Source organism: Gemmatimonadaceae bacterium, assembly GCA_036003045.1.
Lineage (GTDB): Bacteria > Gemmatimonadota > Gemmatimonadetes > Gemmatimonadales > Gemmatimonadaceae > JAQBQB01.
The window spans coordinates 229,680-285,846 of sequence record DASYSS010000017.1; the positions used below are offsets into that span (position 1 = coordinate 229,680).

Annotated in this window: 55 protein-coding genes (2 of these 55 only partly in view); 25 read left to right on the forward strand and 30 right to left on the reverse strand. The window is 65.2% G+C overall.

Annotation, left to right across the window (positions count from 1 at the left end; all coding sequences use genetic code 11):
- The 7 genes from VGQ44_03105 to mnmG form a co-directional block, all read right to left on the reverse strand.
- On the reverse strand, positions 1–641 hold the 5' portion of the coding sequence (locus VGQ44_03105) for an ATP-binding cassette domain-containing protein (GenBank protein HEV8445773.1). 838 nt of this gene lie to the left of the window's left edge; 641 of the gene's 1,479 nt are visible here — the first part of the coding sequence; the start codon lies at positions 639–641; the stop codon falls past the left edge of the window.
- A complete protein-coding gene (locus VGQ44_03110; GenBank protein HEV8445774.1) occupies positions 638–1,432 on the reverse strand; it encodes a Nif3-like dinuclear metal center hexameric protein in 795 nt (264 codons plus the stop codon). The genes VGQ44_03105 and VGQ44_03110 overlap by 4 nt, the downstream gene beginning before the upstream one ends.
- The gene (locus VGQ44_03115) at positions 1,429–2,424 is read right to left on the reverse strand and encodes a BMP family protein (protein HEV8445775.1); all 996 of its coding nucleotides are present in this window, start codon (positions 2,422–2,424) and stop codon (positions 1,429–1,431) included. The genes VGQ44_03110 and VGQ44_03115 overlap by 4 nt, the downstream gene beginning before the upstream one ends.
- Before the next feature lie 172 nt (positions 2,425–2,596).
- Entirely contained in the window at positions 2,597–3,490 is an 894-nt protein-coding gene (locus VGQ44_03120) for a ParB/RepB/Spo0J family partition protein (GenBank protein ID HEV8445776.1), read from the reverse strand.
- The gene (locus tag VGQ44_03125) at positions 3,487–4,254 is read right to left on the reverse strand and encodes an AAA family ATPase (protein HEV8445777.1); all 768 of its coding nucleotides are present in this window, start codon (positions 4,252–4,254) and stop codon (positions 3,487–3,489) included. The genes VGQ44_03120 and VGQ44_03125 overlap by 4 nt, the downstream gene beginning before the upstream one ends.
- Before the next feature lie 210 nt (positions 4,255–4,464).
- On the reverse strand, positions 4,465–5,175 hold the full coding sequence (locus tag VGQ44_03130) for an SIMPL domain-containing protein (protein ID HEV8445778.1): 711 nt from the start codon (positions 5,173–5,175) through the stop codon (positions 4,465–4,467).
- A gap of 110 nt (positions 5,176–5,285) precedes the next feature.
- Positions 5,286–7,235 carry a tRNA uridine-5-carboxymethylaminomethyl(34) synthesis enzyme MnmG gene (gene mnmG / locus VGQ44_03135; protein HEV8445779.1) on the reverse strand — a complete coding sequence of 650 codons (1,950 nt, stop codon included), beginning with the start codon at positions 7,233–7,235 and terminating at the stop codon, positions 5,286–5,288.
- 117 nt (positions 7,236–7,352) lie between these two features.
- Here mnmG and VGQ44_03140 point away from each other — a divergent pair, with 117 nt between their 5' ends.
- Positions 7,353–7,643, forward strand: coding sequence for a hypothetical protein (locus tag VGQ44_03140; GenBank protein ID HEV8445780.1), 291 nt, complete (start codon positions 7,353–7,355; stop codon positions 7,641–7,643).
- Between the two features lie 297 nt (positions 7,644–7,940).
- Here the strand turns inward: VGQ44_03140 and VGQ44_03145 are convergent, their stop codons facing one another.
- Positions 7,941–8,426 (reverse strand): hypothetical protein, encoded by a 486-nt coding sequence (locus VGQ44_03145; GenBank protein HEV8445781.1) that lies wholly within the window; start codon positions 8,424–8,426, stop codon positions 7,941–7,943.
- A gap of 121 nt (positions 8,427–8,547) precedes the next feature.
- Entirely contained in the window at positions 8,548–9,558 is a 1,011-nt protein-coding gene (locus tag VGQ44_03150) for a hydrolase (protein ID HEV8445782.1), read from the reverse strand.
- A 66-nt stretch (positions 9,559–9,624) separates the two neighbouring features.
- Here VGQ44_03150 and VGQ44_03155 point away from each other — a divergent pair, with 66 nt between their 5' ends.
- Genes VGQ44_03155 through VGQ44_03165 form a run of 3 tightly spaced genes read left to right on the forward strand, consistent with a single transcriptional unit; the run spans position 9,625 to position 14,062 of the window.
- Complete coding sequence (locus VGQ44_03155) at positions 9,625–9,972, forward strand: ArsC/Spx/MgsR family protein (protein ID HEV8445783.1); 348 nt, start codon at positions 9,625–9,627, stop codon at positions 9,970–9,972.
- Positions 9,969–11,912 (forward strand): ABC-F family ATP-binding cassette domain-containing protein, encoded by a 1,944-nt coding sequence (locus tag VGQ44_03160; GenBank protein HEV8445784.1) that lies wholly within the window; start codon positions 9,969–9,971, stop codon positions 11,910–11,912. The genes VGQ44_03155 and VGQ44_03160 overlap by 4 nt, the downstream gene beginning before the upstream one ends.
- Before the next feature lie 8 nt (positions 11,913–11,920).
- A complete protein-coding gene (locus VGQ44_03165; GenBank protein ID HEV8445785.1) occupies positions 11,921–14,062 on the forward strand; it encodes a hypothetical protein in 2,142 nt (713 codons plus the stop codon).
- Positions 14,063–14,064: 2 nt separating this feature from the next.
- Here VGQ44_03165 and murB read toward each other — a convergent pair whose 3' ends face one another.
- Positions 14,065–15,021, reverse strand: a complete 957-nt coding sequence (gene murB / locus VGQ44_03170) for a UDP-N-acetylmuramate dehydrogenase (protein ID HEV8445786.1) — start codon at positions 15,019–15,021, stop codon at positions 14,065–14,067.
- Between the two features lie 112 nt (positions 15,022–15,133).
- Between murB and VGQ44_03175 the strand changes: the two genes are divergently transcribed.
- Both VGQ44_03175 and VGQ44_03180 read left to right on the forward strand, forming a co-directional pair.
- On the forward strand, positions 15,134–16,459 hold the full coding sequence (locus VGQ44_03175; protein HEV8445787.1) for a pitrilysin family protein: 1,326 nt from the start codon (positions 15,134–15,136) through the stop codon (positions 16,457–16,459).
- Positions 16,459–17,772: a pitrilysin family protein gene (locus VGQ44_03180; protein ID HEV8445788.1), complete on the forward strand. Its 1,314-nt coding sequence runs from the start codon at positions 16,459–16,461 to the stop codon at positions 17,770–17,772. The genes VGQ44_03175 and VGQ44_03180 overlap by 1 nt, the downstream gene beginning before the upstream one ends.
- A gap of 1 nt (position 17,773) precedes the next feature.
- Here the strand turns inward: VGQ44_03180 and VGQ44_03185 are convergent, their stop codons facing one another.
- The gene (locus VGQ44_03185) at positions 17,774–18,466 is read right to left on the reverse strand and encodes a HisA/HisF-related TIM barrel protein (GenBank protein ID HEV8445789.1); all 693 of its coding nucleotides are present in this window, start codon (positions 18,464–18,466) and stop codon (positions 17,774–17,776) included.
- Between the two features lie 133 nt (positions 18,467–18,599).
- Between VGQ44_03185 and VGQ44_03190 the strand changes: the two genes are divergently transcribed.
- The 5 genes from VGQ44_03190 (at position 18,600) to VGQ44_03210 (ending at position 22,593) form a co-directional block, all read left to right on the forward strand.
- Positions 18,600–19,100 (forward strand): plastocyanin/azurin family copper-binding protein, encoded by a 501-nt coding sequence (locus VGQ44_03190; protein ID HEV8445790.1) that lies wholly within the window; start codon positions 18,600–18,602, stop codon positions 19,098–19,100.
- A 109-nt stretch (positions 19,101–19,209) separates the two neighbouring features.
- Positions 19,210–20,946, forward strand: coding sequence for a hypothetical protein (locus VGQ44_03195; GenBank protein ID HEV8445791.1), 1,737 nt, complete (start codon positions 19,210–19,212; stop codon positions 20,944–20,946).
- Between the two features lie 73 nt (positions 20,947–21,019).
- Positions 21,020–21,430: a hypothetical protein gene (locus VGQ44_03200; protein HEV8445792.1), complete on the forward strand. Its 411-nt coding sequence runs from the start codon at positions 21,020–21,022 to the stop codon at positions 21,428–21,430.
- Between the two features lie 6 nt (positions 21,431–21,436).
- Positions 21,437–21,931: a GAF domain-containing protein gene (locus tag VGQ44_03205; GenBank protein HEV8445793.1), complete on the forward strand. Its 495-nt coding sequence runs from the start codon at positions 21,437–21,439 to the stop codon at positions 21,929–21,931.
- Between the two features lie 35 nt (positions 21,932–21,966).
- Complete coding sequence (locus tag VGQ44_03210; GenBank protein ID HEV8445794.1) at positions 21,967–22,593, forward strand: HD domain-containing protein; 627 nt, start codon at positions 21,967–21,969, stop codon at positions 22,591–22,593.
- 4 nt (positions 22,594–22,597) lie between these two features.
- Here the strand turns inward: VGQ44_03210 and ispG are convergent, their stop codons facing one another.
- Positions 22,598–23,842 (reverse strand): flavodoxin-dependent (E)-4-hydroxy-3-methylbut-2-enyl-diphosphate synthase, encoded by a 1,245-nt coding sequence (gene ispG, locus VGQ44_03215; GenBank protein HEV8445795.1) that lies wholly within the window; start codon positions 23,840–23,842, stop codon positions 22,598–22,600.
- 210 nt (positions 23,843–24,052) lie between these two features.
- Here ispG and VGQ44_03220 point away from each other — a divergent pair, with 210 nt between their 5' ends.
- Positions 24,053–24,268, forward strand: a complete 216-nt coding sequence (locus VGQ44_03220) for a cold-shock protein (protein HEV8445796.1) — start codon at positions 24,053–24,055, stop codon at positions 24,266–24,268.
- Positions 24,269–24,364: 96 nt separating this feature from the next.
- Here VGQ44_03220 and VGQ44_03225 read toward each other — a convergent pair whose 3' ends face one another.
- The 4 genes from VGQ44_03225 to VGQ44_03240 form a co-directional block, all read right to left on the reverse strand.
- A complete protein-coding gene (locus VGQ44_03225) occupies positions 24,365–24,586 on the reverse strand; it encodes a hypothetical protein (protein ID HEV8445797.1) in 222 nt (73 codons plus the stop codon).
- 295 nt (positions 24,587–24,881) lie between these two features.
- Complete coding sequence (gene argH, locus VGQ44_03230; GenBank protein HEV8445798.1) at positions 24,882–26,279, reverse strand: argininosuccinate lyase; 1,398 nt, start codon at positions 26,277–26,279, stop codon at positions 24,882–24,884.
- On the reverse strand, positions 26,276–27,541 hold the full coding sequence (locus VGQ44_03235; GenBank protein HEV8445799.1) for an argininosuccinate synthase: 1,266 nt from the start codon (positions 27,539–27,541) through the stop codon (positions 26,276–26,278). Before VGQ44_03235 ends, argH begins: the two co-directional genes overlap by 4 nt.
- 95 nt (positions 27,542–27,636) lie before the next feature.
- Entirely contained in the window at positions 27,637–28,095 is a 459-nt protein-coding gene (locus tag VGQ44_03240) for a hypothetical protein (protein HEV8445800.1), read from the reverse strand.
- A gap of 97 nt (positions 28,096–28,192) precedes the next feature.
- Between VGQ44_03240 and argC the strand changes: the two genes are divergently transcribed.
- The 6 genes from argC to VGQ44_03270 all read left to right on the forward strand — a co-directional run bounded on the left by argC (position 28,193) and on the right by VGQ44_03270 (position 34,479).
- Complete coding sequence (gene argC / locus VGQ44_03245) at positions 28,193–29,152, forward strand: N-acetyl-gamma-glutamyl-phosphate reductase (protein HEV8445801.1); 960 nt, start codon at positions 28,193–28,195, stop codon at positions 29,150–29,152.
- Complete coding sequence (argB, locus tag VGQ44_03250) at positions 29,149–29,913, forward strand: acetylglutamate kinase (protein ID HEV8445802.1); 765 nt, start codon at positions 29,149–29,151, stop codon at positions 29,911–29,913. Before argC ends, argB begins: the two co-directional genes overlap by 4 nt.
- Entirely contained in the window at positions 29,910–31,082 is a 1,173-nt protein-coding gene (locus VGQ44_03255; protein ID HEV8445803.1) for an acetylornithine transaminase, read from the forward strand. The genes argB and VGQ44_03255 overlap by 4 nt, the downstream gene beginning before the upstream one ends.
- Positions 31,079–31,660 (forward strand): GNAT family N-acetyltransferase, encoded by a 582-nt coding sequence (locus VGQ44_03260; protein ID HEV8445804.1) that lies wholly within the window; start codon positions 31,079–31,081, stop codon positions 31,658–31,660. Before VGQ44_03255 ends, VGQ44_03260 begins: the two co-directional genes overlap by 4 nt.
- A 34-nt stretch (positions 31,661–31,694) precedes the next feature.
- Complete coding sequence (locus VGQ44_03265) at positions 31,695–32,318, forward strand: hypothetical protein (protein HEV8445805.1); 624 nt, start codon at positions 31,695–31,697, stop codon at positions 32,316–32,318.
- A 67-nt stretch (positions 32,319–32,385) separates the two neighbouring features.
- Positions 32,386–34,479: a M20/M25/M40 family metallo-hydrolase gene (locus tag VGQ44_03270; GenBank protein ID HEV8445806.1), complete on the forward strand. Its 2,094-nt coding sequence runs from the start codon at positions 32,386–32,388 to the stop codon at positions 34,477–34,479.
- Positions 34,480–34,492: 13 nt separating this feature from the next.
- Here the strand turns inward: VGQ44_03270 and VGQ44_03275 are convergent, their stop codons facing one another.
- A complete protein-coding gene (locus VGQ44_03275) occupies positions 34,493–36,160 on the reverse strand; it encodes a hypothetical protein (GenBank protein HEV8445807.1) in 1,668 nt (555 codons plus the stop codon).
- 170 nt (positions 36,161–36,330) lie between these two features.
- On the opposite strand from VGQ44_03275, the gene VGQ44_03280 reads away from it, so the two are divergent.
- From VGQ44_03280 to VGQ44_03290, 3 genes are all read left to right on the forward strand, one after another.
- Positions 36,331–37,050 carry a Crp/Fnr family transcriptional regulator gene (locus VGQ44_03280; GenBank protein ID HEV8445808.1) on the forward strand — a complete coding sequence of 240 codons (720 nt, stop codon included), beginning with the start codon at positions 36,331–36,333 and terminating at the stop codon, positions 37,048–37,050.
- Between the two features lie 102 nt (positions 37,051–37,152).
- Positions 37,153–38,049: an alpha/beta fold hydrolase gene (locus VGQ44_03285; GenBank protein ID HEV8445809.1), complete on the forward strand. Its 897-nt coding sequence runs from the start codon at positions 37,153–37,155 to the stop codon at positions 38,047–38,049.
- A 725-nt stretch (positions 38,050–38,774) separates the two neighbouring features.
- Positions 38,775–38,984, forward strand: coding sequence for a cold-shock protein (locus tag VGQ44_03290; GenBank protein ID HEV8445810.1), 210 nt, complete (start codon positions 38,775–38,777; stop codon positions 38,982–38,984).
- 90 nt (positions 38,985–39,074) lie between these two features.
- Here the strand turns inward: VGQ44_03290 and VGQ44_03295 are convergent, their stop codons facing one another.
- From VGQ44_03295 to VGQ44_03310, 4 genes are all read right to left on the reverse strand, one after another.
- Positions 39,075–40,955, reverse strand: coding sequence for a glycoside hydrolase family 3 protein (locus VGQ44_03295; GenBank protein ID HEV8445811.1), 1,881 nt, complete (start codon positions 40,953–40,955; stop codon positions 39,075–39,077).
- Positions 40,952–41,230, reverse strand: a complete 279-nt coding sequence (locus VGQ44_03300; GenBank protein ID HEV8445812.1) for an oxidative damage protection protein — start codon at positions 41,228–41,230, stop codon at positions 40,952–40,954. Before VGQ44_03300 ends, VGQ44_03295 begins: the two co-directional genes overlap by 4 nt.
- 153 nt (positions 41,231–41,383) lie before the next feature.
- Positions 41,384–42,133, reverse strand: coding sequence for a fatty acid desaturase (locus VGQ44_03305; protein HEV8445813.1), 750 nt, complete (start codon positions 42,131–42,133; stop codon positions 41,384–41,386).
- 99 nt (positions 42,134–42,232) lie between these two features.
- Positions 42,233–44,284 carry a M1 family metallopeptidase gene (locus tag VGQ44_03310; GenBank protein ID HEV8445814.1) on the reverse strand — a complete coding sequence of 684 codons (2,052 nt, stop codon included), beginning with the start codon at positions 44,282–44,284 and terminating at the stop codon, positions 42,233–42,235.
- Between the two features lie 107 nt (positions 44,285–44,391).
- Between VGQ44_03310 and VGQ44_03315 the strand changes: the two genes are divergently transcribed.
- Positions 44,392–45,534 carry an aldo/keto reductase gene (locus VGQ44_03315; GenBank protein ID HEV8445815.1) on the forward strand — a complete coding sequence of 381 codons (1,143 nt, stop codon included), beginning with the start codon at positions 44,392–44,394 and terminating at the stop codon, positions 45,532–45,534.
- On the opposite strand, the gene VGQ44_03320 is transcribed toward VGQ44_03315, so the two are convergent.
- The 9 genes from VGQ44_03320 to VGQ44_03360 form a co-directional block, all read right to left on the reverse strand.
- Positions 45,531–46,616 carry a hypothetical protein gene (locus VGQ44_03320; GenBank protein ID HEV8445816.1) on the reverse strand — a complete coding sequence of 362 codons (1,086 nt, stop codon included), beginning with the start codon at positions 46,614–46,616 and terminating at the stop codon, positions 45,531–45,533. The two genes, VGQ44_03315 and VGQ44_03320, sit on opposite strands and share 4 nt — an antisense overlap.
- Positions 46,617–46,625: 9 nt before the next feature.
- Positions 46,626–48,242 (reverse strand): S41 family peptidase, encoded by a 1,617-nt coding sequence (locus VGQ44_03325; protein ID HEV8445817.1) that lies wholly within the window; start codon positions 48,240–48,242, stop codon positions 46,626–46,628.
- Between the two features lie 69 nt (positions 48,243–48,311).
- The gene (locus tag VGQ44_03330; GenBank protein ID HEV8445818.1) at positions 48,312–48,512 is read right to left on the reverse strand and encodes a hypothetical protein; all 201 of its coding nucleotides are present in this window, start codon (positions 48,510–48,512) and stop codon (positions 48,312–48,314) included.
- A 76-nt stretch (positions 48,513–48,588) separates the two neighbouring features.
- On the reverse strand, positions 48,589–49,449 hold the full coding sequence (locus VGQ44_03335) for a replication initiator protein A (protein ID HEV8445819.1): 861 nt from the start codon (positions 49,447–49,449) through the stop codon (positions 48,589–48,591).
- Between the two features lie 25 nt (positions 49,450–49,474).
- Positions 49,475–50,200 carry an SDR family oxidoreductase gene (locus tag VGQ44_03340; protein ID HEV8445820.1) on the reverse strand — a complete coding sequence of 242 codons (726 nt, stop codon included), beginning with the start codon at positions 50,198–50,200 and terminating at the stop codon, positions 49,475–49,477.
- Positions 50,201–50,238: 38 nt separating this feature from the next.
- Entirely contained in the window at positions 50,239–50,793 is a 555-nt protein-coding gene (locus VGQ44_03345) for a MerR family transcriptional regulator (protein ID HEV8445821.1), read from the reverse strand.
- A 183-nt stretch (positions 50,794–50,976) separates the two neighbouring features.
- Positions 50,977–51,570: a hypothetical protein gene (locus VGQ44_03350; protein ID HEV8445822.1), complete on the reverse strand. Its 594-nt coding sequence runs from the start codon at positions 51,568–51,570 to the stop codon at positions 50,977–50,979.
- A 199-nt stretch (positions 51,571–51,769) separates the two neighbouring features.
- Positions 51,770–52,603: an MqnA/MqnD/SBP family protein gene (locus VGQ44_03355; protein HEV8445823.1), complete on the reverse strand. Its 834-nt coding sequence runs from the start codon at positions 52,601–52,603 to the stop codon at positions 51,770–51,772.
- Entirely contained in the window at positions 52,600–53,385 is a 786-nt protein-coding gene (locus tag VGQ44_03360) for a zinc ribbon domain-containing protein (GenBank protein HEV8445824.1), read from the reverse strand. Before VGQ44_03360 ends, VGQ44_03355 begins: the two co-directional genes overlap by 4 nt.
- A 192-nt stretch (positions 53,386–53,577) precedes the next feature.
- Between VGQ44_03360 and glnA the strand changes: the two genes are divergently transcribed.
- The 3 genes from glnA to VGQ44_03375 form a co-directional block, all read left to right on the forward strand.
- Positions 53,578–54,885, forward strand: a complete 1,308-nt coding sequence (gene glnA / locus VGQ44_03365) for a type I glutamate--ammonia ligase (protein ID HEV8445825.1) — start codon at positions 53,578–53,580, stop codon at positions 54,883–54,885.
- Positions 54,886–54,912: 27 nt separating this feature from the next.
- Positions 54,913–55,755, forward strand: a complete 843-nt coding sequence (locus VGQ44_03370; GenBank protein ID HEV8445826.1) for a carboxypeptidase-like regulatory domain-containing protein — start codon at positions 54,913–54,915, stop codon at positions 55,753–55,755.
- 89 nt (positions 55,756–55,844) lie between these two features.
- Positions 55,845–56,167 carry the 5' portion of a GNAT family N-acetyltransferase gene (locus tag VGQ44_03375; GenBank protein ID HEV8445827.1) on the forward strand. Its footprint extends 16 nt past the window's final position, so only the first 323 of its 339 coding nucleotides appear in the window; its start codon is at positions 55,845–55,847; its stop codon lies beyond the right edge, outside the window.

Sequence of the window (56,167 nt, forward strand, 5' to 3'; positions counted from 1 at the left end):
TCATCGGCGATCGCGAGTGCCTCCCGAAGCCGATGCGTGATGAGGACGACGCTGCCGCCGCGGTCGGCGAACTGACGGAGCCACGCGAGCAGATCCGCCGCTTCCGCCGGAGCCAGAACTGCCGTCGGCTCGTCGAGCAAGAGCGTCGTCGCGTCTCGCGCCAGCGCCTTGACGATCTCGAGCCGCTGCTGCGCGCCAACCGGGAGCGATCCGGCGAGCGCGCCGGCGTCGAGCGCCAACCCGGTACGTTTGCCGATCGCGCTCACCACCTCCGCGGCGCGATCGGCTCGAAAGGCGCCGCGTCGTCCGAGCGCGACGTTCTCCGCGACCGTCATCGCGGGCACGTTGGTGAAATGCTGATGGACCATGCCGATGCCTGCGGCCATCGCCGCGGCAGGTGACGAAATCGCGCGCGGCGGATCCCCCGCAACCACGGTCCCGGAGTCCGCGCTGACGAGACCGAACGCCGTGCCGACGAGCGTTGATTTGCCCGCTCCGTTCTCCCCAAGCAGCGCGTGCACCGTTCCACGACGAACGCGAAACGACACGTCGCGCAGCGCCTGCGTGGTGCCGAATTGCTTCGATACGCTGGTGAGCGCCAGCGCGATGTTCTCCGATCGCGACTCGGCGTCGTTGGTCACAAGCCGCTGGGAACGTCGATGAACAGGGCCGACAGGTCGCCGCCGAAGTGCGAGACGACTTCGTCGGCGAGCGCGCGAACGCCGAGGGTCTCGGTTGCGTAGTGACCCGCATACATCACCACGATTCCCAACTCCGCTGCTTCAACGGCGGTGTGGTGCGGACCCTCGCCGACGATGAGTGTATCGAGACCGCGTCTGGCTGCCTCTCGCAAGCTCGCGGAGTCGGCTCCCGATCCGGTGCAGATTCCCCATCGGCGCGTGACTCTCGTCGCATCGAACGGTGTGACGACGAGCGTGCCGCGAAACTCGCGCGCCAGCTCACCAGCTTTCTCTGCCAACGTGCGTGTCGGGACCTCGTCCGACCCGCTGAGCCCGACGTCGATCGTTTGATATCGAACGAAGCCGCCGCTCGGAGTCAGCCCGAGCCGGTGGGCGAGCAACGCGTTGTTCCCCAGTCGCGGATGGACGTCGAGAGGAAGGTGCGCCGAGTAGACGGCGATGTCATTCTCCAGAAGCGCCCGCAGTCGTTCGTAGCGGTGACCCGTGACCGGCTGGGCGCCGCTCCAGAACATGCCATGGTGAATGATCAGGAGCTTCGCCCCGGCGGCGATCGTTTCGCGCACCGTCGCCGAGGAGAAGTCGACGGCCGCCGAAATTCGCGCGATTGGCCCGGTGTTGGCGACCTGCACGCCGTTTAGCGCGTTTGGGTAGTCGGGAATCGTCGCGAGATCGAGTGTCGTGTCGAGAAATTCCGCGATCGCCGCGAGCGGCACGCCGTGGCTAACGCTCATCGAGTCGGCGATTGATGCGTCGAGTCGCCGGACACGGTGAGCCTTCCCGCGAGCATCCGGTTCTGCAGCGAATCGATTCTCGCCAGAGTGGCCGCGGGAATGCGCGACCGCAGCGCCGGGTTGACCACGAGCGTCACGACATGGCTCGCCTCGCCCAACTCGACCACCCGCGGCTTGAAGGTGCCGGCCTTGACCTCCTTCGCGATGGTGAGAAAGGCCAGCGGCAGATCGATCACGACACTTCCGAGTGTGATCTCCGGTGCGACGCTGTTTTGGTCCGAATTCGATCCGATCACGAAGACCGATCGGCGCTCGCGGGCTGCCTGGAAAACGCCGAGCCCGGCCGCGTCGGCATTCTGGAAGATCACGTCGACGCCGCGCGAGTACTGCGCGATCGCCTGCTCCTTGCCGGCGCTTACGTCGTCCCAGTTGCCGATGTAGGACGAGATGACGCGAATCTTCGGATTGGCATCCTTCGCCCCGCGCTCGAACGCGCGAAAGCTCGTGACGACTGGGGGAAGCGCCGTCCCGCCGATCACCCCGACCGTGTTCGTGCGCGTCATCGTTCCGGCGAGCACGCCTGCCAGATACGAGGCGTCGTCGAAGCCGAAGGTCAGCCCGGCCAGATTTGGTCCGGCCGTGCTCCCAGACGTCGTTACAAAAATAGTATGAGGAAACTCTGGCGCGACGCGGCGGGCGGCGTCCTGAAACTCGAAGCCATGCCCGAACACGAGGTTGTATCCCTGGCTCCCGTACTGCCGGAAGTTTTCGTCGAACTCGGCCGGAGTCTTCGTCTCGATGTTGCTGATGCCGGCGCCCAGCGAGTCGCGGATCTCCAAGAGCCCGCGGTATGCGCCCGAATTCCATGATTGGTCAGAGACCGGCCCCGGCGTGAGCAGCGCAACCTTGAACGCTTGGCCGACGGTAGCGGCCCCCTGCTTTTCGCCCGCGCAGGCGGCGATCAAGATCGCAACGGCTAGCGTGGCGGCCACCGTGGACAACGAGGCTTTCCTGGAGCGCCAAGACAAGCCAATGCTTTTCATTTCAACGAGTTACTCGTCTGTGGACGACTGTGGATTGTTTAGAGAATGGCATATGCTGATCGATCGACGCTAATGGCGTTAACAAGCGCGATGATGCTCCTATGATGTCGCGATTTTCCTCTCACCAATGGTGCTCATCGCGCAAGATGAGACCAAGCAGACGATCTAGGTCGTCGTTCGAGTAAAACATCACTTCGATCGTGCCCTTGGCGGCGCCGGAAAGTTTGACTTTGACGTCCGTCTGGAGATATCGCCGCAAATCGTCTTCAATTCCCCGGGCGGCCGCGTGGACTGGCATGGACTCAGGAGCACTCTCGCGCTTCGACTTCGGCGCTGGCTTCTCGCCGGTAGCCGTGCGCTCGCGGACGAGCTGCTCGAGCTCTCGAACGCTCAGGCCCTTCTCGGCCGCGAACTCGCCGACCTCGCTCATGAGTGCCGAGTCGGCCAGGCCGAGCAGGGCGCGCGCGTGACCGGTGGATAGTCCACCGTCCTCAACCATTTTCTGGACGGCGTCTGGCAAGGCCAATATTCGCAACAGATTCGTAATCGTCGTTCGATCCTTTCCGACCGCCTCTGCCACCTGCTGGTGGGTTAGGTGAAACTCCTCGATCAGCCGCCGATAGCCGCGGGCTTCTTCGAGGGGATTCAGGTTGGCGCGCTGGAGATTTTCGACGAGCGCGAGCACGAGCATGGTCCGGTCGTCGAAGTCGCGGACCAAGGCTGAGATTTCGGTCCAACCGAGGTTGGACGCGGCCCTCACCCTTCGCTCTCCGGCGATCAACTCGAACGCATCGCCGAGTCGGCGAACGCTGATCGGTTGGAGCAGCCCGCTCGACTTGAGGGAGGCCTCCAACTCGCGCATCTCATCCGGATCAAAATCCCGTCTGGGCTGAAACGGATTTGGTCGAACGCGAGACAATGGGATGCGCTGCAACTCGCTCGCAGTCGCAGTCGTGGTGGCGCTGGCGGAAATCAGTGCTTCGAGTCCTCGGCCGAGCCGACGGTCTGAGCTCATCGTGTTCTCCGCATAAGTTCTTTGGCGACGGTCATGTACGCTTGTGCGCCGATCGAGGCGACATCATAGAGCATGATTGGCTTGCCGAAGCTGGGAGCCTCCGCGAGCCGGACATTCCGGGGAATAACCGTCTCGAACACCTCGGACCCGAAGTACTCCCGCGCATCCAGGGCAACCTGTCGAGAGAGGTTCAGGCGGGCGTCATACATTGTGAGGAGCACGCCGATTATAGCCAGGCTCGGGTTCACGCTGCGCTGCACGAGGTGGACTGTATTCAGCAGTTGAGAGAGACCCTCGAGGGCGTAGTACTCGCACTGGAGGGGGATGAGAAGGGAGTCGGCCGCTGCCAGCATGTTCAGCGTGATGAGTCCGAGCGACGGCGGACAATCGATCAGGATGTATTCGTATCGGTGACGAACACTGGCGACGGCGTCTCGCATCATGCGGTCGCGGTTCGGTCGATCGACCAGTTCGACCTCTGCCCCGGCGAGGTCTGGGGTCGCTGGCGCCACGTCGAGGTGTTCGAAATGGACGTGCTCGATGATCGCGTCATCGAGCGGGGTCGCGCCAATCACGACGTCGTAGACGGTGCTTCGCACCTGCGGCCGCTCGACGCCGGAGCCGCTTGTCGCGTTTCCCTGCGGATCGCCGTCGATAAGAAGCGTTTTGGCTTCTGCTGCTGCCAGGCTCGCGGCGAGGTTTACGGCAGTTGTCGTCTTACCAACGCCACCTTTCTGGTTGGCTATTGCGATAACACGCGCCACGTGAGTCCGGGATTGCGCGCCGCAGGCACGGGGAGTGGCCGGCAGACGACGAGGCCGAGTCGATGTTCCGCGGCCAATCTATTCGGGCCGGCCAAGAGGAACAATGTTCCACGTGAAACAAACTGATAGTCGCCAACCAGAGAACTGTTTCACGTGGCACTTAATGGTAGCGGGTCACGGACCAACTACCCCCTAACGGGACCGCCTTCTCTATTTTCCCGGAACGAAAGCCCACTTCGCGCTAACGGTCGCGCTGATCGCCTGCTCTCCCGGCGTGATCGGCGTCGCCGCGGCGCGAGCCATCATTGGCTGTATCATCGGCATCGGCCTGATCGGCATCGATGTGCTGAGCTCGAGGAGCTGGCCAATCGACCCGCCCGCTGCGCGAGCCATCGCCTCGGCCTGCGACTTCGCGTCGGCGACCGCTGACGCCAGCGCAACCGAGCGAACCGAATCGGACTTCGACGACAAGAACTGCAAGCTCGAGATCTCGTTCGCTCCCTTCGCCAGCGCAGCGTCAATCGCTCGGCCGACATCATCGATCCGACGCAGCTTCAGAAGCAGGGAGTTGGTGACGCTGTAGGCGACCGTCCGTGGTGCCTGAGACGGCGTGGTGGGATACGACATCTCCGGGCTGACGCCGTAGTTTGCTGTCTCCAGTTGGTCGCCGGCGATTCCGATCTGTCGAAGCGTGTCCATTACGGCCTTCACACGCCGGGCATTCTCGGTGGACGCGGCGCTCGCAGTCGCGCCTCGCGTCTGAACCGCGATGTAGATCGTCGCTCGGTCTGGAACCGCAGATGCCTCACCAACTCCCGTGGTGGCTATCATCGGCGGGCCTGAGAACCCTGGGGCCTGGGCGAGAAGAGCCGTACTGCCTATCGAGACCGCTCCGACGACGATCGCAAGACGAGCACGCATGGTCCGTCTCCGGTGAACGCCTGATCACTCACTCAGCCCTGCATCGGGCCCGTGTCATCGAATGTACGACGGCTGCGAGTGCGCAGCGCTCTTCGAATTGTCCACTCGGACTAGTTCGCGGTGGTCGAAGCTCTGCGGAGTTTTTCCATCTCGAGAACGAGATTCTGCAGGTCCGTCGGACTCACGCCGGGAATCCGAGACGCCTGAGCCAGCGTTGCCGGACGAATCGCCGCAAGCTTTTGTCGCGATTCGAGCGAGAGCGATCGCATGTCGTTGTACGGAGCGTCCGGCGCCAAGGCGAATTGCCCCATTCGCCGCAACTTCGCGGCCTGATCCCGCTCGCGCGCGAAATACCCGGCGTACTTGAGCTCAAGGTCCGCCGTGACGACCGCCTCCGGGAGTAGATCGTCACCCACCCCCGCGGCAACGAACAGATCGCCCAGCGCGACGGCCTGACGCTTCGCCAGCTCTGCGATCTTCACCGAGTGGGCGATCGGGGCGCTGTCGGCGCGAACCAGGACCGGCGCCGCCTCTGCCGCGCCGATGCTCGTCCGTTCCGCCAGCGCCGCGGCGGCGCTCTCGTCCGAGACTCGTCTCGAGACGACAGCGCGCTCATCCGGCGTGTACAAGGCGAGCTCGAGCCCGACCGGCGCGAGACGCCGCAGGGCGTTGTCCTGACGTACCGTCAGCCGGAACTCCGAACGCGACGTGAACAGCCGATAGGGCTCGTCCACTCCGCGCGTTATGAGATCGTCAATAAGAACTCCTATATAAGAACTCTCTCGACCGAGGACGACGCCGGCCAGCCCGCGCGTTGCCCGCGCGGCGTTGAGTCCGGCGATCGTGCCCTGGCCCGCCGCCTCCTCGTACCCGGTGGTGCCGTTGATCTGCCCGGCGAAGAACAACCCGCGGACCGCCTTCACCTGCAGCGTCGCGTCGAGCTGTGTCGGCGGGTAGTAATCGTATTCGATGGCGTACCCCGCTCGAGTCATGCGCACGCCCTCGAGACCGGGCACCGTGCGCAGGATCTCCACTTGCACCGGTGCTGGAAGCGACGTCGACAGACCGTTGACGTACAGTTCCGTCGTGTCGTGTCCCTCGGGTTCGAGGAACAGCTGGTGGCGCTCCGCTGCCGGGAATTTCACGATCTTGTCTTCGACCGACGGGCAATAGCGCGGACCGCGCGATCCGATGGCGCCGCCGTACATGGCCGAACGGCCGATGTTTTCTTGGACGATCCGCTTGCCGGGCTCCCCGAGGAACGTGATCCAGCAAGGGAGTTGCTCCGGATGGCGGGTCCCGCCGCTTCGCCGGCGCGGCTCTCCCCAGAAGTGAGACCAGGAATAGTCGAACTGCTCGATCTCGCTTTCCTGGCGTTCGAGGCGCGCGAAGTCCACCGACCGGCCGTCGATTCGCGGCGGCGTGCCCGTCTTGAAGCGCGCGACGGTGAGTCCCACCTCGTCCAACTGCTCCGCCAGATGGGTCGCCGCTGATTCGCCGGCGCGTCCACCGCCGATCTTCGTGGTTGTGCCGATGTGAATTCGACCGCGCAAGAACGTGCCGGTGGTAATGACGACCGCCCCCGCCCCGAAACGCCGCCCTTCGAGCGTCTCGACGCCGAGGACCGCGCGCTCGGAATCGTCCGAGTCGAAGATCAACCTGGCGACCGTGCCCTGGACGGTGTGGATCGCCGAGTGCTTCTCGAGGAGCGTTCGAACCGCCCGCCGATACAATCCGCGATCGCACTGGGCCCGCGGTGCCCAGACCGCGGGCCCTTTGCTGCGATTGAGCATGCGGAACTGCAAGGTGGCAAGATCGGTCGCGCGACCCATGATGCCGCCCAGTGCGTCGACTTCCCGCACGACGGTCCCCTTGGCGATTCCGCCGATGGCCGGATTGCAAGACATCTGGCCGATCGTCTCGAGCGCGCTCGTCACGATTGCGACGGTCGCGCCGGCTCGGGCCGCGGCGACCGCGGCCTCCGTCCCCGCATGCCCTGCGCCGACGACGATGACGTCGAACTCGGCCTCGAGATTCGAGGCCGCGCGATTCAGCTCCATCCAAAAAACTTACGGGCGACGCGGCGCCGCAGGGAGACACCGAAGACGGCAGGCGCTATTGGGCTACATCTATATTCTCGATTCTCGCATCCTCGCGCACTCGGCGGAGACCGACATATGCCACTTCCGATTCAACACGGCGCCCCCTCCATTCTCGTGCTGAAGCGCGCCTACGAGGAAAGCGGAATTGCGCGCGCGACGATCGATGAGCGGCTCGGTCTGACGCCAGAAGAGTTTCGCGTCGAAGGCGGTCTCGTCGTGATCGGCCCGATTTACGGCGGGGGCGGCGATGCGGTGGCAGACGTCATCGCCGCTCTGGAGCGAGCGGGGCTTCGCTATTTTGACGACTTCTTCGAGCTGAGCGGGAACTGGCCGGAGTGGCTTCGGGTGTTGGCCGCCGGCGCCTGATCGTCAGCGATGGTGTCGCGTCAGCTCGGCCGTGGCGGTTGGCGCGCTCAGCGGCCCTCGACGCAGGAGACCATGCCAGCCGCACTCGTAGCACCAACTTGTCCTGAACCGGGGAAACAAGAGGTTCCACCCGCGCGACTGAATCCGAAGGGTGACCGCATCGCAGTTCGGGCAGTGGTCACCTTGCGGAAGTAGATAGAAGAAAAAGACCGTAGCGAGGATCGCGCGCAGGATGAAGAATCCGCCGATGATGAGAATGCATAGCACCGCGTTCCACATCGTATCCTCCGCCGCAGCCTACAGGCGCTTCTCGACGTCCGCCCACGCTTCCACGTACGCGACGTCAGCCTCGACGCGCTCGATCACTACATCCGTGTCGGCGGCGATCGTCCCGCCGACCGAGCCTCGAGCCCGAAGCAACCTACGGTCGCCACCGAACTCGAACGCCACCTCTCCGTCAACATCCGGACCGATCGATTTCGTCACACGAGCCAGGTGACCCTGGAGTACATAGCGCTCGTCGTCGACATCGTGTTCCGGAACCACTTGCCACCAGCTCTTAACCAGTCGTGCAGCAATGATTGAACCCACGGCGCCGAGCAGGGCCGCAATCGGGGCAACAATCGATTGGGCGACGCCTCCGCGCGTCATGAGATACCCGCCCGCGCCGAAAAGCATGGCAAATACCACAATGACGGGCGGGGAAAGCCGGAACGAACGATCGCCGGTCGGATGTTCCTCGCGCGGCCGCTCCACGCCGTGGGTCATGATACGCACGGCCAATAGCAAGCCGACGATGAAGCTCGCGAGGTAGAGAACGGTCATGCGTCCGCGGTCCGATGGTCGGGCCGACGTGGGCCCATGTGCAGCTGATTCGCTGAATGTGAGGCAATGAACCCGCTTTTCAAGCGGCCTCCAGCAACGATTGAGCAAGAAACTCGCACGCGCGCCACTCGGCGTAATACGAGGCGGACCAGGGCCATCGGCCGCCGACGAACCCGACATGGCCCCCCTGATCCGTGAACTCGAGGCTGAGAGCCGGGTTCACGCGCGCCGCGGCGCGAACGTCGTCGAGCACGGCGGAAGGAAGAAACGGATCATCCATTGCGCTCAACAGGAAAGTCGGCCGCCGAATCTTTTCCAGCCACGGTAACGAGCTCGACCGCGCGTAGTAGTCATGCGCGTCGGCGAATCCGTGCACCGGCGCCGTGACGGCGTCGTCGAACTCGAAAATCGAACGAGCGCGCTCAAGGCGACCGGCGTCGAAGAGGCCGGGATAGACCGCGAGCTTCGTCCGCGCCTTTTCGCGAAGCGTCCGCAGAAAGTGCCGATCGTAGATTCGCGAAAAGCCCGTCGAGATCTTGCGCGCGCCCTTCTCCAAGTCGAACGGAACCGAGATCGCCGCCGCGGCGCGCACGCGCGGAGAGAGGCCGTCACCGCGTTCGCCAAGGAACTTGAGCAGCACGTTGCCCCCAAGTGAAACCCCGGCGAGGCCGACCGAAGAGCGCGGATACTCGTTGAGCACTCGATTGAGTGCGAACGCCAGGTCGCCGGTGTCGCCGGAGTGGTAAAACCGCGGCAGTCGGTTCGGCTCGTCGCCGCAACCCCGGAAAATCAGGAGATCGGCGCTCCAGCCACGACGCTTTGCTTCGGCGAAGAATCCTGTCACGTAATGCGACCGGATCGTCCCCTCGAGGCCGTGTAGGATGAAGAGGCGCGGCTCCGCCTCGTCCCCGTCGAGCCGGTGTACGTCGACGAAGTCGCCATCGGGCGTATCCCATCGTTCGACGCGCGCTCCGAAGAGATTTCTTTTGCGAAAGAACCTGCCCCACATCGTCTGTGCGTGCGCGCCGGGTACCCACCACGCCGGGCGGTAGGTATACTCGCTTCCACGGCGCCGCTCATGGGACGACACGAACGAAACTCCTTGCGGGAACGGGGGGAGAAGCGGATCGCGGTTAATAACAGCCGAGCCCGAGCGATGGAAGTTCAAATCTTCGGCGTGAAGAAAAGTGCAGACACGAGGAAAGCGTTGCGTTTTTTCGCCGAGCGGCGAATCAAGACCCATTTCGTGGACCTGAACGAGCGCGCCGCGTCGCCGGGCGAACTGCGGCGCTTCCTCGAACGCTTCGGAATCGAGAAGCTGCTCGACCGAGACTCTCGCCGGTTCGAAGAACTTGGTCTTCGATCCGCCCGTTTCTCGAACGAACGGTGGGCCGAACGCCTGGCGGACGAACCGCTCCTGCTCGTCATGCCGCTCGTTCGCAGCGGCAACCTGCTCACGGTTGGGCTGGCGGAGCAGGACTGGAAGGCCTGGACGGCGAAGTGACGCTATTCTCCGTCTCGCGCGTCGGCGTCGATTTTGGGGCCAGCACGATTTTCGACGGGGTGTCGTTCACGGTTGCCGCCGGCCATCGCTGGGGAATCATCGGTCGCAACGGCACGGGCAAGACGACTCTGTTTCGTCTGCTGACCGGTGAGCTCGACCCGAGCCGCGGAGAAATCGCGAAACAGCCTGGGTTGCGTGTTTCGCTCTTGGAGCAGCACCGAGAGTTCGGAGGCGCAACGACGATCTGGGAGGCGGCAGCGGGTCCGTTCGCCGATCTGCTGGCGCTCGAGCGCGACCTGATCGCGCAGGCGGACCGACTCGGCCAGGAAGATGAATCCGGTCTCGCGAGATACGGCGCAAATCTCGAACGATTCGAACGAGAGGGCGGTTACACAATCGCGCCGAGGGTCGACGCGGTGCTGCACGGCTTGGGTTTCGATCCCGCGTCCGCGCGCACGACGCCCGTGGCTCAGTTGAGCGGCGGGGAACGCGGTCGGCTTGGTCTCGTGCGACAGTTGGTCGCCCCGGCCGATGTGCTATTGCTCGACGAGCCGACGAACCACCTCGATCTCGAGACGACGTCCTGGCTCGAGTCGTACCTCGCGTCGGCGCCGATGACGGTGCTTCTGGTCAGCCATGATCGGGCGTTCCTCGCAGCGGTCGCCGATCACGTGCTGCATTTCGAGGGCGACAGCGCGACGGCTTACGAGGGGGGCTACGCGTCGTTCGTCGAGCAGCGAAACCTTCGACGTCTCACCGTCCAGCGCCAATTCGAGCAACAACAGCGCAAGATCGCCAGCGAAGCGGACTACATCGCTCGCAACATCGCCGGACAAAACAGCCGGCAAGCGAAGGGGCGACGCACACGCCTTGCGCGTATGGCTCGCCTCAGTCCGCCGCCGAGCGACGATGCGGCGATGGCGCTTCGCTTTGGCCCCGTCGCCCGCGGCGGCGACCGGGTCGCGATCGCAGATCGCGCCACCGTGAAGGTCGATGAGCGCACACTCGTTCACGGCGCGACGGGAACGCTGATGCGCGGCGACGTGCTCGGGCTCGTTGGGCCGAATGGTTCCGGGAAGACGACCTTCCTGCGCGCGTTGCTCGGGGACCACGACGTTTCGAGTGGTGAGCTGCGCATCGGCGCCGGCATCACGGTCGGCTACTACCGCCAGGATCTCGCACAGGTGCCGCTCGACAAGACGGTGTACGACGTCATCAACGACCTTCGTCCGACGTGGGACCGTCGTCTGGTACAAGGACATCTCGGGCGCTTCGGATTTTCCGGTGATGAAGTGGGGCGTCGTACTGAAACGTTGTCGGGCGGCGAGCAAGCTCGCGTCGCGTTGGCGATGCTGATGCTAAGCGAAGCGAATCTGCTCATCCTCGACGAGCCGACGAACCATCTCGACGTCGAGTCGATCGAAGCGCTCGAGGACGCGATCGGCGACTACGAAGGAAGCGTTCTTCTGGTGAGTCACGACCGCGAACTGCTCCGCGCGCTTACGACGAGGCTCTGGATTCTGCACGATCGTCGCTTCACGCCGTTCGACGGCGGGTTCGAGGAGTGGGAGGTGATCTCCGCGGAACGTTCTCGCGCAGCCGCGGTTGTGGCCGAAGAAGAGGAGCGTGTTCGCCGCGTCGCCGAACAAAAGAAGATCGGGCGCCGCGACGACGCCGCGCGACAAGCGCGAACGGTCGTGCGCACGGCTCAGCGCAGGGTGTCGGAATTGGAAGTAGAGATCCAAGACGTCGAGCGCCGCGTGGGGGAAATCATGGCGGAGCTCGAGGCCCCCGGTCTTTACGTGGCAGCGGACGGCGCGGTCCGTGCAGCCGGGCTCGGCCGTGAGCTCGAGGAGTTGAAACGCGCGCTTGACCGATTGCTCGACGAGTGGGCGAGCGCTACGGAGCTGGCTGACACCCTGGCGGCGCGCTCGCCGTAAGTCGACCCGTGCTGGCGACTGCATTCGTGATCGCGCTGCTCGCGCAGGCCGAAGGGCCCAGGGGAGATTCGACCTACGCGACTCCGGCGCTTCGCGCCATGGTCTCGGCCGCGGCGGAGTCCAACCGTCATCCGCCGCGCGAGCTCCGCGGATACACGAGCCGCGTCGAGACCGAAGTCGGATTGATCATTCGGGACTCTCTCGGCCGAGAAAACGCCGGCGAGATCGAGCAGATGACCTCGCGTGCGCGTTGGACCCGCGATGGGCCGTACGATTTGCACGTTGTCGGCTATCGCGCGCAAACCGTCGGGGTTCCGTATTCGAGCCTGACGATCGTTCGAGGCTGGACCGTTCCTTCGTTGTACGGAGAACGCCTTTCGCTCGGCGCGTACATGACGCGCGCGAACCGACGCGATACGCTCACCGTGGTTCATCCTTTCGCTGAGGACCGCGACCAGTACTATCGATTCACCGGCGGCGACACCGTCACGACTCTGCGGGTCGGAAACCGATCGGTGCCGATTGCGCGAATCCGCGTGCATCCGGATTTCCATCACGAAACGCGTTTCGGCGCATTCGACGGCGAGATCGATCTCGACGCGACTCGCTTCGAGATCGTGCGAATGCGCGGAAAGATGGTGGTCCTCGGCGGCCATGAAACGTTCGGTGCGCGTTTCGCGCGAGCCGCTGGCGTCGTCGCAGCGGCGTACGTGGAATTCGTCAACGCCGAGTACAATGGACGGTATTGGCTGCCGTCGTTTCAGCGCACCGAGTTTCAGGCGAGCTTTCCCGGACTGGGCCAATCGCGCCCCGTCTTCCGAATCGTCTCGACGATCGCCGATCTCGTGGCCGACACCGGCGCGACGGTGGCCGATACTTCGAAACACCCGCTGGTCGTGGTGACGTGGGCGCCGTCGGACAGCGTCGATTCGTTCAGCGACTGGCGGACGCCGATCGGTACGGAGACCAGTTCCGTGCGTGCCGACGATTTCGCCGATCTCGCGCCGACAGTTTGGCGAGCCGACGGCCCCCCGCAACTCTTGTTGTTTTCCGGTTCGCTGGGCCACGTATTTCGGTTCAACCGGGTCGAAGGCCTGTACGTGGGCATCGCACCCAACCTAGAGCTCCGCTCCGCGGCGCCGGGTCTTTCGGTCGGCGCGTACGGCGGATGGGCGTTTACCGAACAGACGGCGCGCGGCGGGGCGTTCGCATCGTGGAAGCATGGCGCGCAAACGTTCGGTGTTCGCGCCGAGCGCACGCTCGCATCGACGAACGATTTCGGAATTCCGCTGGGCGACGATCCCGGGTTCGGCGCCCTCCTCTCCTCGGTCGACGACGACGACTACCTGGACCGGCGGCGAGCCGCAGCGTCCGTGACGCGAATCATCGGCGCGATCGACGTCGCGCTCATCACGGCTCAGGCAGGGTTCGGTCAAGATCGTCCCGAACGCACGCGATTGTCGCAAGGCATCTTCTCGACCAACGGCGGCTTCCGACTCAACCGGGGCGCGACCGCGGGCGACTACGTATTCGGTTCCGTCGACGCTGAATTTCATCCGAGCGTTACCGGCGATTTCGCGCGCCCGGGGATCGGAGCGCGGGCTCACTACGAGTACGGCAGGGGCGATCTCGATTGGCAACGAGCCGAGCTCGGACTTTCCGCCCGCCAGTACGTCGGCCCACTGTCGCTCGGGGCGCACGCCGACTTCGGCGCGGTATTCGGCGCTGATCCGCCGCCACAACAGCTGTTCGAGCTGGGCGGCAACATGCTCTTGCCCGGGTACCGATACAAGCAATTCGCGGGCGACCGCGCGGCACTCTTCCGAACGTTTGTCGGCTATCGCTTCGGCGTTTTGCAGAGGCCGATCCTACTGGTCCGCCGCGTCTTCATCCCCGGTCTGAGTCCCGGCCTGGTCGCGAGCATTCAGGGAGGCTGGACGGAAATATCTTCGAGCACCGCGGCGAACTCCGTCCGCCAACTCGGCGTTGATGCGAACGGCGATCCGCTATCTGTGGCGACGAACGGCATCCGCGCCACGGCCGGCGCCGGCATCAGCTTCTTCTCGGACTTGCTGCACGTCGGCCTCGCGAGGCCCATCGACCACCCCGCGCACTGGCGACTCGTGGTCGGATTCGGGACGCTCTTCTAGCGTCAGAACTCGCCGATGAAACCGATCTCGGGCTCGAGATGCACGCCGCACTGTTCTTCGACCGTGCGCTGTGCGAAGGCGATCAACTCGCGAACGTCTTTGGCCGTCGCGTCGCCGAGATTCACCATGATGTTGGCGTGGATGTGCGAGATCTGCGCGTCGCCGTGCCGCATCCCCTTCAGGCCGCACTGATCCACGAGGCGACCGGCTCCGACTCCTTCGATCTTCTTGAAGATCGATCCGGCGCTCGGATGCCAGTCGAGCCAGGGGTGACGGCTTCCGCGCCAACTCAGATTCTCTTGAAGAACCCGGTGCATCGCCGCCTGATCGCCGCGCTTCAGGCGAAACGTCGTCGTCAGCACGAGGTCGCGCCGATGGTGAAAGACGGAGTCGTCGTACCCGAATCGCACGTAGTCGGGGCCCACGGTCTTTCGTTCGCCTTCCTCGGACAGGATCTCACACGACTCGAACACCTCGGCGATGAACATCGTGCGCTCGCGCTCCGGCGCGGGAGACAGAAAGTGGAGATTCTGCCAGATCGCGCCGCCGACGGTGCTCGGAATGCCGACGTAATGCTCCAGCCCGGACCATCCTCGAGCGACCGATTCACGGATCAGGTCCTTCACGATGGCCCCGCTCTCGGACCAGAGCTTGCACTCGTCGCCGATTTCGCGGAACTCGTGGGCGCGAGCCGTGTTTCGAATGACGAGACCGCGAAAGCCGCCGTCGCCGACAAGGATGTTGGCGCCGAGCCCCAGCACGAAGTAGGGTACACCGGCTTCGCGGGCGGCGACCACGGCGTCAGCCAACGCTGACGCCGATGTCGCATCGTAGAACAGGTCGGCGGGTCCGCCGATTTTGAACGTGGTGTACGGCGCGATCGGCTGATGGCGCCGAAGAAATGCACCGTTCAGGCGCGCGGCGAGTCGCTCAACCGAGGAGAGATCTGAAACACTCATGGTTGCGATGAAAGAAAGTCACGAGAGGACAGGCGCGCCACGGCGCGCCGTTCGGAATGCGGCGCGCGGATGGCGGCGCGCCGCTCTGCTGTTATTGCTCCCCTCTGCGCTCATGCCCCAGCGGGCCGCGCTCGAGAAGCGCATTCAACGGACGACGCTCCCCAACGGCCTCGACGTGATCGTCGTCCAGAACCCCGGCGTGCCGCTGGTGACCATCGAGGCCGACGTGAAGAACGGGTCGTTCACGCAGGGCGCCGAGTACGAGGGACTGTCGCACCTGTACGAGCACATGTTCTTCAAGGCCAATCGCACGTATCGGGAGCCCGACCAGTTCGTGGCGCGCGCCTCCGAGCTCGGGGCGGCGTTCAACGGTACGACCAGCGAGGAGCGCGTCAACTATTATCTGACCGTTCCGGTCGACAGCGTGCAGGGCGGGATGAAGTTCCTCGCCGACGCGCTCATGTACCCCGAGTTCCGGACCGACGAGCTGTCCAGTGAGCGCCAGGTGGTGATCGGAGAATACGACCGGAACGAATCCAACCCGATGTTCGGTTTCTCGCAGGACATGGGCAAAGCGCTGTGGGGTTCCGCCTGGAGCCGCAAGAACCCGCTCGGCGAGCGCGCCATCATCGAAAGCACGACGCCGGACAAGATGCGGACGATCGAAAAGCGCTACTACATCCCGAACAACACGGCGATCATCATCACGGGCGACATCGCCAGCGACCGCGCGTTCTCGCTCGCCCGATCCGTCTTCGGTGGGTGGCAGCGCGGGCCCGATCCGTTCACGACCGAGCCGATTCCACCGATTCCGCCGCTGACGCGCGATACGGCGGTCATCGTCGAGCAGGAGATCGGCAGCGTGATCGTCATGCTCCAGTGGCAGGGTCCCGGTGCCACGGCCGACCCTGCCGCGACCTACGCGGCAGACGTTTTCTCGGACGTGCTGAATCAGTCGGGTTCAGGCTTTCAGCGACGCTTGGTGGACAGTGGGTTGTTCGAATCGATCGGCGTCAACTACTACACGCTGAACCACGTCGGCCCGATCACGATCGAAGGCGAGACGACGCCGCAGCATCTGCGCGAAGCGCTCGCCGCGCTTCGCGACGAAATATCGAAGCTGAGCGACTCGAGCTACTTCGCGAAGGACCAGCTCGAAGCGGTCAAGCAGCGACGGACCGTCGACACGGAGCTCAATCTCGAGCGCGCATCCGGGTTCGCGCACCAGGTCGGGTTTTGGTGGGCGGTCACGGGACTCGACTACTTCTACGGCTACGTGGACAACATGGCGAAACAGCGCCCGTCCGATCTCGCCGCGTACGCCGCGAAATACATCGTCGGCAAACCGCACGTCACCGGCGTCCTGATTTCGCCGGGCGCGCGTGGCGCGCTGAAACTGACGACGTCCGATTTGACTGAGCCGAGGATTCGCCCGTGATGGCGCGTCTGGTCAAGCTCGTCGTCTTCGTTGCGCTCGCGTGGCTCGTGCCCGTCGTGCCCACGCTCGCACAGACCGACACGGGGACGACGGCGTTCGACGTCAACGGGGTGAAGGTCATTCTCCGGCGGAACACCGCCAACGACGTCATCACGGCCAACGTCTACCTGCTCGGCGGAACGCAGCAGCTTTCGCCGGCCAGTCAGGGCATCGAAGTGATGCTGTTGCGTGCGTCGGAGCGCGGCACGAAACGATATCCCGGCGAAAAAGTCCGTCAGGCGCTCGTGAAGACGGGCTGCACCATCGGAATCGCGCCGTCGGAGGACTGGACGGTCTTCGGCACGACGTGCATTCGCGCGACTTTCGATTCGACCTGGAACGTCCTGGCAAACCGCTTGATGGAGCCCACGCTCGATTCTTCCGAGGTCGAGCTGGTTCGGGAACGAATGCTCACCGCGGTCCGCGAGGCATCGAGCGCGCCCGATCCTCTGCTCACCCGTCTGGCAGACAGCCTCCAATGGATCGGCCAGCCGTACGGGTTCGACCCGAGCGGAACGGAGTCCTCGCTGCAGTCGATCACGCTGCCTCAGGTCCGGCGCTATCAGGAAACTCAGATGGTGGCGTCGCGGATGCTGGTGGTCGTCGTCGGCAACGTGGAGCGTGCCCGCGTCGAAGATCTCGTGCGTCGGACGCTCGGACGCTTGCCCCGCGGATCGTATTCATGGACCGCCCCCGGCGCGTCGAGGTCGACCGGACGCGCGCTGTTGACGCGCGCGATGCCGCTGCCGACCAATTATTTGCTCGGCTACTACGCGGGGCCGGCCGCGACGAATCTCGACTACCAGGCGCTGCGGATCGCGTGCGCCGTGCTCTCCGGACGCTTTTTCACCGAGATACGATCGCGCCGCAACCTTTCGTACGAGGTCGACGCGCCCTTTCTCGAGCGCGCCGTATCGAGCGGAGGGGTCTACGTCACGACCGTCGATCCGAGAGCGACGCTCAAGCTGATGCGTTCGGAGATCGATCGCCTTCAGCGCGAGCTGCTCGATCGCGACGGATTGGAGAGACTCGTGCAGCAGTTCATCACGGAGTATTTCCTCCGCAACGAGACGAACGGCGATCAAGCGACGTTCCTCGCACGCGCGCAGATCTACCAAGGCGACTTCCGCCTGGCGAGCCATTTCGTCGACGATCTGCGACGCGTTCAGCCCGAGGACGTGCGCCGCGTGGCCAATTCCTACATGCACGACTTCCGCTTCGTGTATCTCGGCAAGCTCGATGCGCTGCCGCGCGACCTGCTCGCGCAGTTCTAGATCAGCGAACGAATTCGTTGGCGACGGCGCGCGGATCGAGTGCGGTCGCCAACGCGCCAGCTGGAACGACGACACCTGCGACGCCGCGATGCTCGAAGGCGCGCAGCGCGCTCACGGTCGGCTGGGCGTCCTCGACCAGCACCGGAAAGGAGCTCGCGTCCGCCACATCCTCGAGGAGCGCGAGCTCCGGCGAGGACGTTCCGGGCGGCGCGGTGATGATCAGCGCCGCGATCGGCAAACCGGCTAGCTCTTCGACCAGGTCCAGGAGATCGATCGAAAGCGTTCTCACCCAACCACGCGTCGTCACGCGGCGTTCGCGAACGCTCGTTTCAACGATCAGGGCTGCCGGAAACACCTCGGCGGTCGAACGAAGCCAGTCGTTTTCAGACAGCGCGCGCGCGCCGAGCACGACGCGCGAAGCGCCGGAGTCGAGCCACGCCTCGATCTGGTCGGTGGAATCGGCCGCGGCCGCGATGTCGACCTCGACGCCGACGTCGCGCGCCAGACTCTCGACCAAGCCGTAGTTGGGGCGGTGGCCGCCGATGGCATCTCTGTCGACCATCAGTAGTCGGCCGTACCCGTCGCTGACCCAGGCGCGAGCCGTCGCCGCGGGGTGGTCCGAGGCTGGCTGACCGGCCGTCGAACCACGGGTCAGCGCTCCAGTCTGAATCTCGAATCTCGGGATGACGAGCATGGCAAGAACGTAGGCGCACTTGAAGCCAGCGCGACTGCGTTGCGCGGATCCGACTTTGTGAATAAATTCACATTCCCAACGTACCGAAGTGCTCCACAACACGATCAGCTAGGCACCCCGGAGGTTCCCAGCAATGCGGTTCAGCGGATTGGTGCTCCTCGCGAGCGCGGCTCTCGTCGGCGCTTGCGGCGGCGGCGAGAACAAGCCCAAGGATACGACAAGCGCCCCGGCCTCGGCCGCCACCCCACCGGCCAATCCGGCGCCGGCGGCTGGCGCACTGGCCAAGATTGCTCCGACGGGCAAGACGGTTGAAGTCAAGATGATTGGCGATGACAAAGGCTATCGTTTCGAGCCCGCGGATCTCACGATCAAGAGCGGCGATGCGGTCAAGTTCGTCATGGTCGCCGGGGGACCGCACGACGTTCAGTTCGACCCCGCCACGACGCCGGCCGACTCCAAGGCCCAGCTCGACGCGAACATGGACGGCAAAGTCGGCGAGCTGCACGGCCCGACGTTGATGAACCCGAACGAGGACTACATTGTCTCGTTCGGCGGCGTAAAGCCCGGAAAGTACGAGTTCCACTGCACGCCACACATCGCCATGAACATGAAGGGCACGATCACCGTTCAGTAACGCCAGGCGGTCGAGCACAGTCAGAGCGCGGGGCCTTCTGGCCCCGCGTTTTTTTGCCGTCTAGCAGGCTCGGTAGCACCGGCCCAAGGGACATGACAGACTTCGATACATGATGCAGTCGACCGCCGAATTCTCGACGTCCCAGCATCGGAGCATTTCGCGCCAGGCGTGGCTCACAGCGCGCGCACGCAACGCGGTGAACCGTCCGGTGTTCATCGGCGCGGTCGCCATCAGCACATTCGTGGCGGTCTTGGTGTCCCTCGTGATCACGCCGTTTCAGTCGCGGCGGTCGACGACACCGCTGACCGCGCGCGCGCCGCGGCCGGATACCGCGCTGTACGCTTCCGCAGTGACACACGCTCGTGGGCGCCTCGCGTCAGTCGAGTCGGCGCTAGCCCAGGCCCGCTCTGCGGCCGTATCGCAGCCACGCGGGCTTCCCGCGCTCAATCCGGCCAATCTCGTCGCGAGGGACTCTTTGGCCGCGGCGGCAGGGAATCTTGATGCGTTGCTCACCAGGATCGAGACCGCGCCAGTGATCGCCGCGTACCGGGCCCTGGCGCAGTCTCCACCTCTCGCTCGTCAGCAGCGAGTAAAAGCGCTCCTCGATTCGCTCAACGAGATCGAGCGAGAACGGGATGCATTCGGATTGCCGGGAGGCGGAGACGCGCAAGCGGCCGCGCTCGCGGCGCGGGCGACGGGCGTCGGACAGTCGATCGAGGCGATCGGCCGCGCTACGAGAGATTCGCTTCGACAATTGACGGCGGGGCTCGGCGTTGCCAGCGAAGAACAGCTGACGGCCACCGCTCCGACGACGGACACCGTGGGCTGGGTCGGCGAGCGCGATTCGGCGCAATCGATGGTCGTCGACGCGGAGACGGCGCTCGTGAACGCGCGACGACGCGCCGACGACTACGACCGGGATGCCGCCCGTTCGCGCGCTGCCGCCCAGGTGAGCGCGCCGCCCGTGGCGCTCCTCGGCGCCGCGCTCGTCATCGGGATCGTACTCGGATTTGGCGCGGCTTTCTTCGGCGAGATGCGGAACCCGCGCATCAGTGACGACCACGAGGTCGAGCGAGCCACCGGTGTCAGAGTCCTCGCGACCGCGGCCCGGAGACAGCGCGACCCGAACCGCGACCGGCGTCTCGCGGACCGAATGGCGCCGCCGTACTTCGACCCAAGAGCACCGAGCTACCAGTTGACGTATCTGCACGTCGTGCGCGCGGGGGCGACGCGGCTGTCGCTGGCGATCACGGGTGCGGACACAGGAATTGCCGCGGTCGTCGCCATGAACGTCGCCGCGATCGCGGCCGATGAGGCCCGCAGCACGATTCTGATCGATACTGACGCGACCGTGTTGCCGGTGGCGGCCGCTCTGCGTTGCCACGCCGAGCCGGGAATCGCGGACATCCTTCGCTCGCACATCGACTGGGCGGAGGTGACGACACAGACCATGGCCGGACGGAGTCGCACGATCGACGTCATTCCGAGCGGTATCTCGCCGACGCCGCTCGATCCAACGGCGCTCGTCGCCCTGTTTCGCCAGGAGGCGATGCGCCTGGCGCGTCACTACGAGGCGATCGTCGTCGTCGCAAGCCTCGAACATGTGACAGCGGGCCTGGGAGGAGCGCTTCCCGTTCCCGACGTCATCGTGTGCGCGCGCGTGGGACACACACGACTCGCCGATCTGCGCGCGGCGCTGGACGGAGTTCGAAACGGAGGCGGCACACCGATCGGCGTCGTTCTCTGGGACTCGGTTCCGCCTCCGACGTTGAGCGCGGAGCGGGTCGAAACGAGTCCTCGACCGCTGCAAACGGCGGAGATGCAGACGCTGACGCGCGGCCGGTGAGTCGATCCGTTGCGATGGCTTCCTGGCGGTGCTCGTCGCGGCTAGCATCCCCTCCGTGTGGGCCGATACCGTCTTGAGCGCCGAACGCCAGTACGTCGCGCGACTGCTCGCGTGGGCAGCCCTATCCATCATCGCGGCGACCGCAATCGCCGTGGTACTGGCCGCGCGACACATAAAGTCTCCGGTGCTCAAGCACTTCGCGGTGCAACTAGGCGGGTGGGGGTTCGTGCTGGGTCTCGTCGGCGCGATGGCGTGGCACGGGTTGCACCTACGCGATCTGGCCGGCGCGACTCGACTCGAGCGTGCAACATGGATGCGTGTCGGGTTCGACGTCGGCGTCATCGGGATGGGAGCGGTACTGGCTGCGTCGTCCCGCTGGTTCGGCCGCAATATGGCGGGAATGGGCGCCGGGGCAGGTCTGGCGGTGCAAGGCGCTGCGCTGCTGGTGATCGACCTTCAACTCGTTTCCGCCGTCTCGAGATGAGCTTCGATGATTGAAGGGGTGATGGATCTGCGGCACGAGCCGCGTGACCGCGCGTACGCGCTCCTCCACTCCCAGATGCTCGGCGTGCTTGCCGGTCTGGACGACGACATCACCGGGATGGCGACGCTGGCTTCCCTGCTCCACTTCTCGTTCGGGCATCTTTGGACGGGCTTCTATCGAGTCGTCGGTCCCGAGTTGCTGCGGGTCGGACCCTATCAGGGCACGCTCGGTTGCCTCGAGATCGCCTTCGGTCGGGGCGTCTGCGGCACGTCGGCCGCGGAGCGGCGGACGGTGATCGTTCCGGACGTGTCACGATTTCCCGGACACATCACGTGCGATGCGCGATCCAAGTCGGAGATTGTCGTCCCCGTGTTCGACCGGGCCGGATCGCTCATCGCGGTGTTGGACATCGATTCTGAACGTCGCGCGACATTCGACCAGTCCGACGCGGACGGCCTCGAGCGCATCGTTCGCTGGTTCGCCGGCGAAGGTCGCGGTTGACGCCCCCATAGCCGACGTGTAGGCTGATCTTGGCCATGACCAGTCCGGGTTATTCCGATCGTGTGAACCACGCCTTGGCGTTCGCGGCCAAACATCACGATCAGCAGGTGCGCAAAGGGACGCGCGCCCCCTATGGGACACATCCGGCGAACGTCGCGATCATTCTGACGCGATACGAGCGAGACGACGTCTCGGTCGTCGCCGGAATTCTCTTTCAGGTCGTCGAAGATTCCGTCCGTCAGGGCAACTCGCGAGAAATGCTCGATCAACGCGTGGCCGCCAAGTTCGGGCGGCCGGCGCTCGAACTCGACCTTGCGGTCGTCGAGCGACGCATCGACGACGACGGGGTCGAGCTTTCGCCGGACGAGCGTCGCGACGACGCGCTCGCGCGATTGGCCGACGCGAGCGAGGCGGCGCGCTGGATCTCCGCTGCGCACGTCTTGCACGAGGCGGGCACTTTGCTGGCCGACCTTCGCCGCACGATCGATCCCGGCACCGTTTGGACGCGTTTTTCGGGTGGCCCGCAGGAAACGGTTCGCGGCTATCGCCGCACGGTCGATCGGCTCCGCGAATTGGGTTTCCGCGGCGAAATCATGACCGAGCTCGAGGATGTCGTGGTCGCGCTCGAATCGGCTTCGCGAGATCAGCCGGTCGGCTTTTGACGGCTCATCGTGTGGCCGTGGCCGGTTCGCGATAGCGCGCCGCGACGTAGTCCTCGAGAATCTTTAGAAAATCCTGAACGATCCCGTCGCCTTTGAGCGTCGTGAAGAGCTGCCCGTCGACGTAGACGGGGGCTTTCGGTTCCTCGAAGGTTCCGGGGAGTGAGATGCCGATGTTCGCGTGCTTGGACTCGCCCGGTCCGTTGACGACGCAGCCCATCACGGCGACCCGCAGCTCCTCGACGCCCGCGTGCCGCTCGCGCCAGACCGGCATCTGCTCGCGGATGTAGGTCTGAATGTCTTCGGCCATGTGTTGAAAGAACGTCGACGTGGTACGCCCACAGCCCGGACACGCCGTTACCTGTGGCGCGAAGCTTCGCAGGCCGAGCGACTGCAGGATTTGCTGCGCCACGAGGACTTCCTCGGTGCGGTCGCCGTTGGGCCGTGGCGTCAGCGAAACGCGAATGGTGTCGCCGATTCCCTCGGCGAGAAGGATCGAAAGCCCTGCCGTGCTGGCGACGACCCCCTTGGTGCCCATTCCGGCTTCGGTAAGCCCGAGGTGCAGCGGATAGTCGCAGCGCCCGGCAAGGCGCCGATACACCTCGACGAGGTCCTGCACCCCTGAAACCTTTGCGGAAATGATGATGCGGTCGTGCCCCAATCCGACTTGCTCCGCCAACTCCGCCGAGCGCAGTGCGCTCGCCAGCATGGCGTCGATGTAGACGTCGCGCGCGTCGCGAGGCGATTGAGCGCGCGCGTTTTCGTCCATCATCGTCGTCAACAGATCCTGATCCAGCGATCCCCAGTTGACGCCGATTCGAACGGGCCTGGCGTTGTCGACCGCGATCTGAACGATCGTGCGAAAATTCTCGTCGCGTCGTTTCCCGCCGACATTGCCGGGGTTGATGCGATACTTGGCGAGTACCGCCGCGCAGGCGGGGTACTTCGCGAGCAGCAGATGCCCGTTGTAGTGAAAATCCCCGACGATAGGCACGACGACGCCCGCGTCGGCCACGCGCTGAGCAAGCTCGGGGACCGCCGCCGCCGCCGGCTCGTTGTTCACCGTCACCCGGACCAGCTGCGAACCGGCCCGCGCGAGGGCAATCACCTGCTCCGCCGTTTGCGCGGCGTCGGCGGTATCGGTGTTCGTCATCGACTGCACGACCACGGGCGCGGCGGATCCGACCTGCACGCCGTCGATCCACGTGCTGACGGTCGGTCGCCGATTCGACTGGGAAGGAGAGGGTGCCAAGGTATCGGTCTCGATTTACGACGCCGAAAGATACGCCGCGGCCAGGGGCCGGAGACCGACGGTTCGCGGGTGCTGCTTGACCGCGGTTTCTGGTACTACTACTTTGGCCGTCGCCTGAAACCGGGGCGTCCGCGGGTGTCGGATGACGGGATCGGGTTTTACCACCCGCGCAACACGGTGTTGTAGCGGACGGACCTCAGGGAGTAGAACATGCGCACGACGGGAAAGGTGAAGTGGTTCAACGACGCCAAGGGGTTTGGGTTCATCACGCCAGACGGCGGAGACAAGGACTGCTTCGTCCACTACAGCTCCATCCAGGGGAACGGGTTCAAGACGTTGGCAGAGGGTGAACCCGTTGAGTTCGACCTCGTCCAAGGCCAGAAAGGACCGGCCGCGGAGAATGTCAGCAAGATCGTGGCTCGTTAGAAAAATCGAAACAGACGACGGCGGGGCGCCTCTCGGTTGAGAAGCGCCCCGCCGTTTTTTGTCGGACGCCCGTGAGCGCGCTCACACGGAGTTTCCTCAACGGCCCGCCGGCGGCCGACCGCGCCGAGGAGGGACCGTTGCCTCGGCCGCATCGGCAATCAGCGAGTCGATAGATGCCACGAAGCCGGCGCGATCGAATCGTAGCTCGAGCTCACCGAGAAGGGCGATTGGCTGGCCATCGTCGGCGGCCAACAAGCGGATCGCGAGCGCCGACGCCGGTTCGAGCGGGATTCCCACGCTGCGTACCAGTCGAGCCACGAGCGCCACGTGGTAGATCCCCAAGTGGGATATGCGGCGAGCGGTACCCTGTCCGACCGACTCGACACCAGGGAGCTCGAATCTGGTGAGCAGATTCTCGACCCAGCGCTGCTCGACACCAGCTACATGTCTGGCTATTTCAAGATGATAGACTCTTGACAGATTGTTGCTCCAACAAGAGTAGCTTTAGCGCCCACATTGCCAGATACTCCACTCGAATCGGAGTATATATAAATTCGAACGCGACGGCAATCTCCTGGATGGCCGTCGCGTTCTGTTCGTTCGCCCACGCTATCTACAGCGACCGCTGCGCCGCCTCCAGCTGGGCGCGGACGGCAGCTGGACCCGTACCGCCATCCACCTCGCGCCACTCGACGGATCGCGTCGGCGACAGCGCCTCGAACACATCGCCGTCGAACGACGTGTGGGCTTCAGCGAACGCGGCGAGCGGCAACTCGTCCAGTCCGCAGCGCTCGTCTTCGCAACGGCGAATCAGCCGTCCGACGGCCCGATGTGCGTCGCGGAACGTCACGCCTTTCCGCACCAAATAATCCGCGAGATCCGTCGCCATCATCGCCGTCGAGAGCGCGCCGCGCATCCGCTGCGTGTTGAACTCGCACTCTTCGAGCGCGCCGGCAACCGCGGGCAGCACGAGCAACAATGTGTCGACGGCATCGAACAGCACGCGCTTGTCGTCCTGCAAATCCTTGTTGTAGCTGCTCGGCAATCCTTTGAGCGTCGCGACGAGCGTGGTGAGATCGCCGAGCACGCGCGCCGCCGTGCCGCGCGCCAACTCGAGCGCGTCCGGGTTGCGCTTCTGCGGCATCATGCTCGACCCGGACGTGAAGCGATCACCGAACTGCACGAATCCGAATTCGCTCGATCCATAGATGATGAGATCCTCGGCGAGCCGGGACAGATGCGTCCCGATCATCGTCGCGGCGAACAACAACTCGGCGACGAAATCACGATCGCTCACCGCGTCGATCGAGTTCTGCGAGATCGCGCTGAAGCCAAGGCTCTGCTTGAGCAGCACGCGCGATACCGGGTAGGCCGACCCCGCCGCTGCACCGGAGCCGAGCGGCAGCACGGCGGACGCTCGCGACGCCGAACGCACACGGGCGCGATCGCGGTGCAGCGGCCAGAAATGCGACAACAGCCAGTGCGCCGCCGAGACCGGAATCGCGCGCTGCATGTGCGTGTACGACGGCATGAGCGCGGTTTCCAGGCCGTGTGCCTGATCGATCATCGTTTGCTGAAGGCGCTTGAGCGCGGCGTCGAGCGCCTTCGCCGCCTCCATCGCCCACAGACGCGTCGCCGTCGCGACCTGATCGTTCCGGCTTCGTCCGGTGTGCAGCTTCGACGCGGGCTCCCCGATTTCTTCGTGAAGCAGCCGGTCGATCAACGTGTGTACGTCTTCGTCGCTCGGCGCCGGCGCTTCCCCGCCCTGCAATCGCGCGGCGACCCGGTCGAGACCGTGCTCGATCTCATTGCTCTCGTCGAGCGTCAGGACACCCGCGTGATACAGCGCGACGGCCCAGGCCTTCGACAACCGCACGTCATGCGGCCAGAGGCGAAAGTCGACGCCGATCGATGAATTCAGCGCGTCAAACTCGCTGGCGACGTCCGCCGAAAAGCGTCCGCCCCAGAGTTTGTGCGCGGGTCCCGGCACCACGGTCGACGCGGTCGTCACGCGATCTGCAGCGCCGGCTCGGCCGGCGTATCGATCGGGGACGGCGTCGCGGTCGACGCCATCTCCTGGTCCTTGATTGCTCGAACGCGAGCCGGCAGCGCGAACAGCCGAATGAATCCGGCCGCGTCGCTCTGCTGGTAGACGTCGTCCTCGCCGAACGTGACGAAGCGCTCGTCATACAGCGCGTGCTCGCTCTCGCGGCCGACGACGGCCGTCGAGCCCTTGTAAAGCCGCAGCGTCACCGAACCCGTGACACGCTCCTGCGTGACGCCGACGAACGCGTCATAGGCCTCACGCTCCGTGGTCCACCATCGGCCCTCGTACACGAGATCAGCGTAGCGCGGCGCGATGAGATCCTTCGCGGCGAGCGTACGCCGATCGAGCACGAGCTGCTCGAGCTCGGAGTGCGCCGTGTACAACAGCGATCCGCCCGGCGTCTCGTACACGCCGCGAGATTTCATGCCGACGAGCCGATCCTCGACGAGGTCGACGACGCCGCACCCATGCTTGCCGCCGACGGCGTTCAGTTCGGCAATGAGATCGACAGGGCCGAAACGAACGCCGTTGATGGAGACGGGAGTGCCGCATTCGAACCCGATCGTCACCGTCTCCGGCGTGTCCGGAGCGTTGGTGACCGTCTGGGTCAGCATGAGGAGATCGTCGGGCGGCGCAGCGTTCGGATCCTCGAGCACGCCGCCTTCGTGCGACAAGTGCCAGAGGTTCGCGTCGCGCGAATAGATCTTCTGCCGCGTGGCCGCGACGGGAATGCCGTGCAGCTCGGCGTACGCGATCGCGTCCTCGCGGCTCCGGATGTTCCACTCGCGCCACGGCGCGATGACGGGGAGATCGGGCGCGAAGGCCGCGTACGTCAGCTCGAAGCGAACCTGGTCATTTCCCTTGCCTGTGCAGCCGTGGGCGAGCGCGTCGGCCCCGACACGCCGCGCGACTTCGACTTGTCGGCGCGCGATCAGCGGCCGCGCCATCGACGTGCCGAGGAGGTATTTACGATTATAGATCGCGCCCGCGCGAAGGGTCGGAAAAATGAACGATTCGACGAACTCCTCGCGGAGGTCTTCGACGTAGCAGGCGTCGGCGCCCGACGCGAGCGCCTTGGCGCGCACTCCGCCAAGCTCGTCGCTGCCCTGCCCGATGTCGGCGGCAACGCAGATGACTTTGGCTCCGGCGTAATGCTCCTTGAGCCACGGGACAATGATCGAAGTATCGAGGCCGCCGGAGTACGCGAGGACAATTGTTCTGGGCATTGACGCCGCTCCTGTCTGTGCAATGTTATGCATTCAAACAGAATATTAATTCATGGGCGACCGTCAGGTCAATGCTCAGCTGCGGCCGGCCGACCCTATTTTCGGCCAGCCAACGACACCAGCCGCTTGGTGAGGGTCTCCCGGGCCTGGGCGGAGCGGCAGACGATGAGAATCGTGTTCTCCCCGGCGAGGGTGCCGATGATCTCGGGCCAACCCTGGGCGTCGACGGCCTCAGAGATCGGCTGGGCGCCTCCCGCGAGAGTGTGGAGGACGATCAGCTCGCCGACTCCGTCGATCCTTGAGAAGAGCTGCGGTAAGAGCCCATCGAGGGATGGTTTAGCCTCGTCGGCGACCATTTCCGGCAGCATGTACCTTGCGCCGTCGTCCCCGGGTGCGCGGACGACACCAAGATCACGCAAGTCTCGCGATAGTGTCGCCTGTGTGACGCTCCATCCTTCTGCCGAAAGTAGTCGTCTCAGATCCTCCTGATTGGCGATCCGATGGCTACCAATGAGGCGCAGGACAGTGCCCTGCCGGTCTTGCTTCTTAGTCATCCCAAAGGTGCCGACACAACGCTGAAGCCACGGGATCGCACTCCGAAAGTCGGATCGGCGAGTTGACTGGTGGCGTGTGCATTATTATGCATTATGCGTGGACAAGATTCCAGTTGGTGTGCTCGGCGCCAGCGGATACGCTGGGCGCGAGCTCTGTGCACTGATTGAGGGACATCCCCGTCTCGAGCTGGCGTTCGCCACGGCGAATGAGCAGCGCGGTGCGACCGTGCGCATTCGCGGCCGCGAGTTGACCTACGTAAGTAGCGAGGATGCCCGGCTCGGCGATGCGGAGCTCGTGTTCAGCGCGCTGCCGCATGGCGCCTCGAAGGAATGGGTGGAACGCGTCCGTAGCGCGGGCGCGCGTGCCGTTGATCTATCGGCTGACCTTCGTCCTGGCAACGGGTGCGAAGGAATCGTCTATGGTCTCACGGAGCTGACTCGATCGTTGGTCGCGGGGGCGGAAGTCGTCGCGAACCCGGGGTGTTATCCGACGTCGATTCTCATCGCGCTCGCGCCATTGTTCGCCCGCAATCTCGTCGCCGACGGAGCGACGCTCGTCGCCAACTCGGCGAGCGGCGTGACCGGGGCGGGGAATTCCCCGAAGCGCGAACTGCTCTTCGCCGAGATCTCCGAGGACTATCGGGCGTACGGTGTCGGCAACGAGCACCGGCATACGAAAGAGATGCGAGCGACGCTCGAGTCGTGGCAGACGAACGCGGAACTGGTCTTCACGCCGCACCTGCTGCCGGTGGCGCGGGGAATTCTGTCGACCATCACGGTTCCGCTTTCGCGAAAACTGGACGACCCGCTGTCACCGTGGCGCGACGTCTACGCCGGCGAGCCCTTCATCGAGATCGCCCCGACACCGCCGTCGCTGCGCGAGGTGGCTCATCGCAACGTGGTTCGCATCTCGGCGACGCCGGTCGCGAACACGCGCGCGCCGATGCTGCTGGTCACATCCGCGATCGACAATCTGATGAAGGGCGCCGCGGGACAGGCGGTGCAAAACGCCAACCTCATGCTCGGTCTTGACGAGACCGCCGGGTTGCCGGCGTGACGCGCGTCGTGAAGGTCGGCGGACGGCCGCAATCGGACCCGCGTTTGCCCGGCATCGTCGCGTCGTGCTGGAGCCGCGACGCGGGGAGCGTCGTGCTCGTGCACGGCGGCGGCGACGAGGTGTCGGCGCTCCAGTCGGCACTCGGGAGCGCCTCAACGTTCGTCGAAGGTCGTCGGGTGACGACCGCACAGGACATCGAGCTGGTGCGCATGGCGTTGTCCGGAAGCGCAAACAAGCGGCTCGTCGCCGGGCTCGTCGAATGCGGGATCGAGGCGGTCGGCCTTTCCGGAGAAGACGCGGGCTTGATCGCCGCCGCTCCAATGGATGCGCAGCGCCTTGGACACGTCGGCGTACCGAGAACGGTGAACGTCGCGTTCCTCAAGCATCTGTTGTCCGGCGGCTACATGCCCGTCATCTCGCCGGTGAGCCGCGACGCGAGCGGCACGCTCGGCGCCGCGCTCAACGTGAACGGCGATGATGCGGCGGCCGCGATCGCGGCGGCGCTCGGCGCCGCCGAGTTGCTGCTCGTCGCGGACGTGCCGGGCGTGATGCGCGACGGCGGAGTCATTGCGTCGCTGACGCCCGGCGCCGCCCGCGCGCTCATCGCCGACGGCGTGGCCGCCGGCGGCATGCAGGCCAAGCTGGAGGCGGCGCTCAGCGCGCTGGCCGGCGGCGTCCCCCAAGTGCGGATTTCCGATCTCGTCGCCATCGACGATCCGGACCGTGGAACCCTGTTGCGCCGATTTGGAGAACTCTCGTGACGATTTCGATTGAACCGACCACCAGCGCGCTGCTCGGCACCTACAAGCGTGCGCCCGCGCAGTTTGTGGACGGTGAAGGCGTCTATCTCATCGACGCCGACGGAAAACGATATCTCGACTTCGTGAGCGGCATCGCCGTCAACGCGTTCGGCTATGGCGACACCGCGCTGAAACAGGCGATGCACGACGCGGCAAACGGCCTGATTCACGTCTCGAACCTGTATTCCACGGCGCCGGGCGAGCGGCTGGCCGCGACGCTGGTCGAGAAGTCGTTCGCGTCCAAGGTGTTCTTGTGCAACTCAGGCGCGGAGGCGAACGAAGGCGCGTTCAAGTTCGCGCGGCGCTGGGCGCGGGGTAGGGGAGAGGCGAAACACGAGATCGTGGCGCTTCGCGGGAGCTTTCACGGGCGGCTGTTCGGCACGCTCGCGGCGACGGACCGCCCGGGATACCGGCATCCGTTCCGACCACTCGCCCCCGGGATCTCGATTGTCGAGCGCGACATCGAGGATCTTCGCGTCGCGATCGATTCGGAAACCACCGCGGCGGTGATCCTCGAGCCCATCCAGGGCGAGGGCGGCGTGCGCGTGCTCGACGCGGGCTTCGTGCGCGAGGTGCGCGCGCTCACCCGTGAGCGCGACGTCCTTTTGATCTTCGACGAAATCCAGTGCGGTCTCGGCCGGACGGGGACACTCTTCGCTTACGAGCAACTCGGCGTCGAGCCGGATCTTTTGACGCTCGCGAAGCCGATCGCCGGCGGATTGCCCATGGGCGCCGTGTTGATGACGGAGAACGTCGCGTCGACGATCAAGCCGGGCGATCACGGCACGACGTTCGGCGGCGGGCCCTTCGTGGCGAGCGTCGCCAATCACGTCATCGAGCGGATCTCCGACCCGGCGTTTCTCGACCGCGTCGCGCAAACGGGCGCGTGGTTCGGCAAGCAGCTCAACGACGTCGCGCGACGGAGCGGGCGAATCCGTGCGGTGCGCGGCCTCGGCTTCATGTGGGGGTTCGACGTGATGGGGACGGCGTCGCATGTCGTCAACCAGGCATTCGAGGCCGGGCTGCTCACGTGCACAGCCGGCGAATACACGATCCGCCTTCTCCCGCCGCTCGTCGCCACACGCGACGATCTGAGCGACGGCCTGCGGATTCTCGAAGAGATCCTGTGAAACAGTCGGGAGTCGTCGTCCGCCGCGCGCGCGTCGAGGACGTCGAGCCGATCGTCCGGCTGATCGCCGCGTTCGCCGACGAGGCGCTCATGCTGCGTCGCACCCCGGAGATGGTGGAGCTGGCGATCGACGACTACGTCGTCGGCGTCGACCCGTGGGGCCGCGTCATCGCGTGCGGCGCGCTCAAGGAGTATTCGGCGTCGGTCGCGGAAGTCGCCGCGATCGCCGTGTCGCGCGACGTGCATGGGCAGGGCGTCGGCCGGGCGATCGTGGCCGCCGTCGAGGCGCTGGCGATCAAGCGCGGGACGTTCGACGTGTTCGCGCTGACGTTGCAGCCCGCATTCTTTTCGGCCATCGGGTACCAGCGCGTCGATCGCGCGCGGTACCCGGAAAAGATTCGCCGCGACTGCCTGGCGTGCGCGCGCCGCTTCGCGTGCGACGAATTCTGTTTCGCCAAGAATCTGCAAGTCGACGCGCCCATGGCCGCGCACGGACGCTCGCTCGGCGACGGATTCGGGCCAGCGGGATCGGGCGTAGTGATCGCGCCCCGCCACGACGGACGTCGCCAAGTCGCCTGACCGGGCGGCGTGGCATCCGGTACATTTGTTGGGCATGAAGCGCTCGCGCCGCCGCCCGCGCCTCGGGTTGTCCGAACTACACCGCGCGTTCGATGAAGCGCGATTTGGAGAGCAGCGCACGCTCAACCTCCGCGAATCGTTGCCGACCGTCGATACGGCGACGACGCGAGTCGAGGCCTGGCTTCGCCAACAGCAGGTCGATCGGTCAGACGAGGTCCTGATCATCACCGGCCGAGGGAATAAGAGTGAGGACGGTTCCTCGCCGGTTCGCGCCGCGGTCGAACGACTGCTGTACACGCTTCGACGCCGCGGGGTCATCACGACGCACCGCGAACACAGTGCGGGGTCGTTCGTCGTCGAACTGGCGCCGGTGTCGTCGCTCTGGGAATCGCCGCGACGAAACCGCGGCCGCGGAGTGGCGACGCCGGCTCCGCCGGCGCCTCCCTCTCTCGAGTCTCTCGACGCCGATACGCGGACGATGCTACGCAATCTGGCGGAGCGCGCGCTCGAAGGCTTGGGCGTGCGGGACACGAGCGCGTTCGTACAAAGTGAAATGTTGAAGCAATTCGGCGCCATTGCCGCGACGGTCGGCGACGCGCCGGGCCGCGACGAGCGCTTCAAGCGCGCGGTACGCGCGGCGCTGGATCAGTACGAGTGACTCGCATGGTCATCGGACGCGCTGAGATCCTGATCGTCCACACCACAACTTCTCTGTAGCCGCCAACGTGAAAAAATCCATCGCGCTGTTCATCGTGTTCCCCGCGTTGTCTTTGGGCGCACAACAACCGCTCGTCGGTTATACGCCGTCGGGATCGGCGCGCGAACGCGATCTGGAAGCGAGCGCGATCAAACGCCCCTCGCCGACCACCGCCGCCGCGAACTCCAAGGAGCTATCGAAGGAGACGCACGTCGCCGGCACGCCGGCGCAGGCACGCACGCGAGACTACGTCATCGCACAGATGAAGTCGTGGGGGCTCGACACCGAGGTTCGATCCTACGACATCTGGATGCCTCAGCCGACGTCGGTGCATGTCGCGCGCGTGTCGCCGGATCCCAAGTCGTTCTCGCTGGCCGAGCCACCGGTCAAAGGCGATCCGACATCCGCACTCCCGCAATATCCGACGGTCAACGGCTACAGCGGGCAGGGCGACGCGACGGCCGACGTCGTCTACGTCAACTACGGTCTCATCGAGGACTACGCGCAGCTCGATTCGATGGGCGTTTCGCTGAAGGGAAAAATCGCGATCGCCCGATACGGCCGTTCATTCCGGGGCATCAAGGCGCGCGAGGCGGAAAAGCACGGCGCGGTCGCGCTGCTCATCTACAGCGACCCGCAAGATGACGGTTTCGTCGCCGGCGACGTGTATCCCGACGGCCCGATGCGAAACAGCAACGGCGTCCAACGCGGGAGCATCCTGAATCCAGACGGCGATCCCTCGACGCCTGGGTACGGAAGCACCGCCGGTGTTCCGCGTCTCACGCCCGACAAGATGGAGATCTCGCACATCCCGGTTGTGCCGATCGGGTACGGAAACGCCGGCGAGTTGCTGAAATACCTCAGGGGTCCAGGTGTGGCCCGCGGATGGCAAGGCGGCCTGGCGTTTCACTATCACGTGGGCCCCGGCCCCGTTCGCGCGCGTGTCGCCGTCAGCGACGATCGCGCGAGCAAGCCGATGAAACCGATTTTCGATACGTTTGGAATCATTCGCGGCAGCGAGTTCCCCAACGAGCTCGTGATCATCGGCGGGCACCGCGACGCGTGGGGGCCCGGAACCGCGGACAACGTCAGCGGGACGGTGAGCGTGCTCGAAGCTGCTCACGCGGTGGCCGAGGAGGTAAAGGCCGGCATGCGCCCGAAACGGACCATCGTGTTCGCGACTTGGGACGCCGAAGAGTGGGGATTGATCGGTTCGACGGAATTCGTCGAAGATGACTCGCTACGTCTCTCACGCGAGGCGGTGGCGTACTTCAATCAAGACGTCGCCGCGCAGGGGCCGCGATTCGGCGGTGGCGGATCGCCCGCGCTTCGGCCGATGCTGCGCGACGTCGCGCGGAGTGTGCCGGACCCCAACGGGAAGGGAAGCGTCTACGCCGAGTGGCGTCGAGCAGCGGCGATTCCCGACACGGCCGAACCGGCGATGGGCGATCCTGGCGGCGGATCGGACTTCGCGGGCTTCTACAATCACCTCGGAATTCCGATCGCCGAGTGGGGATTCGGCGGGCAGGGCGGCGTGTACCACTCGCAGTACGACGACTACGCGTGGATGACGAAGTTCGGCGATCCCGGATTTCTCTATCACGCCGCCGCGGGCCGGATCGCGGCGGCGATGGTACTCCGCATCGCCAACGCCGACGTGCTTCCGTACGACTACGTGGAGTTCGCGAAAACCATGCGGCGCTACCTGCCGCCGATTGACAAGACAGTCGCCGACCGTCACTGGAATGCTTCAACGACCGGGCTTCGCGGCGCGATCGACCATCTCGAGCGCGAGGCGAGCTCGTTTGCATCGGTGCGAGACTCGACGCTCGCCGGAGCGCCCAGTCGGGCCGCGATCGAGCATGCGAATCAGGCGTTGATGCGCGTTGAACGCGCGCTGACGCGACCCGAAGGACTCCGTACTCGCCCCTGGTTCCGCAGCCTCATTTACGTGGCGGATGAAAACAACGGCTACGCGAACATGCCGCTACCGTCGGTGAACGAGGCACTCCGCGCGAACGATGAGCGGCTCACGAAAGCCGAAATGGACGATCTGATGGCGCGCTTCGAGCGCGCGGCGCAGGCGGTGGCTGAAGCGAGAGACGCGCTGCGAAGCCGTTGAGGAGCCTAGCGCCTCACGGGAGCTGTCCGGTCGGCGCACTGGGAGTCTGCGCCGACCGCCCCGCGAAATAAGCGGCGCCGGCGACGAGCAGCAACGCCACCGCCGCGACGAGTATGTACACCACCGTTCGTGACTGACCACGCGATCGCGGAGCGGCGTCGACAGACTCGCTCCGCGGCGCGGTCGGTTGCGCGATAGGAGTCGAGGCGGGCGTGGGAGTAAAAATCGGAAGGCGTTCCGAGACCGGCGGCGACATTCCGTCGAGATGAAGCTGGTCGATGTCCACGATCGCTGGCGGCTGCCCAGACTCGTCTGCGGGCAGCGCCCCCTCTCCATTCTCGACGTGAGCTTCCACAGGCTGCACGGCCTCGCGCGCTGCGGAGGCCGACGCCTCGACCGGAGTCGACGACGACTGCTGTTCCGTCTCGACAGAGGGTGGCGCCGTTCCATTGGACGAGGACACCGTCGACGGCGATTCGGCGGCCACATCGGCCGGCGCGACATTCGGCACTCCGCTCGACGAATCCGGTGTGACGTAGCTCGAAGCGTCTCGTGTCGTCTCGTTCGCCGTGCTCGAGGCGGGGGGAACAACAGGATTTCCCTTGGGCGCTGACTGACGGCGACGCGCGACGTAGGCTCGCGGTAGCGCCTTTCCATCCCCGTGTCGCGCGGTCGGCACACTTCCGCTGATGGGTCGAGGAGGAGGAGCAGACGGCGGACGCGGCGTGCGCGGTTCGGTTACCGTCGGCGTGGATCGGTGTCCCCTCGGCGGAGTTCCCGCCGTCGGGAGTGCGAGCGGTGACGAAGGCGTTCTCTTTCCCAGCACGACGTCGACCGGCGTGCGCGGTACGGCGGGAATCGGAAGATCGAGATCGAGCGGCGTTTGCTCTTCGACGACCGGCGCCGTCGACCGCGGCGGCTCCAGTGTCACGACAGCCACGCGCGCTTCTCGCGCCGGTGTTCCCGACACGGCACCGCTGCACAAGCAGCCGAGACGCGGCGCCACGTCCATCAACACCTGTTCGCCGGCGAGAAGATGCTGCGCGATCTCGCTCACGAAATCGTCCGACTCGACGTCGACGAGCGCGCGCGAAACGAGATCGGTCCACAGACGTTCGGCCGACGGCACGCCGCCCGGTTGAGAGAAGTAGCGTCGTCGATCAGGCGGAATGATCGACTCGAAAACGCGCGGCTGGTCGTCGAGCACGATCTGACGCTCGGCGAGCATTCCGATCAGCGTCTCCGGAGACATACGAATGTCGATCGATTCGTCGGTGGCGCCGGGGCAGCCGCCGACGTACGTGATGCGCACGCGAGTCGGATGCGATACGGCGCGGAGATATCGCGCGAGCGCCACCGGCGGCGAGACGAGCGGCAACATGACGGGTCGAAGATCGCCGCCGGTCGTGAGCAAACGGTGCGCGACGATCGGACAGCTGCACTGAATCGCCGGTCCGTGGCCGAAGCTCGGCAAACGCCGGAGGACCGCGGCGGCGACGAGCTCGTCACCCCAACTCGCTGGAACGACGCTCGCGTAGCCCGCCTGCAGGCACGCATGCGCGAGTTGAACGGCGGTGTACGGCGCGGCAGCGAGCAGCGCATCCGTGCCGAGGACGACCACCGGCACAGTCTGCGAAACGGTCGGTTCGGTTTGCTCGGGAGCAGCCGCCGCCAAATTCATGTGGTGCGTGATCTGTAGCTAGTTCAGCTGAGAGGGATGGAGCGAGGCGCGCGCACTCCTTCGTCCAAACTTCAGAACGAAGATCGAAAAGCGGAGCCTGTCAAGAGCGGCCCAGACATTGCACCTCGCACAAATCGTTGCAGGCTGAGAGGATGGTAGAGTTGGCGGACATGGATTTCGGGCGTGCGCGCCTCGAAAAGGAAGATCGCGACGCCCTCGCTGAATACGCGGCGCAGGCGTCATGGCCGGCGGGTTTCGGCATCTATCAGCGCGGTGCGCCAGCCGATGGACTCTTTGTCGTTGCGCGAGGCCGAGTCGTGCTACGTAGTCGAGTACGTGCGTCGCGCGGATTCGTTCCGTGGGTCGCGGGTCCCGGTGAAACATTCGGTTCCGAGGGGCTTTCATCGACACGCCGCTACGCAACCGACGCTCGCGCGGACGAGGAGGCCGAGACCCTGTTTTTGAGCACGGCTCGCTTTCGTGCCTTCGTTCGCGAGCAGCCGCAGCACTCCTTGGCGCTCATCAGCCAGCTGCTGGCCGAACGAGCATCGTTGCTCGATCGCCTTCGCGAGCTGACCACGCTCAGCGTGGAGCAGCGCGTTGTGGCTACGCTGGTTCGTATGGCACGAGACGAGACGTTCGACCGCGAGGAAGGGCGCATCGTTCTCTGTCCGGCGCGGTATCGCCTCTTGTGCGAGCTCGTCGGCGCGACCCGAGAATCGGTCTCGTTGGTGCTCGGCCGGTTGATCCACAGCGGGCTCGTCGAAAGGCGCGGCCAAATGCTTCTCGTCTCGCCGGCCGAGCAGCTCGCGGAACGCCTCGATAACGGCATCGAAACGGAATTGCCGATTTCGACCGTAGCCGAAGAGCAAGAACAGGCACTTCAGTAGCACGCGCGGGCGGCCTTCAACGGGCCACCGCCCCGCCGGGTGTATATTCGACGCGCCCGCCGCCTAGGCTCGGCGCTCCCCCGCACAACTCCACACTCGCGCATGATCGTTTTTGCGGCGTCGATGGCCGTCGTTTTTGTGGCCGGGTTCGCGTTTCGCGCCTGGCACCTGCGATCCATCGAGCGTCTTTCGACCGATCGACGCCCGCTTGGCGCCGATGGGATTGTCGTTGGCGCTGAGGGATTCACGCTCGCGCGGGCCGAGGCCCCCGCGGTGCTGCTGATCCATGGGGCGGGGGACACGCCGCAAACTCTTCGCTATCTCGGCGACGCTCTCTTCGCGAACGGATTCCATGTGGAAGCGCCTCTGCTTCCCGGTCACGGCCGAACGCTCGCGGCGTTCAGAAGAACGAGCGCGGACGACTGGATGAACGCCGTTCGATCGAGCTACAGCGCGCTTCAATGCGATCACGACTGGGTCGCGATCGCCGGATTGTCCATGGGCGGCGCGCTGGCAATTCGGGTCGCGGCTGAGTCACCGCAACTTCCCGCGCTGTGTCTGATCGCGCCGTACCTCGCTCTGCGAGAAGGGGCGGACCGGGCGGCGAGATTGTCCCACTGGTGGGGCCCAATCTTCCCCGTGGTGGAGTCGAGCGAGGGGTTCTCGGTGCTCGATCCGGCGGAGCGTGCGAAGAGTCTCGCATATGGAGTCTTCTCAGCCGCCGCTCTCCGCGCGTTGCGCGAGACAGTCCGCAAGGCGTATGACGCCCTGCCACGCGTGGCCGCCCCGACACTCTTCGTGCAATCACGCGAGGACAACCGCATAACGATCGAGGACGCGGAGCGGGCGTTCTCGAGGCTCGGAGCGCGCGAAAAAGTCCTGGAGTGGGTCAGCGGCGCGGCCCACGTCGTCACGGTCGACTACGGACGAGATCGCGTTTTCCGCCTGGTGTCCGACTGGCTGTTCGCGCACAAACCGGCAGCCCTTCCGGATAAATAAGGGAACCAAAGCACAGCGTCGCGGGTATGATAACACTACCCCAGGCCGCCGCGTAATCCATGGGGACCTTGGGAAACTCCCGGTGCCCTTTGGTGGTATCTAGTGGAGCTTGTCGCCGCATGTGTGATCTAGCCCAACGCGGCCGGTGTCCATCTGCTATAAATTGCTCTATCTTATAGCGTTACGAGTGTAGGCAGTTACTTGGTCTCGGCGAACCGGCGCCGCCGTCTTCCGGTGCTGTTAGCTGTTGAGGAGGGCGCATGCGAAAGCCACGTCCAGCGACGTACAATCCCGCGCAAGCTTTGAATCTGATCGCGAACGACCGTACCGGTTCACCGCTGAGCTGTCCCTCGTGCTCAGGGCAGATCGAGCGTATTCCCGGGCAATTCCCACCACCGCCACGGTCGCAGGTCACGCTGAAGTGCCGCACGTGCGGCCGAGTCGCCCGTTACATCGCGGGGGCGGCCTAAGTTTTCGGTTGTCGAGCGACGCTCAACCACCATCTGGTTCGGCAGTTGCCCCGGTTCCGGCCGCTCCCTCATCGCGAACTTTTTTTCTAGCTTCGGCCGGCGGGCCGAAGCCGCGCCTTGCACAAAACTTGCGCGCGTTTTCCAGAACCGGCCTGAGGTCCGCGAGCGGATCCCTACCCACCGGTTCGAACGACGCCGTTCGCGTTTTCGGGACGCCCGGGTTCATCACTACAGTTTTTGAAAGGGGAACGTGCAATGCCACGTCTGACTGGCACCGTGAAGTGGTTCAACGACGCAAAGGGGTACGGTTTCATTTCGCGAGAAGGGGGGCCGGACGTCTTCGTTCACTTCAGCGCAATTCAAGGCGCTGGATTCAAATCGCTCGCCGAAGGCGACCGGGTCGAGTTCGAGATCGTCCAAGGACAGAAGGGGCCGCAAGCGGCTGACGTGACCAAGGCGTCTTAGTCGATACCGGCAACACCCCACAAACCAGCTGTAAAAAAGGGCGCCCCGTCGTTCGACGGGGCGCTTTAGCTTCGGCCTGCTATCGTGCCGCTACGGATGCACCACGACAGACCGGTCTAGCCCGGTGCCGAAGCGCAATAATGGCGGAATGGTGATGGGCAGCCGCCCGCCGATTGGCGTGAGACCAAGGAGAGCGCGGGCGGCGGCCGCCTGCGACACGGGGAATCCTCCCCAGCCCACAACATAGGTGGACGCGGCCGGCACTTGCTGGAGGAGATAGGGATTACCGAACGCGACGACGATCGTGCGCGGATGGCGCTCGACCAAATTGCGCATGAATTGCGCGATCGGCTCAGGCGCGTTCGGGTTCGACACGTTGGTGCCGGTCGACAGATAAGAACTGACGATGGTCACGTCCGACGAATCCGCCGCGGCGAACAGTCGCTCGAAATTCGTGGACGGATCGTCGGGGTTCACGAGCTCAGTTCGGACGTTCGCCGAACGGCGAAGCTCGGCGTTGAACGTCGCACCCGCCGGCAGGTCCGTTCGAGATGCGATCGTAATCGACAGAAGCCGCCCCGGCTGCTGGGCTCCCGCACGAGGGAGCGGGACGAGCGACAACGAATCCTTCGCCAGCGTGACCGACCGCTGCGCTGCCAGGGCCGCAACCGCCAAATGGGCGCTGTCGCCGACGATCGCCCGCACACTGTCGAGGTTCACGACGCGCTGGCGTTCCAGCCCAAGTTGCCGCTTGATCTCCAGAACGCGGCGCACCGATGAATCGACCCGAGCTTGCGTGAATCGTCCTTGGTTGACGCCCTCGACGACGGCGTCGATCGCGCCCGGCACGTCGCTGGGCATGAGCAGGATGTCGGCGCCGGCCGCGAGCGCGAGCTTGCACGCCTCGCCGATGCTCAGTGCGTTGCGAATCGTGCCGTAGTTACCCGTCGCCGTCGGGCCCGTGGATCCGCCCGCGACCGTCACGCGCGAAAGAACTCCGCTCATGTCCATCGCGTCGGTCACGAGCAGCCCCTTGAAGCCTAGCTGCCTGCGCAAAAGCCCGGTCATGATCGCCGGGTTGAGGGTCGCGGGAACGGACGCCGTATCGAGCGCGGGGATGATCCCGTGGAACGTCATGATCCCCTGAACGCCGGCGGCGACCGCGCGCTCGAATGGAACGAGCTCCACGGAATCGATGCGCGCGCGACTCGCGTGCACGGTCGTGATCGTGAGGTGCGAGTTCTCGTCGGTGTCGCCGTGCCCCGGGAAATGCTTGCCGGTCGCGAGCATCCCGTGTTCCTGCACGCCGTGAATGAAGGACGCGCCCATCGCGGCCACGAGGTGCGGGTCTTCGCCGAACGACCGCATTCCAATGACCGGATTTGCGGGGTTGTTGTTGACGTCGAGGACCGGCGCGAACGCGATGTGGACGCCGAGCGCGCGTCCCTCGAGCGCGGTGATGCGGCCTTCTTGGTAGGCGAGCGACGTATCGCGCGTCGCACCGATTCCCATCTGGTACGGGAACATCGTCCCGCCGCCGAGATAGATGTCGTTCGGCAGGAAGTAGCCGCCGCGCTGCCGGAAAGCGACGCCCGTCTCGTAGTCGGCCCCGATGACCAGCGGAAGTCGGCTCAGCCGCTGCATCGCGTTGAGCTTGACCGCCGTCTCGATCGGAGAACCGATCGACATGATGAAGCCGCCGACGTGCTCTCGCGTGATGAGCTGCTCGACACGCGTCCAGCCGACGCTCGTGGTGGGCGTGTAGTCGCCGAAGAGTTGAGGCCAGACGAGCTGCGCCGCCTTGTCGCGCGGAGACATCGTCGCGATGACCGAGTCGGCCCAGTCGGAACCACGCGAAGGCGTCGGCCCGCGCGCCGGATTCGCCGCGGTCGTGCACGCGCCGAGCAGCAGCGCCGCTCCCGCGACGAGGAGGCGGGCCGCGCGTACGCCGGCGACGGCCGACGCTCTCACCACTGAATGGTGCCCTTTTTCGACGTATCGACCTCTTCTTCCGCGCCCGACTTGAAGAGAAAGCCCTGCATGTTCTGCTTCAGAAAATTGCGCGCCTGTGGGTCCATGACATTCAACCCGTAGTGATTGATCAGCATCGTCTGCTGGCGCAGCCACAGCGCCCAGCAGTCCTGACAGATCTGCTCGACGATGCGCTGACCGATGGCACCTGGAAACGGCGGCCGGTCGAACGCGGGCTTCTGCAGCCCGCAACGAACACACGTGATCTCGGACATGAAACGGGGCTGGGGCTCGGGATTTCGAAAATCTAGCCTGCGTTGAGACTCGACTGCGCCTAAACGAGCGCGGGCGACCCACAGGGGGCCGCCCGAATTCTACGACACTCTTGGACGCCGGCCTCGACCGGGCATCCGAACAGCCCGCCCAGACTACTCGCGAGCGTAGTCCACTTTGGCCAGGCGGAAGAACTGAAGAAGGCGGATGTACACCCAGCCGATGTCGAACTCGAACCAGCGCGCCGCGAAGCGTGCAGATTTTGGATCGGCGTGGTGGTTGTTGTGGAGCTCCTCGCCGCCGAGCCAGATGGCGATCGGGGTAATGTTCCGGCTCTCGTCTTTCACCTGGAAGTTGCGATACCCGAGAGCGTGGCCAACGCCGTTGACGATGCCGGCGGCCCAGAAGGGAATCCACATCATCTGCACGGCCCACACGAGCGGCCCGACGAAAAAGCCGAACAAGTACACATCGAGGCCGAGCATGATGACGATGCCCAGCCAGTTCAGGCGGCTGAGCAGGGCGCGCTCGATCCAATCGTTCGGCGTGCCCTTGCCGTACTTCTCCAGCATTCCGGGTTGGCGAATGGCCCGCCGGTAGTAGAAGGCGCCCTTGAAGACGATGTTGCGAAGACCTTCGAGGAGGGGGCTGTGCGGGTCGCCTTCGCGGTCGGCGAAGGCGTGGTGCTTACGATGGCAGGCGACCCACTCCTTGGTGACGATCGCGGTGGTGAGCCAGAGCCAGAGGCGCATGGGAAGCGCCGCGATGTAATGAAGACGCACACCGCGATGGGTCTGCGAACGATGCAGGAAGAGCGTGACACACACATTCGTGAGGTGTCCGGCGACGATGATGAAGACGACAGGCATCCACCATCGCGCGGCCCACACGCCGAAACCGGGCATTGCGACTCCGAATTCTGGGAACGAGAACGAGCAGACCGTTAAATTTAAGCCGATAACGCGGTCCCTGCCATCAAAGACGACCACGTCACGCTCTCGACACTAGCGGCGATCGGGCGTTGGGGGAATAGGGGGAACTACCCCGCCGCTCGTGGACGCTGGCCGGACATCGGCCGGGGGGACATCGCCCCAGACGTCGTTGGACGCGTTGAAATCCGGCACGCTCTGGTCGGGCCAAAGACGAACGCCGACGACCGGGCGCTGGACCACGATCGTCGCGACGTAGCGATCGCCGCGCGACCAGATCTCGACCGGAAAGCGCACGTCTTGAGTCGTGAGGTCATTGAACTTGAGCCGCATCGTCACTGGAAACGGTATCGTCGTCACGCGACGCAAGTGGACTTCGGCCACATTCTCGCCCTTCGACTGTCGCATCGTCACGCCGTCGACCGCGATGTCGAGCACGTCGGTTTCGTAGAAGAACGCGTTCCAGAACCACGACAGATCGTGCCCCGACACGTTTTCGACGGTGCGAAAAAAATCTCCGGGCGTCGGATGTCTGAACGCCCAGCGTCGCACGTATTCGCGCATTGCTCGATCCATCGTCTCGCGGCCGATGACGTCGTTGCGCAAGGCGAGGAGCACGGCTCCGGGCTTCCGATACCCGACCGCCTCGAACCCCTCCGCGTCGATCCGATCCGGCGGCGTCATGAGTGGCGCTTGGCGGCCGTTTTCAACCGACGCGCGCCAAGCGGCGAAATCGACCGGAAACGCGTCCGTGCCGGGCGAACGACGCTCGCTGGAAAACGCATTCTGGTACGTGTCGATGCCTTCGTCCATCCACGTGTACCGTCGCTCGTTCGACCCGACGATCATCGGGAACCACTCGTGCCCTTGCTCGTGATCGATCGCGGAGAACGTAGACGCCGAATTGGCGCCGCCGTATCCAACCATCACGAGCATCGGGTACTCCATTCCATGCACGGGGCCCGCGACGCTCGTCGCCTGCGGATACGGATACCGCATCCACAACCCCGAGTAGGTGCGAATCGACCACTGGGTCTGTTCGGCGGCCGATTCCCATCCTCGACCGGCCTTCGGAAACTGATACAGCGCCTGGGTGAGAACGCCGTCCCAGCCCACCGCGTCCCACCGGAAATCGGGCGCCGCGGCCCATGCCGCGTCGCGCACATGCTCAGCGCGGAACCACCATGTCTTCGTGCCCGGCACGGGGCGATGTCGCGCCGCCGCGGCCTCGTCCGCGGTGATGACTTGCACGACCGTCGCGGATCCACCGGCGCGATCCAGACGATCGATCTGCGCGGGCGTGAGAACCGCCGCGCGATTCTGAAGCACTCCGCTTCCGGCGACGACGTAGCCGGCGGGCACGGTGACCGAGTAGTCGATGTTGCCGTACTCGAGGTAGAACTCGCCTTGACCGAGGTAGGGATCGGTGTTCCAGCCGCGCACGTCGTCGTACACGACCATTCGAGGAAACCACTGACCAATCTCGTAGAGCGAGCTGTCGCGGCCCATGCGATCCGATCCCAGAACCGGCACCTCGAACGAGTACTGCATGCCGATGGTCGCGACGCCGCCGCGGGGAAGCAGCGGCGACTCCAGCTCCACCTCCATCATCGTATCGTCGATGCGTCCAACGGCCGTCCGGCCGTTCACCTCGATCCCGGTAATGTTGTATCCGCCGCGAAAGCCGCCGGCGCCGACCCGCGAGTCCGAAGAGAAGAGCGCGGCACCTTTGCTCGTCGTGCGATACAGGTTCTGGTCGAGCTGCACCCAGACGTAGCGCAGCGTGTCGGGCGAGTTGTTCGTGTAGCGAATGCTGACTGATCCGCGGACGCTCTTTGCGGCAGTGTCGAGCGTGGCGACGATCGTGTAGTCCGCGCGCTGCTGCCAATACGAGGGTCCGGGCGCGCCGTTCGATCCGCGATATTCGTTCGGTCCGGGCCAGTCCATGCGACCGAGCCGATGGAACGGATCGGCATCGACCGTGATGATCGGACGCGTGGGGGTCGCCGCCGTCTCAGTGAGATGGCCGGCAAGGGAATCGATGCGCACCGGCACGAGCACGGGCGCGCCGCGGCCGAGGCAGGCTGACGAAGCGACGAGGACGGCAAATCCAATCAGGCGGTACACGCGGAATTCCTCCCCCTCCAAACGCCGACGATGGACCGTGCTACGCGCCCGCACACCGGAAAACGAGCTTGCGCCCGTTCCCGAGCGGGAGTAGCTCTGAGACACCGATGACCACCAGGCCCCCCCGCACGCGCGAGGCCGTTGCGCCGACGAGCGACGAAGCTCCCGCTCAGCGCGCAAGCGAGGCCGGGACCGCGCGGTATCGTGAACGGTTCGCGCCGCGGTTCGCGTCGGACTACTTCCGCGCGGCGCCCTTCGACGCGACGGTCTCCTCGATCGGGATCGGCACGTATCTCGGCGAGCCGACCGCCGCCGACGACGCCGCATACGTTGATTCTGTCGAGCATGGCGTGCGCTCCGGGGTCAATTTGATCGACACGGCGCTGAACTACCGCGGCCAACGGTCAGAGCGCGCCGTCGGCGCCGCGCTTCGGCGCCTGACGGCGGGGCCGGGCGCGGGCGACGTGTCGCGTGACGAGGTCGTTGTCTGCTCGAAGGGCGGATATATCCCACTGGACGGAGAACCGCCAGCGTCGCGCGACGAGTACCTCGCCTACGTCAAACGCGAATTCATCGACACCGAGATCTTGCGTCCGACGGAGATCGTGGGCGGCGGCCACAGCCTCGCCCCACGGTTCATCCGATTCTGTGTCGCCAAGAGTCGGCAGAACCTCGGCGTCCGCTGCATCGACGTGTACTACCTACACAACCCGGAGCAGCAGGCGGCCGCCGTCGGTCGCGACGAACTGCAGGCGAGAATCCGCGCGGCATTTCTCATTCTCGAGGACGCGGCGGCGCGCGGCGAGATCGGCGCGTACGGCTGCGCGACGTGGAACGGTCTCCGCTCGACGCCGGACGCGGCGGACCATCTCGAGCTCGAGGCGTTGGTTGGACTGGCGCGCGACGCGGGCGGAAAGGACCACCATTTTCGCGCGGTGCAAATGCCGATCAGCCTCGCGATGCCCGAGGCGATCCGCGCTCCGACGCAAACGGTGCGAGGGAACGCGCTTCCGGCGGCCGAGGCCGCAGCCGCGCTCGGCTTGATGGTCGTCGGTAGCGCAACGCTGATGCAGGGCAAACTCACCGCGGGATTGCCGGCCGCGGTGGCGGAAGCGTTTCCGACGCTGGAGACCGACGCGCAACGCTCCATCGCTTTCGTGAGATCGATTCCCGGCGTGACGTCGGCGCTCGTCGGAATGAAGCGGGCGGAGCACGTCGACGAGAATCTGAAAGCCGCAGAAACGCGCTAGGGTTTCCAGTCGGCGAGAAAGAGGTTCAACTCGCCTTCCCGAGAGGAGCGCCCCGACGCCCAGACGAGCTTCGTGCCGTCCGGGCTGAACTGCGGAAAGCCGTCGAACTCGACGTGGTGCGTCACCTGCTCCAGCCCACTGCCGTCGTCATTCACAAGATACAATTCGAAATCTCGGCTCTTGGGATTCTTATAGTTGGACGAGAAGATGATCTTGCGTCCGTCGGGCGTGAAATACGGGGCGAAGTTCGCGCCGCCGAGGTTCGTGATCTGGTGCTGACTCGAGCCGTCGGCGTTCATGACCCAGATCTCCATCCGGTTCGGCCGGACCAGTCGCTGCCGCAGCAGCTCGCGGTACGACGTGAGCGCGGTGTCGGTCGGATGCCAGGCGCGGTACACAATCCGTTTCCCGTCGGGCGAGAAGAACGGGCCGCCGTCGTAGCCGGGCTGCGTCGTGAGCCGCTTCAGGTCGGTGCCGTCGACGCGCATCGTGTAGATATCGAGATCGCCGTCCTTGAGCGACGTGAAAACGATCGTCTGTCCGTCGGGTGAAAGCGTTCCCTCGGCGGTGTAGACGCCGTAGTTGGTGAGGCGCCGCAACTGCGACCCATCGGGATTCGCGACATAGATATCGTACGGATCGAGGCCCCAAACGTAGCCCTTCGACGGATCCGGCTTTGGCGGACACGCTGTGTCGGCGGCGTGCGTCGACGCGAAGAAGATCCGGCGGTCGCCGTCGTAGAAGTAACCGCACGTCGTCTTGCCGAATCCGGTCGAGACCCGGTGCACACCGCTACCGTCGACGTTCATGACGTACTGCTGGTCGCACGTACGGCCGTCACGCGTCGATTGGAAGATCAACCGCCGGCCGTCGCGGCTGAAATACGCCTCGGCGTTTTCGCCGCCGAAAGTCAGTTGCCGAATCCTGGCGAAGTGTCTCTCGCCGGGTTCAGGGGCCGGGCCGGTCGGGCGGGTTGCCACGGCGGTCGTCGACGCGGCGCTGCTCGAAACGCCGCCCGAATGAGCACAAGAAGAAACCGCCGCCGCGAAGATCGCGGCGGCGGTCACGATTTCCATTCGCATGTCTAAAACTTACGGCTTTTTCGCAGGCGGGACAGAGCTCTTGGCCGACAGCGGCTCGCCGGCGAGGGCGAACAGCTCACGCTGCGAGCCGCCCTTGTCGATCAGCTCCAGCGCCTTGCGCAGCGCGGCGTCGTACGGGAGGTCGCGCCGTTTGGCCAACGAGTCACCCGCCGCGAAATGGGCGATACGCTGCTCGAGCAAGCGGCTCACGTACCGGTTCGCGCCATCGTACGTCTTCCGGTCCGCCGTGACGCCCTTGGCCTGCAAGCGCGTATAGAACTCATTGAGCCACGCCGGCTGCACCGTGAACGTCGCTCCGGCAGTCTTCGACAACTGCATGGCGTAGTCGTCGAGCACCGTGCGCGCATCCTGACCCTTGGGCGCAATCGCCTTCGCGAACGTCTGTTCCGGCGTCGTGAGCGTGTCGTCCGCCACGATGACGTCCGGCGTGATTCCACCGCCGCCGTACACGGTGCGGCCCGCGTCGGATTTGTACGCCGGACGGTTCTTCTTCGTCGCGTTCGTCTCGTTCGTGTCAGGCGTGTCCTCGACGAATTGGCCGTTCACGAACTTGCGCGGGCGTTGAATCGAGCGGCCGCTCGGCGTGAACCACTTTCCGGTCGTCAGCTTGAGCGCGTAGCCGCCGTCGAGATGGTCGTAGACACCCTGGACCAGACCCTTTCCGAAGCTCGTTTGTCCGACGACGAGCGCGCGGTCGTGATCCTGAAGGGCGCCGGCGACGATCTCCGAAGCCGATGCCGTGCGATCATCCGTCATGACGACGAGCGGAATGCTCGGCGCCAGCGGCGCAGCTTTGGCCATCTCGATCTGAATCGGGCCCTCGCGTCCCTTCACGGAAGCGAGGAGCTGTCCCTGCGGCAGGAAGGTGTTCGCAACCTTCAAACTTTGATCGAGGATGCCGCCCGGATCGCCGCGCAGGTCGAGGATGATGCCCCGCGCGCCCTGATCCTCCAACTTCTTGACCGCAGCCTGGATGTTGTCGGCCGCATTCTCGTTGAATTGCTGGAGCGGGATGTACCCGATCTTGTTGCCCAGGGTGATGATGTACGGAACGGCCGGCACGTTGATGATCGCGCGGGTGAACGTTCCCGTGATCGCCGCGGCGACCCCCGGGCGAGCGAACGACACCTTCACCTTCGTGCCCGGCGTGCCGGTGAGCGAATCGGAGACCTGGTTGATGGTCCATCCACGCGTCGAGACGGAGTCGACCCGGATGATGAAGTCGCCCTCGTGCACGCCGCCCGCTTCAGCCGGCGTGTTCGGATAGACCGTGACGACGCGAACCGTCTTCGTATCAGCGTCGGGCTCGATGAGCATGCCGAGTCCGCCGTATCGACCCCCGGTCCGGCTGCTGAACTGTTTGAGGTCTTTTGGCGTTAGGAGCTCGCTATATGGGTCATTGAGCTCTTTGACGAGGCCGGCGGCCGCCTTTTCGTAGACGTCGGACGTGGGCAGCGTGTCGACGTAGCGGTCGTTGACCAACGTCATGACCTGGTCGAGCAACTCCGCGCCTTCGCGTTGCGAGCGCGCTTGCAGCAGGAACCCGCCGGCCACGACGGGGACGAGCAGTGCGCCGATGAAGGCGGCTTTACGGATGCGAGGCATGCGTCGAGTCCAGCTTTAGGGTCTAGAAGGTATACTGCGGCCGGCAACTAGCCGTTGCGCGTTCCGCGCCTACTGCTCGACGGCAGGCTCTTCCGGCAACTCGGCGGCGTTTCCGCCGTGACGGGTCCAAACCGTCTTCCAGGATAATGCCACGCCGGACCGAAACCGCTTTTTTGTGAGGCGGAATCCGTCGGGAGAAATCGCTACGGTGTATGCCTCACCGTCGATTTCGATCTCGCGCCGGATGGTCTTGTCGAGCTTGGTGGCCATAAGTGTATTGCAGATGGTACACGACGAACCCCGGAATCGTTCGCGCCGACCCCTGTTTCGGGCCCCCGGGGCGGGGCTATCCCGCTTCTGCCCGCTTCCCCGCAAGCATGTAGTCGACGAACCAGTCTCTCTGTTGTTGACGAATGACCGCCTCGCGAATCACTCCAGCCTCCCGCAGGAGGTCGTGGGCCGGCTGGAGCACCCGCTGCAGGTGTGACGGATAGCGTTGTGTAAGTGGAAGTTGCTCCCGCAGGCGGTCGAGCGATACCCGCCAGGTCAGGATGTCAGCGGCCCTCGCCAGTTCGATGAGGCGGTATAGGCGCCTGGCGACCGGAGAGGCGAGTGCCAGATAACGGCCGACCGCGAGAGGGATGACGTGGCGCGCGGACACGTTCTGTCGCACAACGCCGGCGATTACGACGCGGGCCTCGCCGGGCTCGGCGCTGGGCGAGCCCGGGAACAGAACAAGCTGATCGCGCTCGCGAGAGCGTCGGCGCTCGATCGCGACGGAAGTCAGAAGCGTAAAGGTCGCGTCGGTGAGGCGGTCGACCGTGGCGTCGAAATAACTCCCTTCCGATTGCAACGTCGTTCGCTCGAGTCGGGTAAGCGCGCCGCGGAGCTGCTCGTAGGTGCGGCCGTCGGCTTGTCTCCCCATCGAGCGTAGGAAGGCGTGCAGCGTGAACGTGAGGACCCCGTCGGCCGGTTCACCGGCCTCCTGGAACCGATGCATCAGCTCGACGTAAACGTCCTGGTCGAACGTCCCGGGCAGGCGATCTCCGGGAGCGGTCAACACGCGCCATCGTCCGCCGTCCTCGGTGAGATAGGACAGCGAGGGTTCGTCCGGTGTGTCGCTCAGGCGAAAGACGGGAAACTCCTCGAGCGAACGGTCGAGGAGCACCGTCCGCGCTGGAGTTCGGCGCTTCGCCGGAAGCGTCATCGCGCGGCGAGCGAGGAGAAGAGCATCACGCGATGGGGACCACGAGTCCCGAAATCGCGCTCGCGCGCGCGGAGCAGAGAAAGAGGACGACGTCGGCGACCTCTTCACGTTCGACGTACTTCACTTTGTCACCCATGTCGCGGACGTTGGTCGCCGTGCGAATGGACGAGGGCGCAACCGCGTTGGCGCGAATACCGTTCGGCCGCTCCTCCGCAGCGATAGCGCGCATCAAAGCGACGACTCCACTCTTGGCGACGGCATACGCGGACGTACGCGCGCCGGTAGACCCCGGCAGCACAGCCTCGGACGCGAAGAAAACGATCGCCCCTTTACCGGCGCGAAGCATCGGCAACACCGCGCGCGCCGCCGTGAACGCGGTGGTCAGATTGATGGCGATCTGACGATTCCAGACGTCGTCGGTACTCTCGGCGACGGGACCGCTCATTGCGAATCCGCCGGCCATGTGGACGAGAGCCTGAATCGCGTCGCCGTGTTGTTCGCGGATTCGAGCGACGACGGATTTCACGGCTGCGCCGTCGGTGAGGTCGCACGGATAGCCCGCCGCGCGAAAGCCATCGTCGGTCAGCTCACGGACCCGAGCATCGACGTGCTCCGCCGCTCGGTCGACCAACAAAAGCGAGGCACCCTGCTCGGCAAACGCTCGCGCGACCGCCTGACCCACCTGCCCGTCCGCGCCGACCCCCGTCAACAGAACCGTCGATCCGTCGAACGTGCGAGCTGAGTCGGGCATTGGAGCGCGTCCTCGAGTGAACCGGAGATGCCGCTCGCCTATCGAATGTCTTCGCGGCCCAACGCCGCACGAACGGCTTCACGCATCGCGACCAGCGCTTCGTCGCGCGAGGCCGGCGAGTTGTCGCGGACGTGGAGCTCCACGCCGTCGGCGACGGGCATTCTACGCCAACTCGCCGGGTTCTCCTCTTCGGAGACCGCGCCGCCTTTGCGCGTTTCGACGGTGGCGCCGAGCGCGGCGGCCAGCGAGGTGGCGACCCGGCGCTCGAGCGCGTCGCCCGTGGCGTCCTCCATCTCTTTCTTGATCGAATCGAGCGTCGCGCCCTCGCGCTGTCGAATCTTGATCGCGACCAGTTGGAGGAAATGGCGGTAGTTGTAGGTGGCCGACGTTCCGGCGCCCTCCGGCCGGGAGAGCAGGCCGTTCGCGATGTAGAAGCGGATCGATCGAGCGCTCGGGGCCGCGCGGGCGGAGGCGTTGGTCGGCCGCACGCCGGCCGCGTCGACGAGCGCCGTCACGTGCGCCGCGAGTCCCCGGGCGTTCCATGGGGCGTGGCGTGCGTGAGCGCGGAGGAGCGTGATCGGCGAATCGGCCATGAGGGCGGACGTGTGCAAGAAACCGAGGGGCAGACAAGGGGCGGTCGACCCGACCTCGTACAATAACTCAGGTGGCGTCCCAGGTTGAGGGGACAGGCCGCGGTCCGAGGCGAGGGCAAAACGAAAGCGCGGCAGCGGGACGTGCATGCCGTCGCCCCGCTGCCGCGCCACGTCGATGGACGGCTAACGCTTCTTTTTCTTGGCGCCCTTCTTCGCGGCTTTCTTCGACGCCTTTTTCGCGGCCTTCTTGGCCTTCTTCGCGCTCTTCTTGGCGGCCTTCTTCGCGTTCTTCTTCGGGGCGGCCTTCATGGCCGCATTCTTCACGGGCTTCGCAGCGGGCTTCGCAGCGGGCTTCGCAGCGGGCTTCGCAGCGGCCTTCGCGGCAGGTTTCGGCGCGGGTTTCGGCGCGGGTTTCGGTGCCGCCTTCGCCGGTGGGGCGGCGGCCTTCTTGGCGGCCTTTTCCGGAGCGACAGCAGCGGGCGCGCTCGCCGGTGCGGGACGGGAGCGCGGCGGCTTCGCGGTACCGAAGACCTCCGCCTCTTCGTCCTCTTCGCCCACCTCGATCGTCGTCGCCTCTTCGTCGTCGTCGTCGACGTCGTCGGTGCTGTCCCACAAATCATCGCTTTCGTCTTTGTGGGTCATCCAACCCCCGTCTTCTTCGTCGTCGTCGTCGTACGACGCGCTGCCTCCTCCGCCGCCACCGTATCCCAAATCGTCGACGTCGTCGTCGCGATCAGAGAACTGGTATTTCCCGCGCACCTCGTCATCCAACGGCATGCACGCCTCCTGAGAGGTTGTTGTGATCAGAGAATTGGAATGACGGCCCCGGAAACCCGATGCCGGCCGTGCGTCCGAGTCGCCGCCGATGCGCTTGCGCGCCCACGAATCGGCCCGTCGCAACGCCTTAGTATACCTGACAAAGGGCGGCGTCAAGGAGACGCCGAGCCTCGCTCGGGCGCGCGAAGAGTCGGCGGCGCTAATCGACGAATTCGATCGCGACTGGTTTCGCGATGATTCCGGCTTCGACGCCGCGCTCCAGGAACTGGCGGACGGCACGCCGGCCCGCCTCCCCGTAGTCGAGCGTCCAGTCGTTCACGTACATCCCGACGAAGGCGTCGGCCTTGGACCGATCCAACCCTCTGGCGTACTGCATCGAGTGGTCGAGCGCCGCCGAGCGATGCTGCAACCCATATGCGATGCTGTCGCGAAGATGCCGCGAAATTTTGCGCGTCAGATCCTCGCCGAGGTCCTTTCGAACGACATTGCCGCCGAGCGGGAGCGGGAGTCCGGTCTCGCCGAACCACCATTCACCCAGATCCTGGACCAGGTGGAGGCCACGGTCGCCGAACGTGAGCTGGCCCTCGTGGATCAACAGGCCGACGTCAACGGCGCCGTCGACGACGGCATCCTCGATCTGATCGAAGGGCGTGACGACCGGTTCGAACTCGGGCTCGAAGAGACGCAGCGCGAGGTAGGCGCTCGTCATGAGGCCCGGAACGGCAATTCGCTTTCCGCGCAGCTCGGACCGGGACAGCGGTGAGCGAGCGACGAGGCGAGGGCCGTACCGATCCCCCATCGACGCGCCGTGGGGAAGCAGGGCGTACGCGTCGGCCAGGTAGGCGTACGCATGGATCGACACCGCCGTGACTTCGAGCTCTCGGCGCAGCGCGCGCTGGTTGAGCGTCTCGATGTCCTGCAGTTGATGGACGTAGGTGAGGCCTTCCGTATCGATCTTCCCCGATGCGAGCGCGTAGAACATGAACGCGTCGTCGGAGTCGGGGCTGTGGGCGACGTGGATCGTGGTGGTCATGGTCGCTTGGAGTCGAGCGCGATGGTGATGTCGTTTTCGTGCGTCGTGTATTCGGTGAGCTGCTTCGCGCGCTCGGCCGGTGCGGCGGCGACGAGCTTGTCGTGGAAGCTTTTTTCCGCAGCGGCGTCATGGCGCATTCGAGCCGCGTTACCGGCGAGAATGAGGCCCAGCAGGTGATTCGGATGTTGGGCGAGAATGGTGTCCGCCTGCGCGCGGGCGGTCGCCGAATCACCCGCCACAGCGGCAATACGTCCGAGGTCGTAGCGCTGATCGAGATTCAGCTTGCCGAGCATCTCGTAGGCTTGCATGGCCATGGGCGCGAAGATTTGCACGCTGTCGGCGCGGCCGCGCTCGTGCAGGCTCATCACGCGGTCGTAGAGACGCGCGGCGGCATCTTCGGGGGTCATGCTCGAGAGGTCCGGCGGTTGCCCGGGTGCTCCGGTGGCTGGCGCGGCCGCCTGAGTTTGCCCTGCATCATCACTCGCGCTTCGTCCGAATCGCTGGCCGGCGACGAGCGCGATCAACGCGACCAACGCGATCGCGGCAACTCCCCACGGCAGCGCCGACGAGAAGCTCCGTTCGTCGCGGGGCCCGTCCGATTGGCCGGCGGGCGTCCCGCACCGGTGGCAGAACCTCGCGCCGGGCGAGAGCTGCGTTCCGCACGCCGCGCACGCGACGCCGACGAGCGCCGCGCCGCACGCGGAGCAGAATCTCCCGTTCGCCGCGGCGCCGCACGACGGACAGGTCTGCGCGGCCGGCGTTACCGGAGGAGACTGATCCATGCGATAAAGCTACACGACTGTTCCGGTGCCCCGCGATTCCGACTTACAATCGAATCCGGGTTGCCTTAGCGTTGAGCCGACGCGTGAGCTTTTCGGCGCGCTTCTCCCACCCCCCGCCCAAGTCGCGAGGACGATCCGACGCCGCACTCCCGTTCCCTTACACCCGATACCGCCGGCGCGTCCATCAACGACATCCTCGAGCTGACGGAGAAGCTGGGTGTGCGCTTCATGCGTCTCCAGTTCACGGACATCCTCGGCATCAACAAGAACGTCGAGATCCCGTCGTCGCAGTTCGAGAAGGCGCTCGCGGGCGACATCATGTTCGACGGCTCGTCGATCGAAGGGTTCGTACGGATCGAGGAGTCGGATATGCTGCTCGCGCCGGATCTCGACACGTTTCTGGTCTATCCGTGGGGCGAAAAGGACAAGCGGATCTGCCGGCTGATCTGCGACATTCACAGCCCGAGCGGCGAGCCATTCGCGGGCGATCCGCGCGGCCGGCTCAAGACCGTGCTGCGGAAGGCGAAGGGGATGGGGTTCACGATGAACGCGGGGATGGAAGCGGAGTTCTTCCTCTTTCGGCCCGACGCATCAGGCGGGGCCACGACCGCGACGCACGACGTCGGCGGCTATTTCGACCTCGCGCCGACCGACCTCGGCGAAGACGCGCGACGCGCGATGGTCGACACGCTCGAACAGATGGGGTTCGAGGTCGAGGCCGCGCATCACGAGGTGGCGCACGGGCAGCACGAGATCGATTTCCGATATGCGGACGCGCTCAAGACCGCCGACAACATCGCGACGTTCCGGTTCGTGGTGAAACACGTGGCGACACAATTCGGGTTGCTCGCGTCGTTCATGCCGAAGCCGATCTTCGGGCAAAACGGCAGCGGAATGCACACGCACCAGTCGCTCTTTCGCGGCGGCCTGAACGCGTTCTGGGACGAGTCCGCGGAGTGGGAGCTCTCGAAGACCGCGCTGCACTACATCGGCGGGCTGCTGCGCCACGCGCGCGGGATGTGCGCGATCACCAATCCGCTGGTCAACTCGTACAAACGACTGGTGCCGGGATACGAAGCGCCGGTGAACGTCGCGTGGTCGATGCGGAATCGCTCGCCGTTGATCCGCGTTCCGGATCGGCGTGAGGCCGGGACCAGGGTCGAGCTCCGAATGCCGGACCCGTCGGCGAATCCGTACCTCGCGCTCGCCGTCATGCTGGCGGCGGGCCTCGACGGAGTGGAGACGGAGGCCGACCATCGCGAGCCGGTGAACGAGAACATCTGGGAAATGAGCTTCCGCGAGAAGCGACGTCTACGCATCGACGACTTGCCGCACGATCTCAACGAGGCGCTCGACGAACTGGAGAAAGACGACGTGATCGCGGATGCACTGGGCAAGCACATTGCGTCGCATTTCGTGGCCGCGAAGCGGCAGGAGTGGCGGGAGTACATCACGCAGGTGAGCGCGTGGGAGTTGGAGAGCTATTTGGCGAAGTATTAGGCGGCGTCGGCGGGTCGCGGGGACGGTATGAAAATGCGAACGGGATTCGGGGCGCGCGAATTGGCGGCGTCACTCTCGGCGTTGGTCTGCTTGAATGCGCCGACGGTTGCGGCGCAGACTCGATCGATCGTGGGAACGGTCGTCGCCGACTCGGCGCGCGGCCACCCGGTCGAAAGCGCGGAAGTGATGGCGCCGGCGCTCAATGTCAGCACACGCACCAACGCGAAAGGGGAGTTTCGCCTCGCGGGTCTAGCGCCGGGGCGACACATGGTCGTGGTGCGATTGATCGGATATCGCACGCTCACGGACACCATCGAGCTCGGCACGGACGCCGACACGCGCCATAACTTCGTGTTGAGTCAACGCGCCGTGCCGCTGGATTCGATGGTGGCCGAGGCCAAGCAGCCACGCGAATACATCTCCCCGAACTTGAACGGTTTTCTCGAGCGGATGCATAATCACGCCGGCGGCTATTTCATCGACGATTCGACGCTGCGGAAGAACGAGGACCATCATCTTCAAGACGTGGTGTTGTCGAGAATGGCCGGGATGCGGCTCATCCGGTGGTCCGGCGACGAGGCGTACATGGCTTCGTCCCGAATCGGCAGCGGCGCCGCTCTCCTCGGCAGCGGCGGCGGCAAGTCGAGCTTGAATCCGCTGCCCCGCGCGTGCTATTCGACCGTCTATCTCGACGGCATTCTGATTTACGATCTGGAGCGGATGGGACGCGACGTCAAACCTCCGGATCTCAGCAACATTCTCGTTTCAGATCTTGCGGGCGTGGAGTTTTATCCGGGACAGGCGTCGCTCCCCATACAATTCAAGTCAGGCCAATGCGGAACGTTGCTCCTGTGGACGCGGGAAAAGTAGATACATCGGTTCGCGACGTCCGAGCTGAGGACGCGCAGTCGGTGGCGCGGCTGTGCTCCCAGCTCGGGTATCCAACGTCGGAGCCGGCGATGCCACGACGGCTCGCGCGTTTGCAAGCTGACCCGAATGCGCGCGCGTTGGTGGCGGATGCCGGCGACGGTCCCATCGGTCTGGCGACCGTCCATCTTCGCCACACCCTCAATCACGAAACGCCGATCGCGCAGCTCACGTTGCTCGTCGTCGACGAAGCGCAGCGAGGACGCGGTGTCGGACGCACGCTGGTCCGGGCGGCGGAGCAGTGGGCGCGCTCGCGCGGATGCCATCGCATCGTCATCACGACGGGGTTGCAACGCGCCGACGCGCATGCATTCTACGAGCGGATAGGCTACCGCCACACCGGCCGGCGGTACGG

What these genes read in the sequence shown, in the direction of transcription:
- VGQ44_03110 (HEV8445774.1), bottom strand. Translation starts at nt 1,432, where the DNA reads ATGAGCGTTAGCCACGGCGTGCCGCTCGCGGCGATCGCGGAATTTCTC.
- VGQ44_03120 (HEV8445776.1), bottom strand. Translation starts at nt 3,490, where the DNA reads ATGAGCTCAGACCGTCGGCTCGGCCGAGGACTCGAAGCACTGATTTCC.
- VGQ44_03130 (HEV8445778.1), bottom strand. Translation starts at nt 5,175, where the DNA reads ATGCGTGCTCGTCTTGCGATCGTCGTCGGAGCGGTCTCGATAGGCAGT.
- mnmG (HEV8445779.1), bottom strand. Translation starts at nt 7,235, where the DNA reads ATGGAGCTGAATCGCGCGGCCTCGAATCTCGAGGCCGAGTTCGACGTC.
- VGQ44_03140 (HEV8445780.1), top strand. Translation starts at nt 7,353, where the DNA reads ATGCCACTTCCGATTCAACACGGCGCCCCCTCCATTCTCGTGCTGAAG.
- VGQ44_03155 (HEV8445783.1), top strand. Translation starts at nt 9,625, where the DNA reads ATGGAAGTTCAAATCTTCGGCGTGAAGAAAAGTGCAGACACGAGGAAA.
- murB (HEV8445786.1), bottom strand. Translation starts at nt 15,021, where the DNA reads ATGAGTGTTTCAGATCTCTCCTCGGTTGAGCGACTCGCCGCGCGCCTG.
- VGQ44_03175 (HEV8445787.1), top strand. Translation starts at nt 15,134, where the DNA reads ATGCCCCAGCGGGCCGCGCTCGAGAAGCGCATTCAACGGACGACGCTC.
- VGQ44_03180 (HEV8445788.1), top strand. Translation starts at nt 16,459, where the DNA reads ATGGCGCGTCTGGTCAAGCTCGTCGTCTTCGTTGCGCTCGCGTGGCTC.
- VGQ44_03185 (HEV8445789.1), bottom strand. Translation starts at nt 18,466, where the DNA reads ATGCTCGTCATCCCGAGATTCGAGATTCAGACTGGAGCGCTGACCCGT.
- VGQ44_03190 (HEV8445790.1), top strand. Translation starts at nt 18,600, where the DNA reads ATGCGGTTCAGCGGATTGGTGCTCCTCGCGAGCGCGGCTCTCGTCGGC.
- VGQ44_03195 (HEV8445791.1), top strand. Translation starts at nt 19,210, where the DNA reads ATGATGCAGTCGACCGCCGAATTCTCGACGTCCCAGCATCGGAGCATT.
- VGQ44_03205 (HEV8445793.1), top strand. Translation starts at nt 21,437, where the DNA reads ATGATTGAAGGGGTGATGGATCTGCGGCACGAGCCGCGTGACCGCGCG.
- VGQ44_03210 (HEV8445794.1), top strand. Translation starts at nt 21,967, where the DNA reads ATGACCAGTCCGGGTTATTCCGATCGTGTGAACCACGCCTTGGCGTTC.
- VGQ44_03220 (HEV8445796.1), top strand. Translation starts at nt 24,053, where the DNA reads ATGCGCACGACGGGAAAGGTGAAGTGGTTCAACGACGCCAAGGGGTTT.
- VGQ44_03235 (HEV8445799.1), bottom strand. Translation starts at nt 27,541, where the DNA reads ATGCCCAGAACAATTGTCCTCGCGTACTCCGGCGGCCTCGATACTTCG.
- VGQ44_03240 (HEV8445800.1), bottom strand. Translation starts at nt 28,095, where the DNA reads ATGACTAAGAAGCAAGACCGGCAGGGCACTGTCCTGCGCCTCATTGGT.
- VGQ44_03265 (HEV8445805.1), top strand. Translation starts at nt 31,695, where the DNA reads ATGAAGCGCTCGCGCCGCCGCCCGCGCCTCGGGTTGTCCGAACTACAC.
- VGQ44_03275 (HEV8445807.1), bottom strand. Translation starts at nt 36,160, where the DNA reads ATGAATTTGGCGGCGGCTGCTCCCGAGCAAACCGAACCGACCGTTTCG.
- VGQ44_03280 (HEV8445808.1), top strand. Translation starts at nt 36,331, where the DNA reads ATGGATTTCGGGCGTGCGCGCCTCGAAAAGGAAGATCGCGACGCCCTC.
- VGQ44_03285 (HEV8445809.1), top strand. Translation starts at nt 37,153, where the DNA reads ATGATCGTTTTTGCGGCGTCGATGGCCGTCGTTTTTGTGGCCGGGTTC.
- VGQ44_03290 (HEV8445810.1), top strand. Translation starts at nt 38,775, where the DNA reads ATGCCACGTCTGACTGGCACCGTGAAGTGGTTCAACGACGCAAAGGGG.
- VGQ44_03300 (HEV8445812.1), bottom strand. Translation starts at nt 41,230, where the DNA reads ATGTCCGAGATCACGTGTGTTCGTTGCGGGCTGCAGAAGCCCGCGTTC.
- VGQ44_03305 (HEV8445813.1), bottom strand. Translation starts at nt 42,133, where the DNA reads ATGCCCGGTTTCGGCGTGTGGGCCGCGCGATGGTGGATGCCTGTCGTC.
- VGQ44_03315 (HEV8445815.1), top strand. Translation starts at nt 44,392, where the DNA reads ATGACCACCAGGCCCCCCCGCACGCGCGAGGCCGTTGCGCCGACGAGC.
- VGQ44_03320 (HEV8445816.1), bottom strand. Translation starts at nt 46,616, where the DNA reads ATGCGAATGGAAATCGTGACCGCCGCCGCGATCTTCGCGGCGGCGGTT.
- VGQ44_03325 (HEV8445817.1), bottom strand. Translation starts at nt 48,242, where the DNA reads ATGCCTCGCATCCGTAAAGCCGCCTTCATCGGCGCACTGCTCGTCCCC.
- VGQ44_03330 (HEV8445818.1), bottom strand. Translation starts at nt 48,512, where the DNA reads ATGGCCACCAAGCTCGACAAGACCATCCGGCGCGAGATCGAAATCGAC.
- VGQ44_03335 (HEV8445819.1), bottom strand. Translation starts at nt 49,449, where the DNA reads ATGACGCTTCCGGCGAAGCGCCGAACTCCAGCGCGGACGGTGCTCCTC.
- VGQ44_03340 (HEV8445820.1), bottom strand. Translation starts at nt 50,200, where the DNA reads ATGCCCGACTCAGCTCGCACGTTCGACGGATCGACGGTTCTGTTGACG.
- VGQ44_03345 (HEV8445821.1), bottom strand. Translation starts at nt 50,793, where the DNA reads ATGGCCGATTCGCCGATCACGCTCCTCCGCGCTCACGCACGCCACGCC.
- VGQ44_03350 (HEV8445822.1), bottom strand. Translation starts at nt 51,570, where the DNA reads ATGCCGTTGGATGACGAGGTGCGCGGGAAATACCAGTTCTCTGATCGC.
- VGQ44_03355 (HEV8445823.1), bottom strand. Translation starts at nt 52,603, where the DNA reads ATGACCACCACGATCCACGTCGCCCACAGCCCCGACTCCGACGACGCG.
- VGQ44_03360 (HEV8445824.1), bottom strand. Translation starts at nt 53,385, where the DNA reads ATGGATCAGTCTCCTCCGGTAACGCCGGCCGCGCAGACCTGTCCGTCG.
- VGQ44_03370 (HEV8445826.1), top strand. Translation starts at nt 54,913, where the DNA reads ATGAAAATGCGAACGGGATTCGGGGCGCGCGAATTGGCGGCGTCACTC.